Origin of the sequence: Paracoccus sp. SMMA_5_TC (assembly GCF_009696685.2) — a bacterium.
Lineage (GTDB): Bacteria > Pseudomonadota > Alphaproteobacteria > Rhodobacterales > Rhodobacteraceae > Paracoccus.
In genome coordinates, this window is record NZ_CP102357.1 from 57,672 (window position 1) to 114,187 (window position 56,516).

The window sequence follows — 56,516 nt, forward strand, 5'->3', positions numbered from 1 at the left end:
TAGACCGCGCCCACCGTCAGCCCTGAAAACAGGAATTGCAGAAGTTCAGACATCTCGTGCTCTTTGGCTGGGATCGCCCTGAGCGGGCAGGATCGGCCCCCCGACGACCAGGGGGCCGGACGCGCTTATTCCACGATCGTCCACTTGCCGTCCTTGACCTCGAGCATGCGGAAGGCGCTGAGGTCGAGGCCCAGGTGATCCTCGGGCGACATGGTATAGACGCCAGTGGTGCCGGCGAGGCCCTTGGTCTGTTCCAGCGCGTCGCGGATCGCCTGCGGCTCGGTCGAGCCGGCGCGCGTCACCGCATCGGCCAGCAGCGCGAAACCGTCATGGGCATAGCCGCCGAAGGTGCCGACCGGCATCTTGTACTTGCCCTCGAAGGCGGCCTTGTAGGCGGTGACCACCGGTTTCTGCACGTCGTCGTCGGCCAGTTGGTCGGCGACCAGCAGCGCGGTGCCGGGCAGGCGCACGCCCTCGGCGGCATCGGCACCCGCCAGTTCGATGAACCCGTCCGAGGCCACGCCATGCGACTGATAGAGCGGCAGGTCGATGGCCAGCTGCTTGTAGTTGCGGGTGACGATCGACGGGCCCTGGCCGAAGCCGGGATTCAGCACCGCCTGCACGCCGGCGGCGTTCTTGATCTTGGTCAGCTGCGCCGTCATGTCGGCGTCCTTGGGATCATAGGTTTCGTCGGCGACGATCTCGATGCCGTAGTCGCCGGCGACATCCTTGCACTGGGCCTGCATCGAGGCGCCGAAGCCGTCGGTGCCCGATATCATGCCGATCTTGGAAATCTGACGCTTCTGCATGTCCTCGAAGATCTTCTGGCAGGCCATGCGGTCGGTATGCGGGGTCTTGAAGGTGAAGGGCTTGACCGGCTGGATGATGTCGATGGCGCCGGCCAGCGAGATGAAGGGAATTTCCGCATCCTCGGCCACGGCCAGAATCGACATGCTGGTGCCGGTGGTGGTGCCGCCGATGATCGCCTGCACCTCGTCATCCTCGATCAGGCGGGTGGCAAAGGTGCGCGCCTTGTTCGCGTCGCCGCCGTCGTCATAAAGCACCAGCTTGACCGGCTCGCCGTTGATGCCGCCCTTGGCATTGGCTTCCTCGACCAGCATTTCCAGGGTCTTGGCCTCGGGGTCGCCCAGAAAGGCCGCGGGGCCGGTGGCGGAAATCGAGGCGCCGATCTTCAGTTCGGCGCTGGCGGTGCCCGCCATGCCAAGCGCCAGCAGCGCCGCGGGCAGGGTCGTGGTCAGGATCTTCTGCATCTTGGTCTCCTCCCAGAGTATGTGATGTTCAGGCAAGTCGGTCACGCAGCGGCCGGCCGGCGCCACATGGCGCGGCGGAATCGGCCCGCCACGAAGGCGGTATCGGTCAGACTGGCATTTCCGGCAGGATTCGCGCCAGTGACATGAAAGTCGCTGAAGGCCGCCGACTGATTGACATAGATATTGCCGGTCAGGTTCACGGACAGGTTCACCCCCGCCGCCGCAAAGGCACGGGCGGCGCGGGCAATGCGCGCCTCGTCGGTGTCATAAAGCGCGGCGGTGATCGCCCCCTTGCGGCGGGCAAGCTCGGCGGCGCGGCGGATTCCGGTATCGGCATCGGCCACGGTGATGACAAAGGCGATGGGGCCGAAACATTCCTCTTCGGCCAGAGGATCGCCGTCGTTCAGCGCCAGGATCAGCGGCGTGGCGGTCCGCCCCTGCCCCACGGGCGCCGAATCGCGCAGGATGCGACCGCGGCCGCGCACGGTCTCGATTCGCGCCAGGGTGGCCGGGTTGGCAATGGCGCCGCAGACGCCGGCGGCGCGGGCGGGGTCGGACAGCAGATCATTGACCGCCTGGGCCAAGGCGCGGCCGACCTGATCGGGGCTCTGATGGCCCTGATCGGTGTCGATGCCCGACTGCGGCACATAGATGTTCTGCGGCGCGGTGCACATCTGGCCCGAATACAGCGCCAGCGAGAATGCCAGATTGGCGCACATGCCGGCGAAGTCGTCGGTCGCAGCGATGGTGACGGTGTTCACGCCCGCCTCTTCGCTGAAGATCTGCGCCTGGGTCGCATGTTCGCGCAGCCAGTTCCCGAAACCGTTCGAGCCGGTATAATCGATCAGCCGCACCGCCGGGTCTGTGGCCAGCCGCTTGGTGATCTCCGCCCCCGGCCGATCGACGGCCAGCAGCACCGAATCGGCGGGCAAGCCGGCCTCGACCAGAACCTCGCGCAGGCAGCGCACCGCCAGGGCCAGCGGAAGGATCGCGGCCGGGTGCGGCTTGACGATCACCGGGTTACCGGTCGCCAGGCTGGCAAAGATGCCCGAATAGCTGTTCCAGGTCGGAAAGGTGTTGCAGCCGATGGCCAGCGACACACCGACCGGCACGATTGCCCAGTGCTTTTCAAGAACGATGGGCGCGGCCTTGCCCTGCGGTTTTTCCCAGCGCGCTTGCGGGGCAAAGCGGGTCATCTCGTCCCAGGCCATGGCCACCGCCTCGAGCGCGCGGTCCTGGGCATGGGGCCCGCCGGCCTGAAACGCCATGGCGAAGGCCTGGCCGGTGGTGTGCATGACCGCATTGGCCATCAGGAAGCTGTCGCGATTCAGCCGCACCAGCGCCTCGATACAGGCGCCGACGCGCTGTTCGGGGCTGGCCTCGGCCAGGGCGGGGGCGGCGGCCAGCGCGGCGGCGATCAGCGAATCAGGCTCGGCCGCCGGATAGGTGATGTTCAGCGCGCCACCAAAGGGCGAGATCTCGGTGCCCAGCCGCCCCTGCTGCGGGTGTCCGGGCAGGTCGAATTCCTGGCCGCGCAGCGCGGCAAAGCCCGCGGCACCATCCTCGCGCGCCGATTCGCCATAGATTTTGCCGCTGGGAACTTCAGGGAATGGTGTCCAGAAGCCGCGATTGTGCAATGCTTGCACAGCCGCATCCAGCATTGGCCGATGGCGTTCGAAAAAGCCGGTCAAAGCGTCCTCCCTCGCTTGATGAGAATATCATTGACCGGCCGGTCGGTTTATGCAACAAAAAAATGCAAGGGGAGCCCGCAACCTGCGGGAAGGGGAGCTGAAACATGACGGAAACCGTCCTGAAGTCTGTAACCGATGGCGTTCTGACACTGACGCTGAACCGGCCGGACAAGTTGAATGCCTTCAACACCGACATGCATCTGGCGCTGCAATCCGGGTTGCAGAACGCGCACCAGGACAGCGCGATTCGCGCCGTTCTGCTGACTGGGGCGGGGCGCGGCTTCTGCGCCGGTCAGGATCTGGGCGATCGCGATCCGCGCAAGGCGAGCGAGCCGCCAGACCTGGGCCACACGCTGGAAACCTATTACAACCCGACGATTCGGCTGATCCGCAGTCTGGACAAGCCGGTGATCTGTGCCGTGAACGGTGTGGCCGCCGGTGCAGGTGCCAATATCGCCCTGGCCTGCGATATCGTGCTGGCCGCTGTCTCGGCCAAGTTCGTGCAGGCGTTTTCCAAGATCGGACTGGTCCCGGATGCGGGCGGTTCCTGGCTGCTGACGCGCATCCTGGGCGAGCCGCGCGCCAAGGCGCTGGCATTGACGGCCGAGCCGCTGCCCGCCGCCACCGCCGCCGAATGGGGGCTGATCTGGAAGGCGGTCGCGGATGAGGAGCTGATGGACCAGGCCACGGCGCTGGCGCGCACACTGGCGGCTGGGCCGACGCTGGGGCTTGGATTGACCAAGCAGATGATCCAGGCCGCTGCGACCAACAGCCTTGACCAGCAGCTGGAACTGGAACGCCAGAACCAGCAGCGCGCCGGCCGCAGCGCCGATTATGCCGAAGGCGTCACCGCATTTCTTGAAAAACGCAAGCCGGAGTTCCGTGGCCAATGAAACCCGCATCCGAAATGACGCCGCAGGAACTGGCCGAAGCCTCGGCCAAGGCCATGTGGAACGACGACAGCGCCAGCCAGCGGCTGAACATGCGGCTGGACCATATCGCGCCGGGACAGGCCACGCTGTCCATGAACATCGGCACCGCGATGTCGAACGGCCACGGCAACTGCCACGGCGGCTATATCTTTACCCTGGCTGACAGCGCCTTTGCCTTTGCCTGCAATACCTACAATCAGGTGACCGTCGCCCAGCACTGTTCGATCACTTATTTGATTCCCGGCCGCATCGGCGACCGGCTGACCGCTACCGCGACCGAGGTGTCACGCCGCGGCCGGTCCGGCATCTACGACGTCCGCGTCACCAACCAGAACGGCGAGCATGTGGCCGAATTCCGTGGCCATTCGCGCACCGTCAAGGGAACCCATCTGCCGGACTGAGGTCCGCCACCGCGTCGCAAGGGAGGAAACCATGCAAGACCTGACCCCATCCAGAAAAGACCTCGACCCGATCGAGATTGCCTCGCGCGATGAAATCGAGGCATTGCAGTTTCACCGCATGAAGCGGTCGCTGAAGCACGCTTTCGAGAACTCCCCCTTCTACCGCAAGCGCTTCATCGAGGCCGATGTCCACCCCGAGGATCTCAAGACCCTGAAGGACATCGCCAAGTTTCCCTTTACGGTGAAACAGGATCTGCGCGACACCTACCCGTTCGGCATGTTCGCGGTGCCCCAGTCCAAGCTGGTGCGCATCCACGGCTCGTCGGGGACCACGGGCAAGCCCACGGTGGTGGGCTATACCGCCGCCGACATCGACCACTGGGCCAACCTGATCGCGCGCTCGATCCGCGCCGCGGGCGGCCGGCCGGGCGACATGGTGCACAACGCCTATGGCTATGGCCTGTTCACCGGCGGCATCGGCGCCCATTACGGGGCGGAACGGCTGGGCTGCACGGTGGTGCCGATCTCGGGCGGGATGACCGAACGTCAGGTCACGCTGATCAACGACTTCAAGCCGCGCATCATCATGGTCACCCCCAGCTACATGCTGTCGATCCTGGACGAATTCCGCCGCCAGGGCCTGGACCCGCGCGAAAGCTCGCTGGAAATCGGCATCTTCGGCGCCGAGCCCTGGACGAACGCCATGCGCCAGGAAATCGAGGAAGCCTTCAACATGCATGCCGTGGACATCTATGGCCTCAGCGAGATCATGGGCCCCGGCGTCGCCATGGAATGTGTGGAAACCAAGGATGGGCTGCACATCTGGGAAGATCACTTCTACCCCGAGATCATCGACCCGGTGACCGGCGAAGTGTTGCCCGATGGCGAGATGGGCGAGCTGGTCTTTACCACCCTGACCAAGGAAGCCCTGCCGATGGTGCGCTATCGCACCCGCGACCTGACACGCATCCTGCCCGGCACCGCACGCTCGATGCGGCGCATCGAAAAGATCACCGGCCGGTCAGACGACATGATCATCCTGCGCGGCGTCAACGTCTTTCCGACCCAGATCGAGGAACAGATCCTGAAATGCCAAGGACTTGCCCCGCATTTCCAGATCGAACTGAACCGCGCTGGCCGCATGGACAACATGACCGTCCATGTCGAATGCACCCCGGACATGACCGACGAGGCCGCGCGCGCCAAATCGGCCAAGGAACTGGCCCATCACATCAAGAGCGTGGTCGGCGTCTCGACCAAGGTCGAGGTCAAGGATCCCAACAGCATGGCGCGGTCGGAAGGCAAGGCCAAGCGGGTGGTCGACAACCGCCCCAAGGAGTAGCCCGCTGCGCAAAACCGTGCGCCTCTGCGTCACGGCATCGCACGGTCATGACAAGCGTCAGGAAAACGGTTAAGGGGGCAAAGGGGGCCAATGTGCCCCCCTTGCCTGTTCGCATTTGACCCCTTGGGGCAGATTCACAGTTACGAGGATTTCATGGCTCGGACACGGGCAACCGATTTCGAGGAAAAGCAGCGCGTGCTTTTGCACAGCGCTGCCGAGGTTTTTGCAGAACAGGGCATGGAAAAGGCGTCCATGGCCCAGATCGCCGCGCATGCGCAGGTGTCAAAGGCGCTGCTTTATCACTATTATCCCAGCAAGGGCGAATTGATCTTTGCCATCATCATCACCCATCTGCAGGAACTGGATACCGTCATTCAGCAAGCCGACGATCCCGGGCTGCCGCCCTCGCAGCGCTTGCGCCGGCTGGTGGGAAGCCTGCTGGAATGCTACAAGGGCGCCGACAACGAACACAAGGTCCAGCTGAATGCCACCCCGGCCCTCGCCGAGGGGCAGAAGGCCGAGATCCTGGCGATCGAACGCAGGATCGTGCGGCGTTTTGCTGCGGTGCTGCGCGAAATCAACCCGGATCTGGACGATCCGCAGCGCCCGTTGCTGACCCCCGTCACCATGTCGTTGTTCGGCATGATGAACTGGGTCTACATGTGGTTTCGCGACGGCGGGCGCATCACGCGCGAGGATTACGCCGATGTCGCCACCACCCTGATCCTGGAAGGGATCAAGGCCGTTCGCTGAACTGCCGCCGCTCCAGCACCAAGGGATCATAGCGCGGCGCCTGCGCCCGCGGCCGGTCGGGTTCGGCTGCGGCCAGGGGCTGGGCCGGCGCCAGCTTGTGGCGGGCCTCGACGGCCAGCTGCTGATAGACGCCGGTGCCGCGCCGCTTCCAGTCGATTTCCTCGGCGGTCAGGGATCGGGCTACGCGCGCGGGCGAACCCATGGCCAGGACGCCGGGCGGGATCTGGGCCCCGGCCTTGACGAAGGCCATGGCGGCGATGATCGTGTTTTCGCCGACCACCGCCTCGTCCATGACCACCGCGTTCATGCCCACCATGGCATTGCGGCCGATATGGCAGCCGTGCAGCACCGCGCCATGGCCGATGTGGCCCGATTCCTCGACCACCACATCCTTGCCCGGAAAGGCATGGACGACGCAGGTTTCCTGCACGTTGCAGCCGGAATGCAGGGTGATGCGGCCGAAGTCGCCCCGCAACACGCAACCCGGTCCGACATAGACCCCGGCGCCGATGATGACATCGCCGATCACCACCGCCTCGGGATGCACGAAGGCATCGGGGTCGATGACCGGCACGATGCCGTCCCAGGAATAGACGCGGCTCATGTCGCGGCCGGGGCCGGGGGCCATTGCTTGGCGACCATGGTCAGCACGTCGTATTGCGCCACCACCTCGCCCTTCTGGTTGGTGACCTGGCAATCCCAGCGCACCTCGCCATGTTCGGCATTGGCGCGGGGGTTGATCTCCTTGCAGGTCAGCCGCACCTGCAGGCTGTCGCCGAAATAGACCGGCGTCAGGAAACGCAGGTTGTCCACCCCGTAATTGGCCAGCACCGGGCCGGGGTTCGGCTCGACGAACAGCCCGGCGGCAAAGGACGCGATCAGATAGCCATGCGCCACCCGGTCGTCGAAGAACGGGTTCGCCCTGGCCGCGGCCTCGTCCATATGGGCATAGAAGGTGTCGCCGGTGAAATGGGCGAAGTGCTCGACATCCTCGTCGGTGACGGTGCGCCGCGCGGTGATCAGCTGATCGCCGATGCGCAGCTCGGCCAGCGATTTGCGGAATGGGTGGATGTCGTGATTTACCGGGGCGCCCTCGATCCAGCGACCGGTGATTGCCGACAACAGCCGCGGCGTGCCCTGCACGGCGGTGCGCTGCATGTAATGCTTGACGCCGCGGATGCCGCCCATTTCCTCGCCGCCGCCGGCGCGGCCCGGTCCGCCATGGACCAGCGGCGCCAGGGGCGAGCCGTGCCCGGTCGAGCTTTTGGCCGAATCGCGGTTGCCGATCAGCACCCGCCCGTGCCAGGGCGCCACGCCCAGCACCACCCGACGCGCGACATCGGCATCGTCGGTAAAGACCGACGACACCAGTGAGCCCTTGCCCAGCCGCACCATCGCCACCGCCTCGTCCAGATCGTCATAGGGCAGCACAGTCGAGACCGGGCCGAAGGCCTCGACCTCATGCACCGCATCGGCCTGATGCGGGTTTTCGGCATAAAGCAGCACCGGGTTCAGGAACGCCCCGCGTTCCGCATCGCCCGAGCCGACCCGCACCGCCCCCGGATCGCCGGCGACGATTTCGGCCACCGCCTGCAGGTCTCGGATGCGCTCGCGCACCTCGGCGCGCTGGTCCAGGCTGGCCAGCGGCCCCATGCGGGTCGATTCATCGCCCGGCAGACCCAGCTGGGTCTTGCCCAGCCGCTCGCCCAGGGCAGCGACCAGCGCATCGACCTGGCCGCGCGGTGCGATCACCCGGCGGATGGCGGTGCATTTCTGTCCGGCCTTCACGGTCATTTCGCGCGCGACCTCGCGCACGAACAGGTCGAATTCCGGCGTGCCCGCCACCGCATCCGGCCCCAGGATCGAGGCATTGAGGCTGTCGGCCTCCATGGTGAAGCGCACGGAATTGGCGATCACCGCCGGATGGGTCTTGAGCTTGCGCCCCGTCCAGGCCGAGCCGGTAAAGGTGACCGCGTCCTGTTCGGTGACATGATCCAGCAGATCACCGACGCTGCCGCAGATCAGCTGCAACGCGCCTTCGGGCAGGATGCCGGTATCAATGATCCGGCGCACGCACAATTCGGTCAGATAGGCGGTCTGGCTGGCCGGCTTGACGATGCAGGGCACGCCGGCCAGCAGAGTCGGCGCGATCTTTTCCAGCATCCCCCAGATCGGAAAGTTGAAGGCGTTGATATGCACCGCCACGCCTTCCAGCGGCGTCAGGATGTGCTGGGCGACAAAGCTGCCGTCGCGCGACAGCTGCTCGACCTCGCCATCGGTCAGCACCCGGGTGTTGGGCAGTTCCCGCCGCCCTTTCGAGGCAAAGGTCAGCATGGTGCCGATGCCGCCTTCGATATCGACCCAGCCGTCGGTGCGGGTGGCGCCGGTGTGCAGGCTTTCGGCGTAGAATTCCTCCTTGCGCTCCATCAGCGCCAGGCCAAGCGCCTTCAGCATGCCGGCGCGTTCGTGAAAGGACATGGCGCGCAGCCGGGGTCCGGCGGTCGTGCGGCCGTGTTCCAGCACCGCCGCGAAATCGAGGCCGGTGGAATCGATCAGCGCGACGGGGTCGCCCGTCGCCGCATCCAGAAGCGCCTGACCCTCTTTCGTGCCGGGGGTCCAGCTTCCGCAGACATAGCTTTCAAGACGGCGCGGGGCCGAGGCCGTGGCGGTCATGGCGTTTCCTTCCAATGCTGTTCATGACGGGCGCGACCGGCGGCCGCACCCCTGTGGATCGCGGGGCCTGGACCCGTCACAGGCCAAGCGCGGCCAGGTGTTCGTCGGCCAGCGCCTGCCAGCGCGCCAGCAGCACCTCGTTCGGCTGGTGGCGCAGGCCAAAGCGCGCCAGCGTCTGGTAGCGGTCGGAATGGGCGATGCCAAAGCCGGCGGCGACGCGCGGGCGCCAATAGGCCACCGCGGCGCGGGCCTCGGCGCGGCCTTCGTCGCTGGCGACGATGCGTTCCAGCCCCTCGAGCCCCAGTTCGGCATGGCGCGCCTCGCGCGGGGCGATGCGGCGGAACACCTCGGCCAGCGGGCCATAGGACACGCGGGTCAGTTCCGTCATCTGCACCCCGGTCGCCAGCCCCTGCAACACGTTCATCACCACCGCATCGGTCCAGCCGATGATCGGGTAATGCAGCACCGACAGCCGCATGTCGCCGGGCAGGCGGGCGCTGCCCAGGTCGGCGTCGCGGTCCACCCGCGCGGCCCAGTCATGCGCCGCCTGATACCGCGCCATGTCGGTGCCGAAATCGCCCATTACCTCCAGCACCTGGCCGGCATGATCGGCCTTTTCCAGGGTGATGACGCTGGCGGCGATGCGTTCCTTGATGCCGGGGGCGAAGTTGATGGAATCGGCGAAGCCCGCCGACGCCGCCAGTTCGCTGTCCACGAAAGAGGACATCAGCCGCATCAGCTCGCCGCGGTAGCGGGCCGGGACGTTGCCGGGCGCGGTCAGCACCCCGCCCTGCGCCAGGTAGTCGTCAAGGTTCATCGTGTCGGACATGAGCCGTTCCCCTTATTCGTCATAGCTGACGACCACGCGGTCGCTCAGCGGATAGGCCTGGCAGGACAGGACGTAACCGGCGCGCACCTCGTAATCCTCGAGCGCGTGGTTGATGGCCATTTCGACCTCGCCCTCGAGCACCTTGCAGCGACAGGTGGAACAGACCCCGGCCTTGCAGGAATAGGGTGCGTCCATGTTGTTGGCGATGGCGGCATCCAGGATGGTTTCGCCGGTGCGCGGCATCTCGAAGCTGCGGGTGGCGCCATCCAGCGTCACCGTGGCCTGGGTGCCGGTGCCGGGCGTCACCGCCTCGCGCGAGACGGCGCGGGCCTTGGCCCGGCCCGGCTGGCTCGAGGCAAAGAGCTCGAACTTGATCTGTTCGTCGCGCAAGCCATGGTCGCGCAGCGCCGCCGCGATCGCCAGCATCATCGGTTCCGGCCCGCAGATGAAGGCGACATCGACGCTTTTGGGGTCGATCCAGCTGCGGAACAGCCCGGCCAGCTTGTCGGCATCGATGCGGCCGGTGAACAGGTCGATTTCCTGCCCCTCCTGTTCCAGCACATGGATGATCGACAGCCGGCCCAGATACAGGTTCTTGAGATCCTCGAGTTCCTCGCGGAACATGATGCTGTTGATCTGGCGATTGGCATAAACCAGCGTGAACTGCGATGCCGGTTCGCGCGCCAGCACGGTCTTGATGATCGACAGGACAGGGGTGATGCCCGAACCGCCGGCAAAGCCCAGGTATTGCCGGGCGGCATCGGGGTCCAGCGGGGTATGGAACTTGCCCATCGGCGGCATGGCCTCGATCTCGTCGCCGGGGGCCAGGTTCTCGTTGGCCCAGGTCGAGAAGGCGCCGCCATCGACGCGCTTGATGCCGACCTTCAGGCAGCCTTCGTCCAGACCGGCGCAGATCGAATAGGACCGGCGCAGTTCCTCGCCGTCGAAATCGCGGCGAAAGGTCAGATACTGGCCTTGGGTGAAATCGAAAAGCGCGCGGTCCTCGTCGCGGGGGGCAAGGGTGATGACCACCGCGTCGCGCGTCTCGCGCTTGACATCGGTGACGGTCAGCGGGTGGAAGCGTGCCATATGGGGGTGTCCTTCCTGAACCTCAGATGCATTTGAAATAGTCGAAGGGTTCCAGACAGTCGGTGCAGCGATAGCTGGCCTTGCAGGGGGTCGAGCCGAACTGGCTGACTTTTTCGGTCCTGGTCGAGCCGCAGCGCGGGCAGGCGATGGTCAGGTTGTTGCCGGTCAGCCGCGCGATGCGGCCGGCCAGCACGCCATCGGCGGCGGTGCCGTCCACCGGCGGGGCAATGCCATAGGCGCGCAGCTTCTCGCGGCCTTCTGCGGTGATCCAGTCCGTGGTCCAGGGCGGCGACATCTGCCGTTCCAGCCGCAGCTTGTCGATGCCATGGCCGCGCAGGGCGGTTTCGATGTCCAGGTTGATGATGCTGGTCGCCGGGCAGCCGGAATAGGTCGGCGTGACCTTGACCACCAGCGTGTCGCCCTGCCAGGCGACATCGCGGATGATGCCCAGATCGGTCAGGCTGATGACCGGGATTTCCGGGTCGGGAACCTCGGCCAGCCAGCGCCAGACCTGATCCACGGCCGGACGGGACGCGGCATCCATGGCCGTTACCAGCTCGCGCCCGGATAGGCGCGCTGCAGGAACTGCATCTCGGCCAGGATATAGCCCAGATGTTCGGTATGGACGCCCTGGCGCCCGCCCTTGTGGGCAAACGCGCCGGCGGGATAATCCAGCGTCGCCTCGGTCAGGACGGCGCGCACGGTCTGCTCCCAGCCCTCGCGCAGGCTGGCGGGATCGGGGATGATGCCGCGGGCGGCGATGGCCTTGTCCTTGTCGTCGGACAGGAACATCTCGCCGGTATAGTCCCACAGCGCCTCCAGCGCCTCGGCCATGCGGCGGTGGCTTTCCTCGGTCCCGTCGCCCAGCCGCACCACCAGATCCGACGAGCGTTCCAGGTGATAGGCCACTTCCTTCGCCGCCTTGGCGGCGATTTCGGCCACCCGCGGATCCGACGATTTCACCAGCCCCTTGAGCAGTTCGTGATGCCAGGCATCGAACAGGAACTGGCGCATCAGCGTATGGCCGAAATCGCCGTTCGGGCGTTCGCAGATCAGCAGGTTGCGAAAATCCCAGGCATCGCGCAGATAAGCCAGGTCATCGGCGCTGCGGCCGGCGCCCTCGACCTCGGCGGCCAGGGCCAGCCACAGCTGCGTCTGGCCGATCAGGTCCAGCGCCACATTGGCCAGCGCGATGTCCTCCTCGAGCGCCGGGGAATGGCCGCACCATTCCGACACGCGATGGCCCAGGATCAGCGTCGAATCGCCGATGCGCAGCAGGGTTTCAAACAGCGCCTCTTGCCCTTCGTCAGGCTGCGGCACGGCGGGGTGGCTGGCATGGGCGGCCTGGGCCTGCGCCAGTTCGGCCACGTCGGGGGTGGTCATGTCGGGCAGCGACGGCATCACATATGCCCCACTTCTTCGGGGATGTCGAAAAAGGTCGGGTGGCGATAGACCTTGCTGTTCGAAGGCTCGAACAGCGGACCCTTGTCCGACGGGCTCGAGGCGGTGATGTCGGCGGATTTCACCACCCAGATCGACACGCCTTCATTGCGGCGGGTATAGACGTCACGGGCGTTCAGGATCGCCATTTCGGCGTCGGGGGCATGCAGGCTGCCGACGTGGCGGTGGTTCAGCCCGTGCTGGCCCCGGATGAAAACTTCCCAGAGCGGCCATTCCTTGGACATGTGCTGTGTTCCTGACTTGGGGCGGCGGTGCCGCGTGTTCCTGGCGGGATGGGCAGGTGTTGCAGAAGGCGGGTTGCGATCACTCGGCCGCGACGGCGGTGCGACGGGCGGCCGCCTTTTCGGCATGGGCGACCAGCGCCTCGCGGAACCAGGCGCCGTCGTTCCAGGCCTTGACCCGGGCGCCCAGGCGGTCGCGATTGCACGGGCCGTTGCCGGCGATCACGTCGAAGAATTCCGACCAGTCCGGTTCGCTGAAGTCGTAACCGCCCTTTTCCTCGTTCCATTTCAGGTTCGGATCGGGAATGGTCAGGCCCAGATATTCGGCCTGGGGCACGGTCTGGTCGACGAATTTCTGCCGCAACTCGTCATTGGTGTTCATCTTGATGCGCCAGGCCATGGACTGGGCGCTGTGGACCGAATCCTTGTCGCTGGGGCCGAACATCATCAGCGCCGGATACCACAGCCGGTTCAGCGCATCCTGCGCCATGCGCCTTTGCGCCGGCGTGCCCGAGGCCATCTTCATCATGATGGCGTAGCCCTGACGCTGGTGAAAGCTTTCTTCCTTGCAGATGCGGATCATGGCGCGGGAATAGGGGCCATAGCTGGTGCGTTGCAGCGGCACCTGGTTCATGATCGCCGCGCCATCGACCAGCCAGCCCACCGCGCCCATGTCGGCCCAGGTCAGCGTCGGATAGTTGAAGATCGAGCTGTATTTCATCTTGCCGGCATGCAGCAGCTCCATCAGCTCGTCGCGCGACACGCCCAGCGTCTCGGCGGCACTATACAGATACAGGCCATGGCCGGCCTCGTCCTGGACCTTGGCCAGCAGGATCGCCTTGCGCTCGAGCGTGGGGGCGCGGGTGATCCAGTTGCCTTCGGGCAGCTGGCCGACGATCTCGCTATGGGCGTGCTGGCCGATCTGGCGGATCAGGGTCTTGCGATAGCCTTCGGGCATCCACTCCTTGGGCTCGATCTTTTCGCCGCGGTCGATGCGCTCCTGAAAGGCGATCTCTTCGGGGGACATCTCCTCGCGGGACTTGGCGCCTTCGGATTTCACAAGCTGGGCATACATGGCCGTTCTCCGTTCACACGCGTTCGATGATGATGGCGATGCCCTGGCCCACCCCGATGCACATGGTGCACAGCGCATAGCGCCCGCCGCTGCGGTGCAGCTGATACATTGCCGTCGTCACCAGCCTGGCGCCCGACATGCCCAGCGGATGGCCCATGGCGATGGCACCGCCGTTGGGGTTCACATGCGCCGCGTCATCGGGCAGGCCCAGATCGCGCAGCGTCGCCAGCGCCTGACTGGCAAAGGCTTCGTTCAATTCTATCACATCCATCTGGTCGATGGAGAGTCCCGCGCGCGCCAGCACCTTTTTTGCCGCCGGCGCCGGGCCGATGCCCATGATGCGCGGTTCGACCCCGGCGGCCGCCATGGCGACGATGCGGGCCTTGGGCACCAGGCCCTGGGCTTCGGCCGCCTCGGCCGACAGGATCGCCAGCGCTGCGGCCCCATCGTTCACACCCGATGCGTTGCCCGCGGTGACCGACAGTTCGGGACCATTCACGCCCTTGAGCTTGGCCAGCGTCTCGGCCGTGGTGCCGGGGCGCGGGTGTTCGTCGGTGTCAAAGACGATGGGATCGCCCTTTTTCTGCGGGATGGTCACCGGCACGATTTCGTCGGCGAACAGCCCCGCCTCCTGGGCGGCCTGCCAGCGGGCCTGGCTGCGGGCGGCGAAGGCGTCCTGATCGGCGCGACTGATGTTGAAATCCGCCGCGACATTGTCGGCGGTCTGCGGCATGGAATCGACGCCGAACTGCGCCTTCATCTGCGGGTTCACGAACCGCCAGCCGATGGTGGTGTCATAGACGGCAGTGGCGCGGGAAAAGGCGCTTTCGGCCTTGGGCATCACGAAGGGAGCGCGAGTCATGCTTTCGACGCCGCCGGCGATGACGAAATCGCAATCGCCGGCCTTGATGGCGCGGGCGGCCATGCCGACCGCATCCATCCCCGATCCGCACAGGCGGTTCACGGTGGTGCCCGGCACCCCGATCGGCATGCCCGCCAGCAGCACGGCCATGCGGCCGACGTTGCGGTTGTCCTCGCCCGCCTGGTTGGCACAGCCAAAGATCAGGTCATCGACCCGGCTCCAGTCGACGCCGGGGTTGCGCTGCATCAGCGCCCTGAGCGGCAGCGCCGCCAGATCATCGGCGCGCACCTGGGCCAGGGCCCCGCCATAACGACCGATCGGCGTCCGCACCGCGTCGCAGATGAAGGCTTCCCGCATGGGCCACTCCCTATATAGTCATGTGAGGGGTCAACGATTCTCCCAATTCGCTGACCGATTGGTCGGTTTATACGCCATGAAACATCACGTGGGAAGAAAAATTTTCGGATTTTTGTGATGTTTTCTGCTGCGAAGCTAAAAACCCCCTGCCATTCACCCCGACGTCAGCCCCGCCAGGCGCGCCCGGCTGGCCGGGGTCTCTTGCGGCAAAAGCCCATCAACGCCTTGAAAGTTATTGGCAATATGGCTGTCGGCGGCTGGAGTCAGCCCCAGATACAGGCGTTGGAACAAATCGCGGGCAGCGGTGCCTTGCCAGTCGGGCGGCAACGCCGCAGTGGGCAAGCGCGGGTCGCGCAGCAGCACCGCGCGATAGACATGCACCAGAAGCAGGCGCGCGACCAGGGCATCCTGCGGCGTCATGCCCGGTTCCCGCAACTGCCAGGCCAGCGGACCGAATCGGCGCAGCATGTCCTGATAGCGGCCGTTCAGCAAAGACAGATCCCAGAACTGCGCCACCTGCGACAGGGGTTGCGGATCGCCGGCCCGAAACAGGGTTGCCCCGGCCGGCAAGGTCTGGTCTCGATCCGGCCGGAGATAGACCCCACCCCCCATGCGACCAAGCCGCAGGTTGCGCACCTCCTCCTCGGCCAGGTCGGGGGCATGCAGGATCTGCCAGCCGCGGGGCGCAATGTCGGGGGCATAAAGCAACCGCGCCGCCTGGTCGAATTCGCGCTGCGCCGCCGCATCCAGACGATAATAGCTGCGCCGGCCGACACGTTCGCCACGCAGGCGTTGCGCCGCCACCAGTCGTGAAATCGCGGTCCGCACCAGCGATTCGTTGATGCCGACACATGCGCAGACATCGATCAGGGTGCCGGTCCACAACACCCCGCCGCGTGGCAGGGCGACATCGCCATAGATCGTGACGATGAAGGCTGCCGCGCGCAGTTCAAGCCCGCCGAGGATGTCGGTGATCGGAGAGGTCATGGTCATGCGTCAGAACTAGCCGCACCCGCAGGACACGACAATGGCACATTGCCCACGCGCCACGCAGATTGTCGCAATGAGTCGCGGGCAAAAATCCGGACGAACCTGCCGGATATGTGGCAATAGTCACAGACCCCTGTCCTGTCCCGCACGCATGGTCGAAGCGGCAGTGCCAGACACTGCATCAACGCGAATCCACGACTTTAAGGGGGTTTTCCATGCTCCTTGATGCGAAAACAGGGGCCCCGCCGGAGAGCACGCGGACGGCCGCGGCTGCCGCCTTGGGACCGCATGATTATGCGCTAGACCTGGATCGGCTGGGATGCGAGGCGCTGGCCAATCAGCTGCGCGCCCTGGTCGTTCTGCGCCAGCCCGATTTGCGGGTGCTGGCCGATCCTGCCGGGCTGGGCGCGGCCGCAATCGCCGCCCAGACCGGCATCGGTCGGGCCGCGCGCTACTATCTGAATGTGGTGCTGCCGCAACTGCAATTGCAGGTGGCCGAGGCCACGGCATTGTCGCACCTGATGCGCGGCCTGAACACAGCCCTGGCGGATGTGACTACCCCGGCCGAGGCTGCCGCGGCGATGGCCGAGGTCACAGGCCAGATGCGGGACTATCAGGAAGATGCACAGGAGGCGCTGCGCATGACGCGGCTGCATTCCGAACTGACCGGCAAGGCGCTCAAGGAACTGGACGCGGCCATCGACGCCGCGATCGCCGAACTTGACGGCAAGGATGGTCGCATTGCCCGGACCAATGCTGCCATCGAAAGGACCGAAACCGCAATCAATGCCGCGATCCGCACCATCGTCAGCAATTCCAATGTGATCGGCGCCGGCGTGAAGAGCATCGCTACCTATGTGTTCAAGTTGTTCGGCGGTGGCGAGGACAAGCCTGACAAGGATGCCAAGGACAAGTCCAACGACAAGCCCGCCGACAAGACCAAAGACAAGACGACAGGGAAGGATGCCGGCAAGGATAACGGCAAGGATGCCGCAAAGGATGGGGCCGCCGATGCGGGCAAGAAGCCGCAGCCGGCCGCGACCGGCGGTGACAAGACATCGACCGACCCCGCCAAACCCACCAAGGAAAACCCCGATACCGGCAAGATCGCCGAGTTTCCGGCCGAAACCATTACCACCATCTCTGAAGGCGCCGAGGGTCTGGAACAGGCCCAGCAGGCGATCCGCAAGGGCAACGAACTGCTGGCGCAGCAATATGGCGAACTGGCCGATATGGGGGCGATGCTGGCGGCGGTGCGGGTGATCCGCAGCCAGACCGTCGGCATCGACGATGCAGCCAGCCGCCTCGCGACCGTCGCTGCCGAAAGCTACGCCACACTCGCCACCATCACGACTGCCGTCACGGCGATGCAGCAGCGCCTGGCCGAAGGTGCCGGCCTTGCCGAAAACGCCGCCGCATTGTCCGCAACCCTGGCCGCCTGGACCCGAATGGGCAATCGCACTCGCCAGATCGAACGGACCTTGTCAGGCTCGGGCACGCTTTTCCCGGAAATATGACTTTCCAGCAGGAGGTTTACCATGTCTGTCATCCAACTGGCCCAGAACAATCAGGCCAATCAGGACACCGGTCAGGCCATGACGGCCACCGCCAGCCAGGCGATCATCCTGAAAGGCTATGCCCTTTCGGCGCAGGCACAGAGCTTGCTGGATTTCGGCAAGCTGCCCAACCTCAAGGAATTGCAGGCCGACATGAACGCCAGCATCGGCAAGGCCAAGGACCACGCCAAGCTTTATCTCGACAAGGTGCTGCCGGAAATGAGCCAGCAGTGCAACAACGTGAACGATTATTTCAACATGCAGGCCGCACTGGCGCAGGCGCTTGATCCCACGGCACCGGCCAGCCAGGCCATCGCCCTGATGAAGGAGGCGCAGGAAAAGGCCCAGGACTTTCGCGGCAATGCCCGCCTGGTGGTTGTCGATCTGCAAACCCTGCGCGACGGTCTCAGCGCCGATGCGGCTGCCTTTTCCGGCCATGTGGGCCGACTGAATGCCGTGGTCGGCGGCGATCAGGGCGTTCTGGCCAGTCTGGGCAAGGAAATCGACTCCATCGACAGCAAGATTTCCGGCGCGATCGCCGGGGCCGCCCTGTCGGGGCTGGCGGTGGCGGGCGGCGCCTTCATCATCGCCGTCGGCGCCATAGCGGGCTTTGTCACCGCCGGCACATCGACGCCGCTGGTGCTGGGCGGCGTCGCACTGCTGGTGACGGGGGTGGCGGGGGCCACGGCCTCTGGCATCGCGCTGGGGGTGCTGATTTCGCAAAAGAACTCGATCCTGCAGACGCGCGCCCAGCTGACCCAGGAGGTTGAACTGGCCAGCGGCATTTCCAGCGGTTTCAAGACGTTGGCGGTCGGGGCGGCAAATGCTGCCTCTGCGGCGCAGGACATGGCCGATGCATGGACCGGGCTGGAACAGCAGATCGGCCTGCTGATCACCGATCTGCAAAAGGGCCAGACCGACGTGGCCGCGATCCGCAAGCTGTATCAGATCGCCGCCCAGGGCACGGTGCAGGACATCCGCGACCAGACGCGCATCATTCTGACCCAGATCGCCGGCGTGCGCCAGGAAAAGCCGGCCGAGGGCCAGACCCTGGGCGAGTTCGTCCAGGCGCGTTATCCGCAACGGGCGGCCTGAACAACCGGGCAACGAAGTGATGCGTTGAAATCCGGGACAGGGCGGCGCCATCGCCGCCCATCCCCCGGGCGTTGCGGCATTCCCTTGAATCAAGGTGATTTCCATGTATCGACAGGTCATCGATCAGGCCCGCGCCCAGGCGCAGGCGTTGTTGAATGCCGCGCAGGATCCGGCGGCGGCGGGGGTGCGCGATCACGCGGGTGATATGGTGTCGCGGATCCTGCCGGCGCTGGATACGCTGGGCGGACAGGCGACCGATTTCGTCACCTCGGCGGGGGCGCAGATCGACGCGCTGGTCGCCGCGATCGGAGACGGGGCGATGACGCCCGCTGCGCTGGCGGCAATGCACGACCTCGGCCTGCGCGCCGCCGATCTGCAGGCCAGGGCGCAGGCCGCCCAAGATCAGGTTCAGGCCAGCCGCGACGCGCTGTCGGGCGATGTCGCCACCTTGACGGCCCGCGCCACAGAGCTGGCCGCGCAGGCCGCCGGCTTGGAGGCGCGACAGCGCGAATTGATGGACAAGGCGCGCGCGATCCAGAAACGCATCGACACCATCAACGCCCTGATGCTGATTCCGGTGGTGGGCCCCTTCATCAAGCTGGGCGATGAGCTGGCCAGCCTGATCACCGACCACAAATCGACCGAGGAAACGCTTGCCGACACCGCCCGCGATCTGGCCGGCATCCAGATGCAACGCGCCCAGTTGCAGGCGGCCGCCGCACAGGCCGCCGCGCTGGCACAGCTGAGCAGCCAGATGGCATCGGGCGCCCAGAACGTCGCCACCCTGCTGGCACTGATCGCCGGGAAGCTGCAGAACGAACAGGCCTTTGCCAGCGGCAATTCGCGGCTGATGCTGCTGACGCTGCAAGCCTCGTTGCAGCAGTTGCAGTCGATGGTGTCGTAAGCCCGCGCCGATGGGCACCGGCGCGGGCAGCTTTGGTTATTTCAGATCGAAGCGGTCGGCGTTCATCACCTTGACCCAGGCGGCGACAAAGGCATCCAGGAACGCCGGCATGGCATCGTCCTGGGCATGCACCTCGGCATAGGCGCGCAGGATCGAGTTCGAGCCGATCACCAGATCGACGCGGGTCGCGGTCCATTTCACCACGCCGGTCTTGCGGTCGCGGATTTCGTAAAGACCGTTGCCGATCGGGTGCCAGCTGTTGGCCATGTCGGTCAGGTTGACGAAGAAATCGTTCGTCAGCGCGCCCGGCCGGTCGGTCAGCACCCCATGCCGCGTGCCGCCATGGTTGGTGGCCATGGCCCGCATCCCGCCCAGCAGCACCACCATTTCCGGCGCGGTCAGCCCCATCAGCTGCGTGCGATCCAGCAGCAGTTCCTCGGCCGACACGGCGTAGTCCTGTTTCAGCCAGTTGCGATAGCCGTCATGGATCGGCTCCAGCGGGGCAAAGCTGGCCGCGTCGGTCATCTCGTCGGTGGCATCGCCACGACCCGGGGCGAAGGGCACCGAAATGTCATGCCCGGCCGCCCTGGCCGCCAGTTCGATGCCCAGGTTGCCGCCCAGCACGATGGTGTCGGCGATGCTGGCGCCATATTCGGCCGCCAGCGGCTCCAGCACCGACAGCACCCGCGCCAGGCGCTCGGGTTCATTGCCCGGCCAGTCCTTTTGCGGCGCCAGGCGGATGCGAGCGCCATTGGCACCGCCGCGCATGTCAGACCCGCGATAGGTGCGGGCGCTGTCCCAGGCGGTCGTCACCAGGTCGGCCACGCTGAGACCCGAACGTGCGATTGCGGATTTCAGACCGCCGATGTCGTAATGCAGCGGTCCCTGCGGCACCGGATCCTGCCAGATCAGATCCTCGGCCGGGACATCGGGCCCCCAGTAGCGCACCTTTGGCCCCATGTCGCGGTGGGTCAGCTTGAACCAGGCGCGCGCGAAAGTGTCCGAGAAATACTCCGGATCGGCCATGAACTTGCGGCAGATCGCATTGTAGATCGGGTCCACCTTCATCGCCATGTCGGCGTCGGTCATCATCGGCATGGTCCGGATCGAGGGATCCTCGACATCGGGCGGCATGTCCTCGGGCTTGATGCCGATCGGCTGCCACTGATTGGCGCCGGCCGGGCTTTTGGTCAGCTCCCATTCATAGCCGAACAGCATCTCGAACCAGCCCATGTCCCATTTGGTCGGATTGCGCGTCCAGGCGCCCTCGATTCCCGAAACCATGGTGTTGCGACCGATGCCGCGACCCTTGGTGTTCATCCAGCCGATGCCCTGATATTCGACATCCGCCGCCTCGGGGTCGGCGCTCAGATCGGCCGCGCTGCCATTGCCATGCGATTTGCCGATGGTGTGACCGCCCGCGGTCAGGGCGACGGTTTCCTCGTCGTTCATCGCCATGCGGGCAAAGGTTTCGCGGATATGGGCTGCGGTGCGCAGCGGATCGGGTTGACCATTGACGCCCTCGGGGTTGACGTAGATCAGCCCCATCTGCACCGCAGCCAGGGGGTTTTCCATGGTCTCGGGGCGCGACAGGTCGCCATAGCGGCTGTCCGAAGGGGCCAGCCATTCGCGTTCCGAACCCCAGTAGGTGTCCTTTTCGGGGTGCCAGATATCCTCGCGGCCAAAGGCAAAGCCAAAGGTCTTGAGCCCGGCCACCTCATAGGCGACGGTGCCCGCCAGGATCATCAGATCCGCCCAGGACACCTTGTTGCCGTATTTCTTCTTGATCGGCCACAGCAGGCGGCGGCCCTTGTCGGTGTTGACATTGTCGGGCCAGCTGTTCAGCGGCGCGAAACGCTGGTTGCCGGTGCCGGCGCCGCCGCGGCCGTCGGTCATGCGATAGGAGCCTGCCGCATGCCAGGCCACCCGGGCGAACATGCCGACATAGCTGCCCCAGTCGGCCGGCCACCAGTCCTGGCTGTCGGTCATCAAGGCCCGCAGATCGGCCTTCAGCGCCGCCACGTCCAGCTTTTTCAGCTCTTCGCGATAATCGAAGCCCGGACCATGCGGTTTGGTCTTGCTGTCGTGCTGGTGCAGGATGTCCAGATTGAGAGCATTCGGCCACCAGCCTGTCACCGAATGCGCGGTCGAGGTCATGCCGCCGTGCATGACCGGGCATTTGCCCGTCTGGGGTGCGTCGTTACCGTCCATCTTAACCTCCGGCTCTTGCGGGGGCCAGGTCATCCGGCCCGTCTGGGACCATGGTTAGACCCGATTCATCATCATGGGAAATTCTTTTACATTCTCTTTATAATAATCATTATTTATGACCGGCGCGCGCGGCTGCTTGTGCGGCGGCCAGCTACCCCCTAGGATCGCATTCGTTCCTTGCAGCGACATGGGATTGCGTCGTGTCTCAGGATCCGCAGGCGCCCGCGTTGGCCGATGAACCCTCGCCGCTGCTGGCGCTGATGACCGCGCGGGTCGGCGATGCCTTGCTGCGTCGGCCGCATCTGGTCGAGGCGGCGACGGATCTGGCGACGCTTTGCCGCGACCTGTCGGCCCTGGGCGCGACCGAGGCATTGGTGCGCGATGGTGCGCGGCTGGGCATCTTTACCGCCACCGATCTGGTGTCCGCCGTCGCCAGCGGCAGGCCGGCCGAGCGCATCGCCGTGGGCGAACTGGCGCGCTTCGAGCCATGGACCGTCAACATCGACGACCCGCTGTCCGAGGCGCTGGCGCTGATGCTGCGTCATCGCGTTCACCGCCTGCTGGTGCGCCAGGACGATCAGGTCGTCGCCATTCTGGGACAGATGGACCTGATGGCCTTTGTCGCCAATCACGCGCAGCTTATCAGCGCCGAGGCGGCGCGCGCGCCCGACATCGCCGCCCTGACCCGCGCCGCCACCCAGGTGGCGCCGATGATCCGGGCGCTGGCCGGCGACGGGGTGCGCGTCGAACTGATCGCCGCGCTGGTGGGGCGGGTCAACCGGCAGATCTTCCTGCGGCTGTGGGAATTGCTGGCGCCGCCGGAACTGATCGACAACAGCTGCCTGATCGTCATGGGCAGCGAAGGCCGTGCCGAACAGGTCATGCGCACCGACCAGGACAATGGCCTGATCCTGCGCGACGGCTTCGATTTCCCCGACCTTGCGGCGATCACAACCCGCTTTACCGAGGCGCTGGCGGATTTCGGCTATCCGCCCTGCCCCGGCGGGATCATGTTGAGCCGCCCGCAATGGTGCCAGAGCGTCAGCGGCTTTGCCCGCAGCCTGGCGGAATGGAGCCTGGGCGAAACCGCCGACGGGCCGATGAACCTGGCCATCTTTCTGGACGCGGCGCCGGTTGCCGGGGATGCCGGGCTGCTGGCACAGCTGCGCCAGGGGCTTTATCGCCGTCTGGCGGGCGATGACGCCTTTCTGGCCCGGTTCGCACTGGCGCTGCGCCAGTTCGACCATGTCGCGCCCGGCGGCTGGTGGCGGCGCCTGCCCGGCATGCGCGGCCCCGAGGCGGCCGAGATCGACCTGAAAAAGCTGGGTATATTTCCGCTGGTGCATGGGGTGCGCGCGCTGGCCCTGCAATATGGCATCGCGCCGCCGGGCACCGCCGACCGGCTGCGCCTGCTGGCCCAGGCCGGGCGCATCGACCCGACCCTGGCGCGCGACCTGATCGAGGCGCTGCATTGCATGATGGGGCTGAAGCTGGCCGCGAACCTGGCCCAGGCGGCGCAGGGGCGCCCCCCCGACAACAGCATCCGCCCGGTGGAACTGGGCCGGCTGGACCGGCAGGCGCTGCGCGATTCGCTCAACATCGTGCGCAGCTTCAAGCAGTGGCTGGGGCTGCATTTTCATCTGGACATGCTGTAGCCTGTCGGGCGCAGCATGGGGGGTGCGAGCTGGAAGGACAAAGGGGGGCACATGGGCACGCGGGTGCTGATCGCGGATGACGAACCGAACATCGTGCTGTCGCTGTCGTTCCTGCTCAGGCGCGCCGGCTATGAGGTGCTGACCGCCGCCGATGGTGCCCAGGCGCTGGCCCTGATCCGCAGCGCCCGGCCGCGGCTGGTGCTGCTGGACGGGGCCATGCCGGGTCTGAGCGGCTTCGAGGTCTGCGAGGCCGTGCGCGCCGACCCGCAGATCCGCGACACGCTGATTCTGATGCTGACCGCCAAGGCGCGCGATGTCGATGTCGCCCGCGGCATGGGCGCGGGCGCGGACGCCTATGTGACCAAGCCGTTTTCGACCCATGCCCTGATGGACCGCATCCGCGAGATGCTGGCATGAACGGCCGTCGCGGCGCCTGGCTGGCTGTGGTCGCCCCGGCGCTGGCGCTGGCGCTATGGGCCCTGGCCGGGTTGGCACTGTGGCGGGTCGTGCTGCCAGCGGGCTTGGCCGGGGACTGGGATCAGGCGCTGGCATCGGCCGCCACCGCCCTGGCCGGTTGGCTGGCACTGGGCGCTGCGGCGGCAGCCTGGACGGGTTGGCAGCTTTACCAGCGCCTGATCGCCGCGCCGCGCCGGCTGGCCGACGGCGCGCAGCTGCTGGCACTGGACCCCGCCGCGCCGCCGCTGGCGGAACAGGGCCCGCAGGCCGGTCTGGCACAGGCGGTGAACCGGCTGGCGGCGACGGCCTCGGCGCTGCGCGCGGACATGGACAACATGGTGCAGGAGGCCAGCCGCAAGGTGGCGCGGGAACGCGACCAGCTGGGCGCGCTGATGGCGCAGCTGCATCAAAGCGTGGTGGTCTGCAATCTGGACGGTCAGATCCTGCTCTATAACGACCGCGCCCGGACGCTGTTTCAGGCACTGTCCGACACGCCCGAGGTCGCCGGCGGCGCCGATCTGATCGGGCTGGGCCGCTCGATCCATGCGCTGATCGACCGCGCGCTGATCGACCATGCCTTGCAGACCGTGACCCGCCACCAGGCCCGGGGCCAGGGCGCAGCCTCGGCCCGCTTCGTCACCGCCCGCAGAGACCGCCTGTTGCAGGTGGTGCTGGCCCCGGTGCAGGCCGGCGGCTATGTGCTGCTGTTCGAGGACGTGACCCGCCAGCTCTCGAGCCAGTCGGCGCAGGACAAGCGCCTGATCGCCCTGACCGAGGCCAGCCGCGCCGCGCTGGCCAACATGCAGGCGGCGCTGGACATGCTGGAATTCCCCGATCTGCAACCGCAAGAGCGTGACGGCTTTCAACGCATCGTCCGCGACGAGGTCGCCACCCTGGCCGCGCGGCTGGACAAGATGGGGGCGGATACCGCCCATGATCTGCTGACGCGCTGGCCCTTGCAGGAAATGCCGGGCGCCGATCTGCTCGAGGCGGCGGCGGCGCATATCCGCGCCCGCCACGGCCAACCGCCGCAGGTGCAGGATCTGGCGCCGGACCTGTGGCTGAACCTGGACAGTTTCGCCCTGATCGAGGTGCTGGCCGACCTGGCCGGGCGGCTGGGCGCAGGGGATCCAGGCGTGCTGCGGTTGCGGCTGTCGGTGCCGGGGCGGGGGCGGGCGCATCTGGACCTGGTCTGGCCGCAGGCGCTGACCGCCGGGCGCGACCTCACCCCGCTGCTGGCGCAGACGGGCGCCGGGCTGGACCCGCGCGCGGTGGCCGAACGTCACGGCGGCGCGCTGTGGCTGGAACAGGACGCCGCGCATGGCGAAAGCTTTCTGCGCTTTCTGCTGCCGGTGGCGGGGTCCGCACCCCCCACCGCAGCCGCCGCCACGCCGGCCAGCGCGCCGCGGCCCGAGTTCTACGATTTCGACCTCTTCGCCCGCAGCGCCCCCGACACCGCGCTGGACGACAGGCGGCTGGACAGCCTGAGCTTTACGGTTTTCGATTGCGAAACCACCGGCCTCGACCCCGCCGGCGGCGACGAGATCATCCAGATCGGCGCGGTGCGCCTGGTCAACGGCAAGATCCTGCAGGGCGAATGTTTCGACCAGCTGATCGACCCGCGCCGGCCGATCCCTGAAAGCTCGATCCCGTTTCACGGCATCCTGCCGCAGATGGTGCGCGGTCAGCCCACCATCGACAAGGTGCTGCCGGCCTTTCATGCCTTTGCCGCCGATTCGGTTCTGGTCGGGCACAATGTCGCCTTCGACATGCGCTTTCTGCAGCTGAAAGAGCCGCAGACCGGGCTGAAGTTCGACCAGCCGGTGCTGGACACGCTGCTGCTGGCCAGCATCGCCCAGCCCGAGGAACCCTCGCACGCGCTCGAGGCGATCGCCGCGCGGCTGGGGGTCAGCATCGGGGCGCGCCACAACGCTTTGGCCGATGCCATGGCCACGGCGCAGGTGTTCCTGCGGCTGTGGCCGCTGCTGGAACAGCGCGGGCTGGCCACGCTGGGCCAGGTGCGGGCGGCGGCCGCGCGATCCTATTACGCCCGACTGCGCTATTGACCCGGCCTAGCCGTAAAGCCCGGCATAACGGTCGCGCAGCTGGTTCTTCTGCACCTTGCCCATGGTGTTGCGCGGCAGTTCGTCCAGGAACAGCACCCGTTTGGGCAGCTTGAAGCGCGCCAGCCGCGGGGCCAGCGCCGCGAGGATCGCGGACTCGGTCGCGGGGTGGTCGGGATCGGGCACCACCACGGCGGTCACCGCCTCGCCCAGATCGGGGTGGCTCAGGCCGATGACCGCGGACTCCACCACCCCCGGCAGGGCGTCGATTTCGGTCTCGACCTCCCTGGGATAGACGTTCAGCCCGCCCGAGATCACCAGATCCTTGCCGCGCCCGACGATCTGCAGATAGCCGTTGTCGTCGAAACAGCCCAGATCGCCGGTGATGAAGAACCCGTCCGGCCGCAGTTCGGCCGCTGTCTTTTCCGGCATCTGCCAATAGCCCTTGAACACATTGGGACCGCGCACTTCGACCATGCCGATCTGGCCCTGGGGCAGGGTCTCGCCGCTGACAGGATCGGTCACCTTGACCTCGACCCCCGGCAGCGGCAGGCCCACGGTCCCCGCCACCCGCGGCCCCTCATAGGGGTTCGAGGTGTTCATGTTGGTTTCCGTCATCCCATAGCGTTCCAGGATGGCGTGGCCGGTGCGCTGCTGCCAGGCGCGATGCGTTTCGGCCAAAAGCGGCGCCGAGCCCGAGACGAACAGCCGCATCCCCGCCGTGCTTGTCCGGTCCAGGCCGGGTTCGGCCAGCAGCCGGACATAGAATGTCGGCACCCCCATCAACACGCTGGCCCGTCCCATCAGCCCCAGCACCTGCGCCGGGTCGAATTTCGGCAGGAAGATCATCGAGGCGCCGGAAAACAGCGTCACATTGCTGGCCACGAAAAGCCCGTGGGTGTGAAATATCGGCAGCGCATGGATCAGCACGTCGCGCTGGTCAAAGCGCCAGGCCTGCTGCAGCGCGCGGGTGTTCGATACCAGATTGCCGTGGCTGAGCATCGCCCCCTTGGACCGCCCCGTCGTCCCCGAGGTATAAAGCAGCGCCGCCAGATCGTCCGCGCCGCGCGGCACGGTGGCGAAATCGCCCTCCCGCCCCGCCGCCGCCGCCTCGCCCAGCGTTCCCGACCCGTCGGCCCCCAGCGTCATCAGCCGCGCCCCCGCCGCCTGCGCCACCGGCGCCAGCTTCGGCGCAGCGGCAGGGTCGCAGACGAACAGCCGCGGGGTGGCATCGCCGATGAAATAGGCGATCTCGGCCGGGGTATAGGCGGTGTTCAGCGGCAGGAACACCGCCCCCGCCCGCAGGCTGGCCAGATACAGCATCAGCGCCGGCACCGATTTTTCCACCTGCGCCGCCACGCGGTCGCCCGGCACCACGCCCAGGGACACCAGCGCATGCGCCATGCGCGCGCTGGCCGCCAGGATGTCGGCATAGCTCAGACGGTGGCCGTCGGGGGTTTCGATGGCCGTGGCCTTGGGATCGACGATACCTTCGGCCAGCAGGTGAAACAGGTTCTGGTTCATGCGCGCTCCATGCGGTCGGGGGTCGCATGTCAAGACATCGCGCAGATGCCGGGCCGGCGCAAGCATCGCGGGTCGCGCGCGGCCTTGACCCCTGCCCGGCCATCGGACAAGTTCCCTGCCCATGAACGGCGATGCAGAGATGACAGCGGCCTTTGCCGGGCTGATGCGGCGGCGACGCTCGATCCGGGCCTATCAGCCGCGCCCGGTCGAGCGCGCCATGGTCGAGGAAATCTGCCGCCTCGCCCGCACCGCGCCTAGCGGCGCCAATCTGCAACCGGGTCATTTCCATGTGCTGACCGGCGCCCCGCTGCTGGACCTGATCGCGGGGATCGAGGCCGCCATCGACGCGGGCGAGCCCGAACATTGCGAATACAGCTATTTCCCCGAGCCGATGCCGCCTGAACTCAAGGCGCGTCAACGGGCGGCAGGGTTTGCGCTTTATCAGGCGCTGGGGGTGTCGCGGCGCGACCTGGAGGGACGGCGGGCGCATTTTCGCCGCAATTATCGCTTTTTCGATGCGCCGGTGGGGGTGATTGTCAGCATCGACCGACGCATGGGCAGCGGCTGCTTCATGGACCTGGGCATGAGCCTGATGGGCTTTCTGCTGGCGGCCGAGGCCCAGGGCCTGGGCGCCACCGGCATCGGCGCCATGGCCAATTACGGGGCGGTGATCCACCGCTTGCTGGACCTGCCGCCGCAGGAAATGGTGGTCTGCGGCATCGCGCTTGGCTGGCCCGACCCCGAGGCACCGGAAAACCGTCTGCGCACCGCGCGCGAGGATCTGCCCGCCTTTACCAGCTTTCGCGGCTTCTAGTCGGCGCGCAGCACCAGGGCGCTGCCCAGTCCGCCGGCGGCGGCGATGGCGGCCAGACCATGCTGGCCCGGCGCCAGTTCATGGCACAGCCGCACCGCATTGACCGCGCCCGAGGCGCCGATCGGATGGCCGCGCGCCAAGGCCCCGCCGCCACGGTTGACGCGCGCGGGGTCAAGCCCGATCTCGGCCACGCAGGCCATGGCCTGAACGGCAAAGGCCTCCATGATCTCGGCGGCGGCCAGATCGGCAGGACCAAGCCCGGCCTGCGTCAGCGCCCGGCGCATGGCCGGCACCGGCGCCAGCCCCGGGCAGCCGGGATCGTCGCCCAGCGTCGCCCCGGACAGGATACGCCAGCGCCGCCCGGGAAGATCGCGCGCCAACTGATCCGACACCAGCAGGCAAAAGGCGGCGCCATCGGCCGCCACCGCCATGTTCGCGGTGCTGATGCTGCCCGCAACCGACCGCGCCCGCGCGGCCAGCGTCGGTGACAGCCGCCGGGCAAAGGGGTCGCGGCGCAGCCCGGCCATCGGCACGATCTCGGGCAGGTGGGCAGCAAGCGCGCGGGCATGGCTGGCGACCGCCCAGCGATCCTGCGCCTCCCGATCCAGCCCGCGGCCGAGCGCCAGGGCCTGCGCGGCCTGCGCCATGTCAGGGTCGCGGTCCGGCCAGGGGGTAAAGGGCGGCGCGTCATAGGCGACGGGCGGACCCCCTTGCGGATCGGGGCGCAACCGCAGCGGGCGGCGGGAATAGCTTTCGGCCCCGCCGGCGATCACCACCCGATGCCGCCCGGCATCGATCAGCGCATCGGCCAGCAACAGGGCGTCAAGCCCGCCGCAGCATTGCCGGTCGATCGACAGGCCCGCCACATCTTGCCCCAACCCGGCGGCCAGCGCCGCCAGCCGCGCCGGGTTGCCGCCCGCGCCCAGGGCATTCGACAGGATCAGCTCGTCCACCGCATCGGCCGGCAGGCCGGCATCGGCCAACAGCGCCGCAATCACCGGCGCGGCCAGATCATGGACCTCGTGCCCGGCCAGCGCACCGCCGCGCGGGGCCACCGGGCTGCGGCGGGCGGCGACGATCACCGCCATGATGCTAGGCCCCCTGGGCCATGGGGGCGAAATGCGCGGCCAGCGCCACCAGATCCGGCTTGCCCGAGGCCAGCAGCGGCAGCGCCGGCAGGTGCCGGATCCAGCGCGGCACCGCGTGATCGCCCAGTTCGTCCCGGCAGGCGCGGCGCAGCGCGCGGGCAAGGGCGGGGTTTTCGGGGCCCTCGACAACCGCCAGCAGCGCATGGCCGCGCTGCGCATCGGGCAGCGCCAGCGCCGCGCAGACCCCGGCACCGGCAGCGGCCAGAACCGCCTCGACCTCGTCCAGGCACAGGTTGCGGTCGGCGATGGTGACCACACGGCTGGCCCGGCCCCGCAGGGACAGATACCCCTGCCCGTCCAGCCGGCCCAGATCGCCGACACTCACAAAGCCGTCCGCCCGGCGCGCGATCTGCGGCCCCGGCTCGGTATAGCCGTCGAACAGATAGGGGCTGCGCACCCAGATGCCGCCGTCCGGTGCCAGCTGCATCTCTACCCCCGGATAGGCGCGGCCCACGGAACCGGGCGGGGTGCGATCGTCCGCGATGGTGATGAAGCTGGTTTCCGAGGCGCCGTAGAATTCCCGCAGCGCCGCATTCGGAAACAGCCCCGTCAGGCCCTGACGGCAGGCGGCGTCCAGCTTGCCACCGCCGCAGATCACCTGCGCCATGCCGGCCAGCGTATCGCCCCGAGCGGCCAGCAGCAGCCGCCTGAGCTGCGTGGGGGTGGCATAAAGCACCGTCGCCCGCGCCAGTGCCGCCAGTTGCGCGCGCGGGCTGTCGCCGGCCAGCACCATCAGCCCGCAGCCCAGATGCAGCGCCTCGACCGCGGCATAAAGCGCCAGCGAATGGCCCAGTTCGCCCAGAACCGCATAGCGGTCGCGCGAGGTGATGCCCAGCAAGGCGCGATTGACCTGAAAGCTGGCGATCCAGGACGCCTGGCTGCGGCGAATGGTCTTGGCCCGCCCCGACGAGCCCGAGCTTTGGCAGAACACCCAGGGCTGGGGCCCGGCTGCGGCAACACCCTGCGGCCCCGCGTGGATGGCCTGCCGGCGGTGCAGGCAGGCCAGCAGGCTGGCGACCGCCGCGCGGTTCTGGCCGCGCGCGCCACAGGCGATCGCGTCGGCGTCCGGCGGCGGCGCGAACCAGGTCACAGCCGGATCTTCGGCGCGGCGTCCTGCGCCCAGGCCAGGGTCTGGGGCCGGGCCTTGGCCAGGGCCTGCACCAGCATCCCGGTGATACCGGCCTTGAGCAGATCGCCGGGCACAAAGACCATCACCAGCACCAGCGCCTCGGACAGGGTCTTGCCGGTGACCAGCGCCAGCCCGGTTGCGCCCATGGCGTAAAGCACCACGATCCCGCCGATGACCGAGGCCAGCCCCGCCGCCAGCCCCACCGGGCGCAGGCGCAGCCGCTCGACCACCAGGCCGGTCACGAAGGCCGCCACCGGAAAGCCAAGCGCAAAGCCGGCCGTGGGCGAGGTGAACACCCCAAGCCCGCCGCGACCCCCGGCCAGCAACGGCAGACCCAGCGCCACCAGCAGGATGAACAGCCCGGCCGCCGCCGCGCCGCGCCGCGCGCCCAGCACCGCACCGGCCAGCATCACCCCCAACGTCTGCGCCGTGATCGGCACCCCAAAGCCCAGCGTGATCTGCGGCACCAGCCCCAGCGCCGCGATCATGGCGGCAAAAAGCGCAATCTGGGCAATATTACGTTCCACGAGTTCTCTCCTGTTCATCGAAAGGTAGCGGGCCACCCCGCGCGCGCAAAGCTTCGCCGACATGATCGGCCTCGTCCAGAGCCTGCAACGTCAGCGGCAGGATCAGCCGCCATCCCGGCCGCCGCAGCGCCCGTGCCCGCCAGGCGGCGACCAGGTGCTGCGCACGCTGCACCAGCACCGGAGTAAAGCGGATGACCAGCGCGATGGCGGTCTCCAGCAGATGCGTGGGCAGGCCCAGCCGGCGCAGCGGCGCCAGCAGCCGGTGCAAGAGGTCGGTCAGCCGGTCCAGCGCCGTGGTCATCGTCACCAGATTGGCCAGCGCCACCAAACTGGTCATGCGCAGCGCAATCACCAGCCCGCCGCGCAGATCGTCGGTCAGCGCGTGCCAGACCAGCACCACCGCGACAAAGGGCCAGACCAGGCGCAGCGCCGCCAGCCCGGCGCGGGCGAAATCCCGCCCCGGCAGCGCATAAAGCCCCAGCACCAGCGCCAAGGCCAAGGCCTGCACCACCGGGCTGTCGGTCAGGAACAGCCCGGTCGAGATCAGGCACAGCCCCGCCAGCTTGGCCCCCGCCGGCCAGTCATGCGCCCGCGTCCTAACGGGCGAGGTCAGCGAGATCATCCTGATCCCCCAATCGCAGCATTTCGGCCTGAAACTCGGCCAGAACCTCGGCCGGCGGACCCCGGCGCCGCAACCGCCCGGCCTCGAGCCAGCAGATATCGTCGTAATCGGCCAGATCGGCCGGATCGTGCGATACATGCAGCAGCCGCACCCCGGACCGATCCAGATGCCGCGCCAGTTGCCGGCGGGTGGCGATGTCCAGCCCCGCAAAGGGCTCGTCCAGGATCAGCAGCGCCGGGCGCATGGCCAGCACCGACATGATACACAGCAGATGCTTCTGGCCCTGCGACAATGCGCTGACCGGGGCTTGCAACCAGTGCCCGCGACCAAAGCGCGCCAGCACCGCCGCCGCCTCGGCATCCGCCTCGCTGCGGCTGGCGCCCAGCTGACGCAGGCCAAAGGCGATTTCCTCGCGCACGGTGGGAAAGATGATCTGATGCTCGGGGTTCTGAAACAGGATGCCCACGGTGCGCAGCGCCGCGGCGCGGTCGCGAAACACATCCACCCCACAGACCCGCAACTGCCCGGAGCTGGGCGCGACCAGCCCCGCCAGCAGCCGCGCCAGCGTGCTTTTGCCCGAACCGTTGCGGCCGACGATGCCGATGCGCCCCGCCTGCGATTGCAGGGTGATCCCAGACAGCACCTCGACGCCGTCCACCCGATAGCTCAGATCGTCCAGACGCACCGAATATCCGGCCGCCGTCCCCATCTGCATGCCGCGCCCCCCGCCGGCCCCGTGCCGATTGCCTGCCCGGGCTTATAGGGCGGGTCCGGCGCAAGCTCAACTTCTGCGGCGCAGCGGCGCGAAAAGGGGAAAAGCATCCGCCAGATCGCGGTGGGAAAGGATGTTTTCCCGCCACGCCCGGCCCGGAAAAGATGCCCTGCCCCCTGCCGCAATTGACAAGCACCCGCTACAGGGCCGTGATGAATCTCATGAAGCCGAAGATGAGGAGGAAACATGAGCTCTGCAGAAATCGAGCAGTTCCTGGGGTGGCTCGGCGGCATCGTCTGGGGCCCCTATCTGCTGATCCCGCTGTTGCTGGGCACCGGGCTGTATCTGACCTTTCGCCTGGGGGGTATCCAGTTCCTGCGCCTGGGCGCGGCGCTGCGCCTGGGCCTGCTGAAACGCCACGACGATGACGCCTCGGGCGACATCTCGCAATTCCAGGCGCTGACGACGGCGCTGGCGGCCACCGTCGGCACCGGCAATATCGTCGGCGTGGCCACCGCCATCAGCATCGGCGGGCCGGGGGCGCTGTTCTGGATGTGGGTCACCGCCCTGCTGGGAATGGCCTCGAAATATTCCGAGGCCTTTCTGGGCGTGCGCTTTCGCGTCACCGATGCCGCGGGCGAGAAATCGGGCGGCCCGCAATACTATCTGGAACGCGGCATCCCCGGCGGCTTCGGCAAGTTCCTGGCGCTGTCCTTCGCAGTATTTGCCGTCTGTGCCTGTTTCGGCATCGGCAACATGACCCAGGGCAATTCCATCGCCTCGAACCTCAGCAACAGCTTTCAGGTGCCGACCTGGATCACGGGCGCGGTGCTGGCCGGCATGACGCTGCTGGTGCTGGTCGGCGGCATCAGGTCGATCGGCACCGTCACCGCGGCGCTGGTGCCGGTGATGATCGTCTTTTATGTGCTGGGGGCGCTTTACATCCTGCTGGCCAACATCACGGCCGTGCCGGGGGCGATCGGACAGGTGTTCGCCTCGGCCTTCACCGGCAGTTCGGCGGTGGGCGGCTTTGTCGGCTCGACCATCATGATCGCCGTGCAATACGGCGTGGCCCGCGGCATCTTCTCGAACGAGTCCGGCATGGGTTCGGCCGCCATCGCCGCGGCCTCGGCCCAGACCACGCATCCGGTGCGGCAGGGGCTGGTGTCGATGACCCAGACCTTTATCGACACCATCATCGTCGTGACCTGCACCGGGCTGGTGCTGATCACCACCGGCGTCTGGGCCCAGACCGATCCGCAGACCGGGGCGCAGATCTCGCCCGCGATCATGACGGGCACCGCCTTCAGCCACGGCCTGCCGGGCAACTGGGGGCACTGGATCGTCACCGTGGGGCTGGTGATGTTTGCCTATTCCACCATCCTGGGCTGGGCCTATTACGGCGAGCGCAACGTCGAGCGTCTGGCCGGCCGCGCTTGGGTGATGCCGTTCCGGGTGCTGTTTTCGGCCGTGGTCTATATCGGCTGCACGGTGCAGCTGGGCGTGGTCTGGAACTTCTCGGACGTGATGAACGGGCTGATGGCGATTCCCAACCTGATCGGGCTTCTGGCCCTTTCCGGGCTGATCGCGCGCGAGACCAATTTCTACCTCAAGCACGATCCGCGGCTGGAAGCCAGCCGCGCCGAGATCGAGGCCTTCATGCAGGGCGACAAGGGCTGGGAGGACTGGAAGAACTCCGAAGCGACCGTGGTGCATCGCTGAAGGGGCACACAATCAACGGGGGTCGGCCGCAGGGCCGGCCCCTTTTTCATTTGCATCGGCCGATTGATAGGGAAACGTAAACAATTTATTAGAATAATGAATTTGCCCTATCAAAAGCTTTCCCTCTAACCTTGGCTTACGGCCAGGGAAGTTTCAGGGATGGGGTCGCAATCTTTCCCTTCTTTCCCGCATGTTACCGGCTGGCAGCGCCCGCGAGGGGGAACTGTCAACGGCTGCCGTGCCGACCCCCAGCCAGGGGAGTATCGGAGCGGCCTGATCACGACGGCAACGACAAAGCCGCCGCCGCGGGTGCTTGCGCCCTGGGGCCGGGTGGGCGGCGCATAACCATCCAAGGGAGGATGACCGTGTTTGATTCCGCAATTCGCCGCCGGCTGCTGCCGGGTGTCCTGTCCTGCGCGATGATCGCCCTGGGCGCCGGCGGTGCCCTGGCCGAGGAGCTCAAGATGGGGCTGCTGGTGCCGGGCAGCGTGTCCGAGGAAGGCTGGAACCGCATCGGCTACAACGCGCTGAAGGGCGTCGAGGAGCAGCTGGGCGCCAAGGTCAGCTATGTCGAGCTGCAACAGAACCCGGCCTCGTTCGAAAAGGCGTTCCGCGATTATGCCAGCCAGGGCTATCAGGTCATCCTGGGCCATGGCTTCGAGTTCCAGGACGCGGCGCTGGACGTGGCCGAGGATTATCCCGACACCTGGTTCCTGATCTCGTCGAGCGGCATCCATGAGGGCAAGGTGATCGGGCTGAACACCGACACCAGCCAGCCGTTCTATCTGATGGGGGTCATCGCCGCCAGAATGGGCAAGAAGGCCGGCCTTGTCGGCGGCATGGAGATCCCCCCGATTCAGGAAGCCTTCGCGGGCTTCAAGGCCGGGGCGCGCAGCGTCAACCCCGACTTCCCGATCAGCGAGGCCTATATCGGCAATTTCACCGACACCACCGCCACCAAGGAGGCAGCCCTCAGCATGATCGCGCAAGGCGCCGATTTCGTGGTGCCGAATGCCTCGGGCGCAACCGTCGGGGCCTATCAGGCCATCGCCGAATCGGGCAAGGACGTGCGCACCTTCAGCATCTTCAGCGATTTCACCGAGGTGGCGCCCAACAACATCCTGGGTCTTTACGTGGCCGATTACGCCCAGGGCGTGGTCGAGGTGGTGCGCAACATCCGCGAGGGTAATCCACCGGAATCGAACGTCGTCTTCGGGTTGAAAGATCCCAAGGTGATCCGCTTCGATTTCCGAAACGATGCGCCGGTGACCGTCCCCGAGGACATCCGCGCCGAGGTGACGGCCGTCGCCAATGACATCGCCGCGGGCAAGATCGACACCATGCCGCAATAAGGCGTCGATGCCGCCGACCCGGGTCGGCGGCTCCCTCCCTCTGGGCAGAAAGGGTTTACCATGACGCAGATCGAACAGGACGGGCGCAGTCTCTGCGGCCCGAACCCGCTGCGCCGCGCGGCTAGGGGCTTGCGCCGCATCGCGCTGGCCGCAGCCTATCCGCTGGCGGCGGTGGCCATCGCGCTGGCTTTCGGGGCGCTGCTGCTGGCCGTGAACGGCTACAATGGTGGGGACGTCATCGACCTGATGCTGATCGGAGTGTTTCAGGATTTCCGCTCGATCTCCGAGGTGCTGCTGAAGGCGGTGCCGCTGATCCTGATCGGGGCCGGGTTGTGCGTGGCCTTTCGCTGCCAGATGTGGAACATCGGCGCCGAGGGGCAGCTTTACGCGGGCGCGGTCTGTGCCACGCTGGCGGGCACCAGCCTGCCCGGGCTGAGCCCATGGCTTTACGTGCCGCTGATCATGCTGGCGGGTGCGCTTGGCGGCGCCTTCTGGGCCGGTATCGCCGGCTGGCTCAAGGTGCGTTTTCAGGCCAGCGAGATCGTCACCACCATCATGCTGAACTATATCGCGCTGATCGGCACCAGCTATCTGGTCACCGGCCCGATGAAGGACAGCCGCGCGGCCTATCCGCAATCGGCCAGGCTGCTGCGCGAATCCTGGATCCCCGACCTGATCCCCGGCACCCGCTTGCATATCGGCATCCTGGTCGCGCTGGCGCTGGCCGTCGCGCTATATGTATTCCTGTATCGGTCCAGCGCCGGTTACGGGCTGCGCGTGGTCGGCACGAATGCCCATGCCGCGCGCTATGCCGGCATGAATGCGGGCCGCAACATGATGATCGCCATGTGCATCAGCGGCGCCATGGCCGGCCTTGCCGGCGCCTTCGAGGTCGCGGGCGTGACCCACAGGCTTTATCAGAACATCTCGCCCGGCTACGGCTTCGAGGGCATCGCGGTCGCGCTGCTGGCCGCCAACAACCCGCTGGGGGCGATCCTGTCCGGCGGCCTGTTCGCGGTGCTGCGATCGGGGTCGGAACTGATGCAGATCACATCGCAGGTGCCGCAGGTGCTGGTCTCGGTCATCCAGGGCATCGTCATCCTGTCGGTCGTCAGCTTTGCCGCGCTGCGGCTGCGGCCCGGACGGCACTGAAGGGAAACCTCGCATGGACAACATCATTTTCCTGAGCTTCCTGGCCACGCTGATCGGCGCGGCATGGCGCCTGGCCACGCCGCTGATCTTCGCCTCGATCGGCGAGGTGATCTCGGAACGGGCCGGGGTGCTGAACATCGGCATCGAAGGCACGATGGCCATGGGCGCATTCTGCGGCTTTGCCGCCACCTTCGCCACCGGCAGCCTGCCGCTGGGGCTGGCGGCCGGGGTGGCCGCCGGTCTGCTGTTCGGGCTGATCTTTGCCTTCTTCGCCATCACCATCAAGGCCGACCAGATCGTGGTCGGAGCGGCCATCAACCTGCTGGGCCTGGGGCTGACCGCGTTCCTGTTCCGCGCCTATTACGTCTCGACCGGGCGCGGGGTGGAAATCGCCCGCCCCATCGACATCCCCTGGCTCAGCGACCTGCCCTATCTGGGCGAGGCGCTGTTTCGCCAGAACCTGATCGTTTACAGCACCATTCCGGCGGTGATCCTGGCGGCGATCCTGCTCAATCGCACCTCCTTCGGGCTGACGCTGCGGGCAACGGGCGATCATCCCAAGGCGGTCGATGTCGCCGGGCGCAGCGTGGCGCTGTATCGCTATGGCGCGGTGCTGATCGGCAGCGCGCTGGCCGGGCTGGGCGGCGCCTTCCTGACGCTGGGCCATTCCAACCAGTTCGTCGAAGGGATCACCTCGGGGCGCGGCTTCATCGCGCTGGCGGTGGTGGTCTTTGCCCGCTGGTCGCCGGTCGGGGCCTTCTTCGTGTCGCTGCTGTTCGGGGTGTTCTATGCGCTGCAGCTGCAATTGCAGGCGCAACCGATGCTGAACATTCCCTATCAGGCGCTGCAAGTGCTGCCCTATGTGATGACGATCCTGGCGCTGGTGCTGGTGCGCGGCAAGAACGTCGCCCCGCGCAAGCTGGGCATCCCCTATGGCGAAAGGTAGAGAAATGACCGCCGAAACCTTTCTCAAGATGGACAATATCCACAAGTCCTTTGGCGATCTGGTGGTCAGCGCCGGCGTCACGCTGGAGGTCGAGCAGGGCGAGATCCACGCCCTGCTGGGCGAGAACGGCGCCGGCAAGAGCGTGCTGATGAGCATCCTGTGCGGCATCCTGCGCCCCAACAGCGGCCAGATCATCTATCGCGGCCAGCCGCTGAACATCAGCTCCCCGCGCGAGGCCAGCCGCCACCGCATCGGCATGGTGCATCAGCATTTCATGCTGGTGCCGAACCTGACGGTGGCGGAAAACTATGTGCTGGGCCAGGGCACGCCGCTGCGGCTGATCCGCGACATGGGCGCGGTCCATGCCCGCATCCGCGAATTGTCCGACCGCTACGGCCTGGACGTGCGCCCCGATGCGGTCATCGAGGATCTTTCGGTCGGCGAACAGCAACGGGTCGAGATCCTCAAGGTGCTGTTTCACGGCGCCGAACTGCTGGTTCTGGACGAACCGACCGCCGTGCTGACCCCGCAGGAAACCGACCGGCTGCTGGTGCTGATGCGCGACCTGGTCGCCGACGGCAAGACCATCATCTTCATTTCGCACAAGCTTGACGAGGTGATGCGCGTCAGCGACCGCATCAGCGTCATGCGCGACTGCCGGGTGGTGCATACCACCCGCGTGCAGGACACCGACCCGCGCGAACTGGCGCGGCTGATGGTGGGGCGCGACGTGCTGATGGAACTGCCCCGCGCCCCGGCACGCCCCGGCGCCCCGGTCCTTGAGCTGCGCGGGCTGAACTGTCGCAACGATCTGGGTCTGCAGGCGCTGCATGACATCGACCTGACCGTGCATCGCGGCGAGATCGTCGGCATCGCCGGGGTGTCGGGCAATGGCCAGACCGAACTGGCGCTGGCGCTGGCCGGCCTGCTGCCGATCGATTCGGGGCAGGTTCTGCTGAACGGCGAGGATGTCACCGGCCTCGGCCCGGCACAGATCAACGCACGTTCCTTTGCCCATGTGCCCGAGGACCGGCACAAGATGGGCGTGCTGCTGCCGATGTCGCTGTCCGAAAACGCCATCCTGCACAGCTATGATCAGCCGCCGTTTTCCCGTCGGGGACTGTTGCAGCGGGCGCAGATCGGTGCCCATACGCGCGAACTGATCGCCCGTTTCCGCGTCAAGACCCCGGACGAGAACCAGGCGATCGGCAACCTGTCGGGCGGCAATCAGCAAAAGCTGGTGGTGGCCCGCGAACTGGCCCGCAACCCCGATTTCATCCTGGTCAGCCAGCTGACCCGCGGCATCGACATCGGCGCCATCGAGTTCATCCTGCAGGAAATGCTGCGCCAGCGCGACAGCGGCCGCGGCATCCTGCTGATCTCGACCGAACTCGAGGAACTGTTCGCGGTCAGCGATCGTATCCTGGTGATGTGCCACGGCCAGATCCTGGGCGAGGTGCCCGCCGACCGCAGCCGGCTGGAAGAGGTCGGGCTGATGATGGCCGGCCAAAGGCCGGACGGGGCGCATCATGCCGCGCCCGCAGGCTGAGACGCACCCCGCCACAACGACGGCAGGTCCGAAAGCGGCGTGGGGGGCACCGTGAACATCACCCTGCGCCAGCTGCGCGCCTTTCTGGCGGTGGCCGAGCTGGGCCGTTTCAACCTGGCCGCCAGCGAAATGGGGCTGACGCAATCGGCGGTCAGCATCCTGATTCGCGAGCTGAAAAACGAAATGGGGGTGCGGCTCTTCGACCGCCACACCCGCATGGTCAGCCTGTCGGTCACCGGCCGCGAATTCCTGCCCCAGGCACGCAAGGTTCTGCATGATCTGGATCAGGCCACGCGCGGCGTGCGCGACAGCGCGGCGCTGAAATCGGGCCAGGTCACCATCGCCGCCGCCATCGTGCTTGCCGCCACCATGGTGCCCCCGATCCTCGCGACCTTCATGGATCGTTATCCCGGGGTCTCGGTCCAGCTTTGCGACATGGCCGAAGAGCGCATCCGCATCGCCCTGCGCCGCAACGAGGTCGACATCGCCCTGGGCACCCAGATCGACGACGATCCGGAAATCACCGCCACGCCGGTGATTCGCGACCGGCTGACGCTGATCTGCAATGCCGGTCATCCGCTGGCGCGTCGCCCCCATGTCAGCTGGGCCGAACTGGTTGCCGAACGGCTGATCGTGCTGAACCGCCGCAATCCGCTGCGGGATCTGGTCGAACAGACGATGATCCGCGTCGCCCCCGGCTTCCGTCCCGCCTATGAGGTGCGCTTTTCCTCGACCGCGATCAGCATGATTTCGGCCGGGCTGGGGGTGTCGGTGCTGCCCGAGAATACCGGCCTGCTGGCGCCCGACGTGAATGTGCGCAGCGTGGCGCTGATCGAGCCGGTCGTGACGCGCGACATCGCCTTGTTGCAGCACCGCCAGCGCAGCCTGTCGCCGGCGGCCGAACAATTGCGCTGTCTGATCCTGGAACAGATGCAGGGCAGCGCAACTCACAGGGGCCGGCGGCCGGCCAGAACCGCCTGATCGCAGATCCGGCGCCCGCGCCCGGAATGAAAAGAGCCGGACCCGAAGGTCCGGCCAAGGGGGGTTGCAAGTCGTGTTGTGGTCAGTGACCGGCTTCCGACAGGTCCTGAGTGCGCGGCGGAATGCCGTTGAACAGCAGGTTCAGCAGCAGCGCCGAGAAGGTGCCGACCAGGATGCCGCTGTGGAAGATACGTTCCACCAGATGCGGCATCTTCTCGAACATGGTGGGCGCCACCACCGGGATCATCGCCAGTGCAAGGCTGACCGCGACGATATAGATGTTGCGGCGATTCTTCACGAAGTCGACGCGCGACAGGATCTTGACGCCGGTCGCCGACACCATGCCGAACATCACCAGCGCGGCGCCGCCGACGACATAGCTGGGGATGGATGCGCTGATGAAGGCCAGCTTGGGCAGGCAGCCCAGCAGGATCAGGATCGCACCGCCCGCCGCCACGACATAGCGGCTGAGCACACCCGTGATCTGCAGCAGGCCGACGTTCTGGGCATAGGTGGTATAGGTGAAGGTGTTGAAGATGCCGCCGATGATATTGCCGATGCCATCGGTGCGCAGACCGCGGGCCAGACGCTCTTCGCTCAGCTTCTGGCCGGCCATGTCGGTCACGGCGACGAACTGGCCGGTGGCCTCGATCATCATCACGATCATCACCGCGCTGAGGCCGATGGTGCCCCACAGGTTGAAGATCGGCGTCCCGAAGGCGAAGGGGGTGATGATGTTGACCCAATGCGCGTCGCCCAGCCCCTCGAAGCTGACCTTGCCCGCCGCGATCGAGATGCCGAAGCCCGCGGCAATGCCGATCAGCACGCCCAGGTTGGCATAGAAGCCCTTGAAAAAGCGGGTCACCAGCAGGATGCTTGCCAGGACGATGCCGGCAACGACGATGTTGAACGGCTCGCCGTAATTCGGGTTGGGCACCATGCCTTCGGCCGTGCGGATCATCGGCTGACCGCCTGCGGCCCAGTTCACGCCGACCCGCATCAACGACACCCCGATGATCAGCATGCAGGTGCCCGTCACCACGGCCGGAAAGAACCGCACCCATTTGCTGAAGAACCAGGCCGCGATCACCGTGAAGATGCCCGAGCCGATCACCGCGCCGAACACGCCGCGGATGCCCAGTTCGGGATCCTGGCCGGTGGCGATGATGACCGGCACGGCGGTGAAGCTGATGCCCATCATGATCGGCAGACGCGCCCCGAACTTCCAGACGCCAAGGCACTGGATCATGGTGACGATGCCGCAGCAGAACAGGTCCGCACTGATCAGCAGCGCCACCTGTTCCTTGGTCATTCCCAATGCGTTGCCGATCAGCAGCGGCACGGCAACCGCGCCGGCATACATGACCAGCACATGTTGCAGCCCCAGCGCGAACAGCTTGGGCGCTGGAAATTTTTCTTCAATCGGATCAAAGTCCTTTGTTTTCTCGGCCGGAGTCTGATCCTGTTGGGTCGCCAGCGCGTCCCAGTCCTCCGCCTTAACCTCCAAGCTGCCGCTCACGGCACTCCTCCCTGTGTTATTCGTGTTCCGTCGCATGGTTTCCGACATGCCTGACACGATTGTGGGCGAAGCAATTCATTTATCAATCGGCACAATTGACTTTATTCATCTGAATTTCGTATGAATGTAAGCGGGGGGGAAAACGCCGCGATGGAACCGACGCTGAAACAGTTCCGCGCCTTTGTGACCGTGGCCGAAACCGGCCAGATCACCCGCGCCGCCGAACGCCTGGGGCTGTCGCAATCGGCGGTCAGCACGCTGATCGCGCAGCTGGAACAGAACCTGAACCTGCGCCTTTTCGACCGTCACACCCGGCTGTTGCGCCTGACCCAGGCCGGGGCCGAGGCGCTGGCCGTCGCCCGACAGGCCATCGGCGATCTGGACCGGCTGGTGGAAAATGCGCGCGATCTGAACAGTTTCAGCCGCGGCCGGGTCTCGATCGCCGCCGGGACGTTGCAGGCCGCCCTGCTGCTGCCGCGGGCGATCCGCAACTTCAACGAACGCTATCCGAATGTCGAAATCTCGATGCACGACGTGTCAGAGCGCGCCATGATCGAGATGGTCAAGAACGGCACCGTCGATCTGGGCATGGGCACGGTTCCCGACCGCGACAGCGAAATCAGCGGCGCCGAGCTGATGACCGATTCGTTTCTGGTGGTGATGCGCCCCGAACATCCGCTGGCGCAGCGCGGCACCCTGCGCTGGGGCGACCTGACCGAGGAACCGCTGATCGGGCCCCAGCGCGGCAACCCCATCCGCGAACGCCTGCAGACCGAACTGGCCCGCGCCGGGGTGGAGCTGACCTTGCATCGCAGCTTTCAGGATGTGTCCTTGCCGCTGACCATCATCGGCATGGTCCATGCCGGGCTGGGCGTGGCAATCATGACCTCGACCGTGCGACCGCTGGCACAGGCGCTTGGGCTGGTCACCATCCTGCCGACCGAGCCGGTGATCTCGCGCAAGATATCGCTGATCCAGCGCAGCGATCACACGCTGGCACCGGCCAGCCGGCTGTTTCGCGATTTCGTCCATCGCACGACGCAGGCCACGATGCGACGGGGCATGCGCCCGGATGTGACTGGCGGATAGCCCCCGCCCGCAGGGGCGGGGGCGCAGGTCTTGCGATCAGGCGGCGCCGGCGTCTTGGCGGGCCTTGCGGCGCAGCCCCTCCAGCACATCCTCGGGCGTGATCGGATAGTGATGGAAGCGCACGCCGATGGCGTCATGGACGGCATTGGCGATGGCCGGACCGATGGCGATGATCGGATCCTCGCCCACACCCTTGGCCCCCCAGGGGCCGCCGGGATCGGGCGCGGCCTCCAGGATGATCGTTTCGATGTCGGGCATGTCCATTGACAGCGGCATCTTGTAATCGACCAGCCCCGCGTTCAGCGACCGGCCATTGGTGCGGTCGATGACATAATCCTCGGTCAGGGTATGGCCGATGCCCTGCTGGATCCCGCCTTCGATCTGGCCCTGGGCGGCGATCGGATGGATCACCTTGCCGACATCGTGCACCGGGACCACCTTGCGGCATTCGATGATGCCGGTTTCGGTATCCACCGCCACCTCGACGAAATGCGCGGCGAAAGAATAGGACTTCGTCGGCATGTAGCTGCCCGAGGCGATCAGATGCTCGGCCGGAATGCCGCGCGACGGACCCATGGCCTCGTGCACGGTCAGGCTCTGGCCGGGCTTGCCCTCGACGGTGATGATGCCATCGACCATCTGCAGGTGTTCGGGCTTTTCCTGCAGCTTCTCGGCCGCACGGGCCAGGACGCGCTGGCGCAGTTCGGCCGCGGCCATCTTGGCGGCGGAACCCACCAGATAGGTGGTGTGGCTGGCGAAGGCGCCGATATCCCACGGCACGACATCGGTATCGCCATGCACGACCGAGACCGATTCGAAGGGAACGCCCAGTTCCTCGGCGACGATCTGCGCCAGGGCAGTGTGGGCCCCGGTGCCCAGCCCCGCCGCGCCGGTCAGCAGGGTGACGCTGCCGTCCTCGTTCATCTTGACGGTGGCGTTGCCCTGTTCCTTGATGCCGGGATAGGCCGACGATCCATGCATCTCGCAGCCGATGCCCCAGCCCTTGCGGATGGCAGGGTTCCTGGGATCGGTGCGATCGGCATTGCGCTTGCCCGCCCAGTCGAAAGCCTTGATGCCATGGCTGATGCAGGTTTCAAGGCCGTGCCCGATGATCGGATGACCCGAAGGCGCGATGTCGCCTTCGCGCACCGCATTGCGCAGCCGCATCTCGGCCGGGTCGATGCCCAGCTTTTCGGCGGCCTCGTCGATCTGGATGTCGATGGCGTAATAGGTCTGCACCACGCCATAGCCACGGAAGGCGCCGGCAATGGGGGTGTTGGTATAGACCGCGCGCCCGTCCAGCCGAACGTTCGGACAGCGATAGAGCGAGGTGGCCGAGGCGGTGCCGACATTGGTCACGCCGGGGCTGTGCGATCCGTAGGCGCCCGATTCATAGACGATCTTCATGTCGCGGGCGGTCAGCGTGCCATCCTTGCGGAAGCCCTGTTTCAGCCACATCTTGAACGGGTGACGGGTGCGTCCGGCCAGGAAGGTTTCCTTGCGCGTGAACTCCATCCTGACCGGACGCCGGCATTGCTTGGCCAGCAGCGCGCACAGGAATTCGTGCTGGAACAGATCCTGCTTGGCGCCGAAGCCGCCGCCCATGTGATCGACCAGCACCCGCACCTTGTTCAGCGGCAGGCCCAGAACCTCGGCCAGGGCGCCGCGCACCATGAACGAGGTCTGGGTCGAGGTCCAGAACGTCAGCTTGCCCGAACCGTCCCAGTCGGCGACGCAGATGTTGGGCTCCATGTAGGTGGGGGTCGGGCGTCCGCCCTCGAACCAGCCTTCCAGGATCAGGTCGGCCTCGGCAAAGCCCTTTTCGACATCGCCGCGTTCGATCTGCACCGGCGGGATCACCAGGTTGCCCCCCGGCCCGACGTCGTGGATCTGCGGCGCATCGGGCGATTGGGCGCTGTCGACGTCAAAGACCGCCGGCAAGGGTTCGTATTCGACCTCGATCAGCTCCAGGGCCTCGTCGGCGATTTCCTCGCTGATGGCGGCGACGGCGGCGACACCCTCGCCCCAGAACCGCACCTTGTCCTCGAGGATATACTGATCCTTGGTGCAGGAGGCCGAACGCGGATGCGGCGAACCGTAATGCAGCACCTTGGGCACGTCGTGATGGGTCAGCACCGCCTTGACGCCCGGATAGGCCAGCGCCCTGGACACGTCGATGCTCTTGATGCGGGCATGGGCGATGTCGGAACGCTTGATCTTGCCGTAAAGCATCCCGGGCAGATGGTAGTCGCCGGTATACTTGCCCTCGCCCGTCACCTTCTCGATGACGTCCTGGCGCTTGACGCTTTTGCCGACGATGCGGAAATCATGCTTGGTCATCTCAGGCCTCCACCGATGCCGCCTTGGCGGCCGCCATGCGCTTGCCGGCGGTGCGGATCGCGTCGAAGATCTTGGTATAGCCGGTGCAGCGGCAGATGTTGCCCGACAGGCCAAAGCGGATTTCCTCGTCCGTTGGCAGCGGATTTTGGTCCAGCAGATGCTTGGCCATGATCAGGATGCCGGGGGTGCAGAACCCGCATTGCGAGGCACCGTGTTCCATGAAGGCCTCTTGCAGGGGGTGCAGTTCGTCGGGGTTGGGCTGCATGCCCTCGACGGTCAGCACCTCGGCGCCCTGCGCCTCGGCCGCCAGCATCAGGCAGGCGTTGACGGGCTGGCCGTTGACCATCACCGTGCAGGCGCCGCAGTCGCCGACGTCGCAACCCTTCTTGGTGCCGGTCAGCCCGACCTCTTCGCGCAGCGTGTCCAGGAGCGAACGATAGCCCTCCACCAGGACGCTGCGCTGTTCCCCGTTCACGCTGAATTCGAGATGGATCTTTTTCATGCCGCTTCCTCCAGAGCGAGCGAGACCGCACGCCGGGTCAGAACCCCGACCATGTCGCGCCGATATTCGGCCGAACTGCGGACATTGCTGATGGGCGTGCATTCCTGCATCGCCTGTTCGGCCGCCGCGGCGATGGTGTCCGCGTCCAGCCGCGATCCGACCAGGATCGCTTCGGCCCTGGGCGCGCGCAGCACCACCGGCCCGACCGCGCCAAGCGCGATCCGCGCCCCGGTGCATTCGCCGCCCTGGGTATCCAGGCTGACGGCAACGCCGACGGTGGCCAGTTCCATGGCCTTGCGGCGACCATGCTTGATATAGGCGCGGCCGCTGCCGGACTTGGGCGGGGGCACGGCGATCGCCACCGCGATTTCGCCCGGCTGCAACACGCTGCGGCCCGGGCCGGTAAAGAATTCCGCCAGCGGGACCGTGCGACCGCCCTGCGGATTCCATATCTCGATGCTGGCGCCATCGGCGATCAGCGGCGGGATCGAATCGGCCGAGGGCGAGGCTCGGCAGATATTGCCGATCACCGTGGCGCGGTTGCGCACCTGGATCGAGGCCAGCAGCTGCATCGCCGTGCGCAGGTTGGGATAGTGTTTGACCACCGGCTCTGATGCCTCCAGCTGCCCGGCCGTGACCAGCGCGCCAAAGCGCAGCCCGCCTTGGTCGGACCATTCGATCCGGTCCAGTCCCGGCACACGCTTGATGTTGACCAGATGCGATACCCGACGCAGATGCTCGCGGATTTCCACGAACAGGTCGGTGCCGCCGGCCAGCAGATAGGCCCCCTCTCCCAGCGATGTCAGAAGCGCCGAGGCCTCCTCCAGTGTTGTCGGTTCATGATACTCGAAACGGCGCAATTTGCCCTCCTCTGGCTCATTGGTCTCAAGCGACAGATGCTGCTGCCTGGCCGCTTACCTGAACGGGGCTACGCCGGGTCGGTCCCTTGCTGCCTGCGCTAGCTGGGCATGGGGGGGCCGCTGTCCTGCGCTTCGCGCAGGAATTCGCGCTCGAGCGCGCTCAGCAGTTCGGTGTTGACGGCCTCGGCCATGGCGCCATCGCCACGCTGCAAGGCCGCCAGGGTCTTGGTATGGGCGATCACGCCCGAGAAACTTGATGGCCGCCCGCGCAAGGATGCCGCCAGCAGCGGCTGGCAATCGATCAGTTCGCGCATGAAACGGGCGATGGGCTCGTTCCCGGCCAGTTCGGTGAAGGCGATGTGGAATTCGCGCGACAGGTGACGCGCCTCGATCACCATGCCTTCGTCATAGGCCGCCGCCTCGCGCCGCAGGATGTCCTGCAACCGGTCCGAGGCGGCATCGTCCATCCGCTCGGCCAGCATCCGCAGCGCCGCACCTTCGTTGATGATGCGCGCCTGCATGATCGCGCGTGTCGTCGCGGGCGAGCATTGCGTCACCGTCGCCCCGCAATTCGGGGTCAGTGCGACCAGCCCCGCCTGCGACAGGCGCAGCAGCGCATTGCGCACCGTCTGGCGACTGGCACAGGCCTGTTCGGACAGTTCGCGTTCGATCAGCCGGTGCCCTGGCGGTGTGCGCATCTGATGGATCCCCTCCATGACCAGCCGCACCACGCGCTGTTCGGCCTCGACACCGCTCTTGCTGCGGGGACCGGCAGGATCCTGGGGGGCTGCGGGGCGGTAGGAAAGCGTATCGGACATGGGACACCGGATTGCTGACAATTTAAAGCTTGCGCGAATCTCTCCAGATTGTCAACAATCCTGTCATTGCGGCACGCTGCCGCTTCGCCAGCCGTTTCGGCTGAGGCGCCCCATGTCAGGAGGCCACGTGTTCCAAAGCCGCACCATCATCTCGCAAGGCCGGGCCCGGCATCCGGCCCTGCTGGATCCGTGGGAAACCGCATTGCTCTTCGGACCGGGAACGGTGATGGCGGTGCTGACGGCCACGCATGGCCCGACCTATCGCAGCCTGGGCACGGCCATGGCCATCGCGCCTGACGGCCGCTTTGCCGGTGCGCTCAGTTCCGGCTGCATCGAGGCCGACCTGATCCTGCGCGCGCAGGAGGTGCGGGCAAGCGGCCAGCCCCAGCAGCTGCGCTACGGTCAGGGATCGCCCTTCATCGATTTGCGCCTGCCCTGCGGCGGCGCCATCGAGGTTTCGCTGTTCGTGATCCAGGATCCCGCGGTGCTGTCGGCATTGTCGCGCGAACGCGCGGCCCGACGCGAGGCGGCATTGCATCTGGCCCCCGACGGCGCCTTGCGCCTGCTGCAGGCCGACGCCCCCACCCTGCCCGGCCTGCGATTGACCTTTCGCCCACCGCTGCGCTTTGTCATTTTCGGCGCCGGCCCCGAGGCGGCGGTCTTTGCCCAGCTGGTGCAATCGCTGGATTATGACCACCTGCTGCTGTCCCATGACGATCACAGCCTGAATGCCGCCGGCTCGATGGGCTGCAACACGCGGCGGCTGGGGCATTTGCCCGATATGGCGGCCGTGGTCGGCGATGCCCGTTGCGCGGCGCTGCTGTTCTATCACGACCACGAACACGAACCGCAGATCCTGCAACAACTGCTGGAAGGCCCCGCCTTTTACATCGGCGCCCAGGGCAGCCGCCGCACCCAGCAGGACCGGCTGGCGCGGCTGGCCGAACTGGGCCTGGCCGAGGAATCGCTGCAAAGGGTGCGCGGTCCGATCGGTCTGGTGCCCTCGGCCCGCGATCCGCGGCAGCTGGCGGTCTCGGTCCTGGCCGAGGTGATCGGCCTGGCGGCACCGGTCATCAGCGCCGAAACCCTGGCCTGAGATGCGCATGGGCATCCTGCTGGCGGCGGGGCAATCCCGCCGCTTTGGCGCCCAGAACAAGCTGCTGGCGCCCTGCCGCGGACAGGCCCTGGTGACATGGCCTGCGCAGGCGCTGCTGGCGGCGGGATGCGACGGCGTGATTGCGGTCGTCAGCTCCGAGGCCGTGGCCCGATGCCTGCCGCCCGAAATCCGGTGCCTGCGCTTGCCGCCCGGCCGTCCGATGTCGGATTCGCTGGTCGCGGGGCTGCTGCACGCGCGCCGGTCAGGCGCCGAAAGCGCATTGCTGGTGCTGGGCGACATGCCGCATGTCGGACCGCGACTGTTGCGCCAGTTGCTGCAACGCCCCGAAGGCGCCGCCTGCCGGCACATGGCGCGCCGCTTGCCGCCGGCGCATCTGCCCGCGTCCGCCTTCGACACCATCCTGAACGCTCCGCCGGGCGATCACGGCGCGCGGGCATGGATCGCCGCCCTGCCCGAAAGCGCGCTGCTGCCCGTCGACGCCGCGACTGCGGGGGACGTGGATCGCCCCCACGATCTGGCGGGCGGTTGCTAGCCCAGCTGCTCGGCCCCGGGATCCTGCGACAGCGTGGTTTCGCTGACCAGGCGGCCAGCGGCAAACACGCGCAGCTCTTCGGCACCGCCCGCGACAAGGTTTGCCACATCATCGGCCCGCGCCACCAGAAGATCCGCCCGCGCGCCGGGGACCAGAGCATGACTGCCCAGCCCCATCAGGCCTGCGGGAATCTCGCCGATCATGCGGTGGACCAAGGGCAGTTCGTCGCCCTTGAGATGCCCGGCCAGCAGGGTCCAGCGCGCGATTTCCAGCATGTCGCCGGAACCGGTCGGCACGAAGGGATCCTGGATATTGTCCGAGGCCGTCGCCAGCCGCACCCCGGCCCGCAGCATTTCGGCAACGCGGGTCAGGCCGCGCGGCGGCAGCATGTCGCGGTCGCGGCCCTGCAGATACAGGTTGGCCGCCGGCAGCGTGACCACGCCCAGATCCAGTTCCAGGATCTGGTCCATGATCGGCAGGAACTCTTCGCGCGGCATCGCGCTCAGCACCGAACAATGGCTCAGGACCGTGCGCCCCTGCAGGCCGAAGCGGCGGACACGCTCGAACACCTTGGGGAACAGCTGGCGATCTGCGTCCAGATGCTCGTCCAGGTGCAGGTCCACCGGCAGGCCATGGCGCGCGGCCGTCTCGAACAGGATGTCCATATAGGCGTCGGGATCTTCGGCAACGGCCGGAGTGCCGCCCACGACATCGGCCATATCGACGGCCCGATCGATATTGGCGCGCAACCAGTCCAGATCCTGACCCGGGTGCGGCGTCATGAAGGCCACCAGTTGCAGCTGCACCAGATCGGCCCATTCCGCCCGCAATTGTGCCAGCGCATCGATGCCGTTGAAACCTGCGTCCTTGTCGACATTGACATGGCTGCGGATCGCCGTGGTGCCATGCGCAAGGCAGCGCCCCAGCGTGCGGGCGGCGCGACGCAGCACGTCCTCGGGGGGTGCCTTGCGGGCATAAAGCGCAAAGGCATCGCGCGCGCCCTGCAAGGTGCCCGAGGGGTTGGGGGTAAAGCGCAGCACCCCGGTCTTGTCGAGGTGCTGGTGCATGTCGACGAAGCCGGGTGTGACCAGGCAACCGCTCGCATCGACCACGCTGGCACCTTCGGGTTCCGAGAGGCTGGCGCCCAGCCGCGCGATGCGGCCGTCGGCCCCGATCAGGACATCCGTCGCGGCCAGCGTGCCGTCGGGCCGTGCCAGCTGCCCGCCGCGGATCAGCACCGCGCGGCGCCGGGTATTGCTGCTGGACTGGATCATGGTTCCCCCCTTTGGTGATCGCGCGTGCCGCCGCGGGCCGATGCGCGGCGACACGCGAAACGAATGGATGCGCCGGCCCCCTTCAGGCCCGGCGCTGCGGCATCAGGCCGCCATGCACTGCTGCAACCGTTCGCGCAATGCCTGCCTGTCCAGATTGCGGCCGATGAACACCATCTTGTTGCAGCGCGGCTCATTGGCCCAGGGATGGTTCGGGCGGAACTCGATCTGGTCATGCACACCGTGCAGGACATAGCAGTAATCGTCGCCCTTGACCGAGAAGATGCCCTTCATCCGGAACAGGTCGCTGAGATCGCGCGCCTTCATCTCCTCCACCCAGCGCATCATCGCCTGCGGGTCCATGTGGCCTTCCAGCTCGAACCCGACCGAGGTCACGCTGGAATCGTGGTCGTGGCTGGCATCGCCCATCCAGGGTGCATGATGGTGGTGATGTTCGTGATGTTCGGGAATTTCGGCCGCCATCAGGCGGTTCTGATCGAAGGCGGCCAGACCCAGGATCTTGCGCAGGTCGATCTGGGCATAGCTGGAACGCACCTGCTCGGCGGTCTCGTTCAGGCTGCGGACCCGGGCAGAGACCGCCTCGATTTCCTCCTCGCTGGCCAGATCGACCTTGTTCAGCACCACGCGGTCGGCGCAGACGATCTGGTCCACGGCCTGATTGTCATGCGCCTCGATCTGGGCGTCGTCCAGATGCCGCAGGATGTGCTTGACATCGACCAGCGCGATGACGCCGTCCAGGTTGGTTTCCTCGCGGATCGGATCGTCCAGGAAGAAGGTCTGCGCCACCGGATAGGGGTCGGCAAGGCCGCTGGTCTCGATGATGATGTGGTCCAGCCGCTCGGGCCGCGCCAGCAGCTGGCGGATCACCCGCAGCAGATCCTCGCGCGCCTCGGCGACGCAGCAGACACAGCCGTTGGTCATCTCGTAGATTTCCTCGGTGCTGCCGACCACCAGACCGCCGTCGATGCCGATCTCGCCGAACTCGTTCTCGATCACGGCGATCTTCATGCCGTGGTTTTCCTTCAGGATGTAATTCAGCAACGTGGTCTTGCCCGAGCCCAGAAAGCCCGTCAGCACCGTCACCGGAATCTTGTCCTTGATCGTCTTCTGCATGATTAACCCTCCCAAGGTTGAAAACTCAGGGCGCCTTGACCCAGCGCCGGACGCTGCCCGAATCCAGATCGAACAGATCCAGCACCCGGCCCAGCGTGTGATCGACCATGTCCTCGATGCTGGCGGGCCTGGCGTAGAACGCCGGCACCGGCGGCGCCACGATGGCGCCCATCTGGGTCACGGTCAGCATGTTCTGCAAATGGCTTTGTGTCAGCGGCGTCTCGCGCGCCATCAACACCAGCTTGCGCCGCTCTTTCAGCGTTACTTCCGCCGCCCGGCTGATCAGCCCCGAGGTCACGCCCTGGGCGATCTCGGCCAGGGTTTTCATCGAGCAGGGGGCGACGATCATGCCCATGGTGCGGAACGATCCGCTGGAAATGCTCGCCGCCACGTCGTCCGAGCGATAGAGATAGTCGCACCGCGCCTCGATGTCGGCCAGCTTGAACGAGGTTTCATGCACCATGGTCAGCAGCGCGGCGCGGCTGACGGTGACATGGGTCTCGATCCCCAGCTGGCGCAGCATCTCGAGCAGGCGGATGCCGTAGATGATGCCCGAGGCACCGCTGATCCCCACCGCCATGCGCGGTGGCGCGGGCGCGCGAGGACCGGCGGCGGTCATGAGCCATTCCCCGCCAGGATGGCGGCGGCGCGGGCGCGGGCTTCGTCGCTGATGGTGGCGCGGATGCCGTGGAAGTCGGCACCGCGCGTGGCGTCCAGCGCCAGCCGCGAGGTGGTGCCGTCCGAGGTCGAGGACGGGTCCAGCGGGCTGCCCGGCAGGCCGCCGATGGTGAACATGTCACGATGCGGCTGGAAATGCGTGGCCAATGCCCACATCACCTGGCTGTCCTGGGTGACGTCGATATCCTCGTCGACGGCAATCACCGTCTTGAGATAGGGATCCCAGCCCAGCAGGCCCAGCATCACCTGACGCGCCTCGCCGGGGCGGCTCTGCTTCAGGGCGACATAGGCATGAAAATGCGTGCCCGAGGTCGGGTAGTGCAGCTTGGTGACGGCGGGGAAGCGCGCCTTCAGCTTTTCAAACATCTCGGCCTCGCGCGGCAGGCGCGCCAGGTTCAGGTGTTCGTCGGTGGCGCCGCCCACCACATCGACCAGCACCGGCGCGCGCTTGCGCATCACCGCCTGCACGTGGAACAGCGTATTGGTCGAACGGTCCGAGCTGTAGCCCGAGAATTCGCCGAAGGGGCCTTCGGAAACATGCGCCTCGGGGTCCAGGACGCCTTCCAGCACGAATTCGGCCGCCGCCGGCACACCGATGCCGTGGTTGGGGGTGCGCACGACGCGCAGCGCCTCGCCCATCAGCGCGCCGGCAATGGCGCGTTCGTCGACGCCGAAGGCCACACGGGCCGAGGCGGCCATCATGAACAGCGGATGCGCGCCGATGACCATGGCCACGGGCAGCGGCCGGCCGGCTTCGCGCGCGGTCTGATACATGCGCCACAGGTGGCCGCGCGAATGCAGGCTGGTGGCCAGCGCATTGCGCGCATGCCGCATCGAGCGGTGATAGCTCAGATTGGCGACGCCGGTTTCGGGATCCTCGGCCACGATGATGGCGTTGGTGATGTAGGGGCCGCGATCGCTGTCGAAATGCCGGATCATCGGGATCTGGTCCAGATCGACCTCGTCGCCCTGCACCACCACCTCGGTCACCGGGCCCCGATCGACATATTGGGGCGGGATGGGCGCGTTCGAGCGCCGCTGGTATTCGGCATGCAGGTTGGAAAGATCGGTGCCCAGGATGCGGGCAATGCGTTCGCGCGAGGCAAAGACATTGGTGATCACCGGCCAGGCGCTGCCCGGCACGCTGTCAAAGGACAGCATCGGCCCCCGACCCTGTGCGGCCAGGGCCTCGACCATGGCGGTCACATCCTGCCCGTCGCCCAAAGGCGTTTCGACATGCAGCACGTCCTGCGGAAAGCGGGCGCGGTAGTCGCTGGCAAAGCTTTGAAAATCCTGGTTGTGCTGCATGGTCGCATTCCGTTCTGCAGGGGTGGATAGGTGCGGGGCCGGGAACCCCGCACCCTGTCCTCAGACGTAGGTCGCCTTGAGGCGCTTCTCGGCCTCGGCCAAGTCCTTGGGAGGCTTGGTCGGCTCGAGACCGATCAGGCGGGCGATGTTGTTGCCCAGATAGTCCTCGAGAATGTCTTCCGACAGGTTCATGCCCTGCGGCTCGGGCGAACACAGAACTTCCAGTTCGCGCAGCCACATGCCGGGGTTGTTCGGCGGCGAGTCGGTGCCAAAGACGATCTTGTGCGGGGGCAGCTGCTTGGCGAATTCGACGATCCGCGACTGGAAGCACCAGCCCGATTCGACGTAGACGTTGGGCGTGTCCATCGCCATCCAGAAGGCCTCGAACGAATAGTTCCCGCCGGTCTGGATCCCGAAGTGGCCGATGATGAAGTTGACCATCGGGAATTCGCGGATGATCGGGTAGAACTGCGTCGGGATCGAATACGGCCCGTCGCCGGTGTGGATCAGCACGACGATGTTGTACTTGGCACACATCTTCATCGCCGGGCGCAGCCATTCCAGCGCACGGTCGGGACGATAGCCGTGCATGTTGGAATGCAGCTTCAGCATCTTGAAGCCGTATTCCTTGACGTGGAATTCCAGCTCCAGCGCGCCGTTCTCCGGTCCCCAGCGGGGATTGAAGTTGAAGTTGCCGATGAAGCGGTCGGGATATTTCTGGCACAGTTCGGCCACATAGGCCATGTAGTCCCGGATACCCTCGCGGCCGCGGCGGTTGCCGTCGCGATAGCCGGTGTTGCCGGGCGGCGGCTGGATGAAGCCCATGTCGATCCGGCGCGGCTTGCCGTTGATCATGTAGGGGCCGTCCATCAGCTTCAGCATGCGTTCGCCCGTGAAGGGTTCGCCCGTATGCCGCCATGCCTCATCCACCAGGTTGGTGGGATGCAGGTGGGTGTCGATGATCATCTGTGTTCTCCGAGTCTCAGACGAGGGTCGCGAGGTAGTGCTTGTTCTCGATGCCGTGGCGCTCCAGCTCGGCAACGGCGTCCTCGTAGGTGGCGGGATGGGGGGTCGGCTCGATGCCGATCATCCGCGCCAGGTTGTTGCCCAGGTAATCCTCGAGGATTTCTTCGCTCAGGTTCAGGCCCTGGGGCGGCTCGTGGCACAGCACTTCCAGCAGGTTCAGCCACATGCCCGGTTCGTTCGGAGGCGTGTCCGAACCGTAAAGGATCTTGTGCGTCGGCAATTCCTTGGCGAATTCGACGATCCGCGACTGCAGACACCAGGCGCTTTCGCAATAGACGTTGGGCAGCTCCATCGCCCACTGGAAGGGCTCGAAGCAGTAGACGCCGCCGGTCTGGACGCCGAAATGCGCCATGATGAAGTTGATCTGCGGATATTCCTTGATCAGCGGAACCCATTCGGTCGGGATCGAATAGGGGCCGTCGCCGGTGTGGACCTTGACCAGGACGCCGAGTTCGGCGCACTTGTCCAGCGCCGGGCGCAGCCAGTCCTTGGCGCGGTCGGGGCGATAGGCGTGCATGTTCGCCTGGAACTGCACCATCTTGAAGCCATGTTCCTTGACATAGCGTTCGATGGCCTCGACGCCGTTCTGCACCCCGCAGCGCGGGTTGTAGACAAAGCAGCCGATGAAGCGGTCAGGGTAGGTCTGAACCATCTTCAGCGTATAGGCCATATACTTGTCGATCGATTCGCGGCCGGACAGCTCGCCATCGGTCCAGGTGTAGATGGTGTTGCCCTGCGGCGGCTGGATGAAGGCCTTGTCGATACGGCGCGGTTTGCCGTTGATCGTGTAGGGGCCGTTCATCATCTGGATCAGGCGTTCGCCGGTGAACGGCTCGCCATCGTGCCGCCAGGCCAAATCGACCAGATCGGTCGGATAGCAACTGGTATCAATGATCATCCATGGTCTCCTTCTGCTCGACCCGCGCGGGGCCGATGGACGAGAAAACCCTGCGCCCTCCCCCTGGGCGCGGCCGGTGGCCAGGCCCGGAGCGTCCTGTGGACGCGTTCATTCGCGACGGCAGCGATTTCCCTCGCCCCGATCATTGGCATGACAGAGACAAGACGTATAATATTCATTTGAATGACTGGTGATAGGTTTTCGATATGACGCCCGGCGAACTGCGCCACTTCAACCTGCGCACCCTGCGCTATTTCATGGTCCTGGCCGAGGAATTGCACTTCGGCAGGGCGGCGGCGCGGCTGAACATGTCGCAGCCCCCCCTCAGCCAGCAGATTCGCCAGCTCGAGGACAGCCTGGGCGTTGCCCTGTTTGCCCGCAGCCATCACAGCGTCGAGCTGACACCGGCAGGGCGCAGCTTCCGCGAACAGGTGCCGCTGGTGTTCCAGCAGCTGGAAAAGGCCGTGACCGCCACCCGGCTGACCGCCCGCGGCCAGATCGGCAGGCTGGAAATCGGGGTGATCAGTTCCTCGCTGGTCGGGGTGGTGCCCGAGGCGCTCGAGCTGTTCCGCACCCGCCACCCGCAGGTCGAATGGCAATTGCACGAATTGCCGCCGGCCGAACAGATCGCGGCGCTGGTCGAACGGCGCATCGACATCTGCCTGTTCCGCCTGCCCCAGGAACACGAGGGGCTCGAGCGCGAGATCCTGATGCAGGAAGAGGTGATGGTCGCCCTGCCCCGCAGCCATCCGCTGGCGGTGCGGCGCATGCTGAGCCTGGCGGATCTTGGCGATCAGCCGTTCATCATGTTCGAACTGCGCCGATCACGCCTTGCCGATTACCTCTATGAATGTTGTGTGCGCGCGGGCTTCGTGCCCCAGATCCGCCAGCAGGTGGTCGAGGTGCAGTCGATGCTGAGCCTGGTGGGCGCCAACATGGGCGTGGCGTTGATGCCCGCCAGCATGATGCCGCTGGCCCCTCCGCATGTCGTGTTCCGCCCCATCGGTCCGCAGGCTCCGCTGATTCCCCTTTATGCGATCTATCGCCAGGGCGACACCTCGCCGACGCTGGCGAATTTCCTGGCGATCCTGCGCGAACTGGGTGGACGCCACGGCGATCAGGCCCCACCCCCCGCCCCCCCGGGGCGCCGGGGGGGTCGGAGCCGCCAGCGCCCGGGGGCGGCGTGACCGGCCGCTGCCACGCGAGGGGGCACACCGCTGTCCTTGCCGCTATTCCGGCTTGCCGGGAATGGCGGCTGCCGGCTCAGCCTTCGGCGGCGCGGAATTCCAGCCGGCGCGACAGCCAGATGGCGATGGTCGAACAGACCGCGCCCGACAGCAGATAAAGCCCCGCCGCCGG

Annotated in this window: 53 protein-coding genes (2 of these 53 cut by a window edge); 21 read left to right on the plus strand and 32 right to left on the minus strand. The window is 66.6% G+C overall.

Annotation, left to right across the window (positions count from 1 at the left end; genetic code table 11):
- The 3 genes from GB880_RS15470 to paaN all read right to left on the minus strand — a co-directional run.
- A protein-coding gene (locus GB880_RS15470) for a branched-chain amino acid ABC transporter permease (protein ID WP_154493255.1) crosses the window boundary here: on the minus strand, positions 1 to 53 show its 5' portion. The gene continues 820 nt to the left of window position 1, outside the view; only the first 53 of its 873 coding nucleotides appear in the window; the start codon lies at positions 51 to 53; the stop codon falls past the left edge of the window.
- A 72-nt stretch (positions 54 to 125) separates the two neighbouring features.
- Complete coding sequence (locus tag GB880_RS15475; protein ID WP_154493253.1) at positions 126 to 1,271, minus strand: ABC transporter substrate-binding protein; 1,146 nt, start codon at positions 1,269 to 1,271, stop codon at positions 126 to 128.
- Positions 1,272 to 1,312: 41 nt separating this feature from the next.
- On the minus strand, positions 1,313 to 2,962 hold the full coding sequence (gene paaN / locus GB880_RS15480) for a phenylacetic acid degradation protein PaaN (protein WP_154550605.1): 1,650 nt from the start codon (positions 2,960 to 2,962) through the stop codon (positions 1,313 to 1,315).
- A gap of 104 nt (positions 2,963 to 3,066) precedes the next feature.
- Between paaN and paaG the strand changes: the two genes are divergently transcribed.
- From paaG to GB880_RS15500, 4 genes are all read left to right on the plus strand, one after another.
- The gene (gene paaG / locus GB880_RS15485; protein WP_154493251.1) at positions 3,067 to 3,855 is read left to right on the plus strand and encodes a 2-(1,2-epoxy-1,2-dihydrophenyl)acetyl-CoA isomerase PaaG; all 789 of its coding nucleotides are present in this window, start codon (positions 3,067 to 3,069) and stop codon (positions 3,853 to 3,855) included.
- Positions 3,852 to 4,295 carry a hydroxyphenylacetyl-CoA thioesterase PaaI gene (paaI, locus tag GB880_RS15490; protein ID WP_154493249.1) on the plus strand — a complete coding sequence of 148 codons (444 nt, stop codon included), beginning with the start codon at positions 3,852 to 3,854 and terminating at the stop codon, positions 4,293 to 4,295. Before paaG ends, paaI begins: the two co-directional genes overlap by 4 nt.
- Before the next feature lie 31 nt (positions 4,296 to 4,326).
- Positions 4,327 to 5,637 carry a phenylacetate--CoA ligase PaaK gene (gene paaK, locus GB880_RS15495; RefSeq protein ID WP_154493247.1) on the plus strand — a complete coding sequence of 437 codons (1,311 nt, stop codon included), beginning with the start codon at positions 4,327 to 4,329 and terminating at the stop codon, positions 5,635 to 5,637.
- Positions 5,638 to 5,790: 153 nt separating this feature from the next.
- On the plus strand, positions 5,791 to 6,390 hold the full coding sequence (locus GB880_RS15500) for a TetR/AcrR family transcriptional regulator (RefSeq protein WP_154493245.1): 600 nt from the start codon (positions 5,791 to 5,793) through the stop codon (positions 6,388 to 6,390).
- Here GB880_RS15500 and GB880_RS15505 read toward each other — a convergent pair.
- The 10 genes from GB880_RS15505 to GB880_RS15550 form a co-directional block, all read right to left on the minus strand.
- Positions 6,374 to 6,994 carry an acyltransferase gene (locus GB880_RS15505; protein WP_154493243.1) on the minus strand — a complete coding sequence of 207 codons (621 nt, stop codon included), beginning with the start codon at positions 6,992 to 6,994 and terminating at the stop codon, positions 6,374 to 6,376. The genes GB880_RS15500 and GB880_RS15505 overlap by 17 nt on opposite strands.
- Positions 6,991 to 9,063: a phenylacetic acid degradation bifunctional protein PaaZ gene (gene paaZ, locus GB880_RS15510; protein WP_154550606.1), complete on the minus strand. Its 2,073-nt coding sequence runs from the start codon at positions 9,061 to 9,063 to the stop codon at positions 6,991 to 6,993. Before paaZ ends, GB880_RS15505 begins: the two co-directional genes overlap by 4 nt.
- A 76-nt stretch (positions 9,064 to 9,139) precedes the next feature.
- Positions 9,140 to 9,892 carry a Phenylacetic acid catabolic protein gene (locus GB880_RS15515; RefSeq protein WP_154550607.1) on the minus strand — a complete coding sequence of 251 codons (753 nt, stop codon included), beginning with the start codon at positions 9,890 to 9,892 and terminating at the stop codon, positions 9,140 to 9,142.
- 12 nt (positions 9,893 to 9,904) lie between these two features.
- Positions 9,905 to 10,981: a 1,2-phenylacetyl-CoA epoxidase subunit PaaE gene (gene paaE / locus GB880_RS15520; protein WP_154493241.1), complete on the minus strand. Its 1,077-nt coding sequence runs from the start codon at positions 10,979 to 10,981 to the stop codon at positions 9,905 to 9,907.
- 22 nt (positions 10,982 to 11,003) lie between these two features.
- Positions 11,004 to 11,525, minus strand: coding sequence for a 1,2-phenylacetyl-CoA epoxidase subunit PaaD (paaD, locus tag GB880_RS15525; RefSeq protein WP_154493239.1), 522 nt, complete (start codon positions 11,523 to 11,525; stop codon positions 11,004 to 11,006).
- A gap of 5 nt (positions 11,526 to 11,530) precedes the next feature.
- Positions 11,531 to 12,382 (minus strand): 1,2-phenylacetyl-CoA epoxidase subunit PaaC, encoded by an 852-nt coding sequence (paaC, locus tag GB880_RS15530; RefSeq protein WP_154493237.1) that lies wholly within the window; start codon positions 12,380 to 12,382, stop codon positions 11,531 to 11,533.
- On the minus strand, positions 12,382 to 12,666 hold the full coding sequence (gene paaB / locus GB880_RS15535) for a 1,2-phenylacetyl-CoA epoxidase subunit PaaB (protein ID WP_154493235.1): 285 nt from the start codon (positions 12,664 to 12,666) through the stop codon (positions 12,382 to 12,384). The genes paaC and paaB overlap by 1 nt, the downstream gene beginning before the upstream one ends.
- Before the next feature lie 79 nt (positions 12,667 to 12,745).
- Complete coding sequence (paaA, locus tag GB880_RS15540; RefSeq protein WP_154493233.1) at positions 12,746 to 13,738, minus strand: 1,2-phenylacetyl-CoA epoxidase subunit PaaA; 993 nt, start codon at positions 13,736 to 13,738, stop codon at positions 12,746 to 12,748.
- Positions 13,739 to 13,751: 13 nt separating this feature from the next.
- Entirely contained in the window at positions 13,752 to 14,957 is a 1,206-nt protein-coding gene (pcaF, locus tag GB880_RS15545; protein ID WP_154493231.1) for a 3-oxoadipyl-CoA thiolase, read from the minus strand.
- A 153-nt stretch (positions 14,958 to 15,110) separates the two neighbouring features.
- Entirely contained in the window at positions 15,111 to 15,950 is an 840-nt protein-coding gene (locus GB880_RS15550) for a PaaX family transcriptional regulator (protein WP_154493229.1), read from the minus strand.
- Between the two features lie 212 nt (positions 15,951 to 16,162).
- Between GB880_RS15550 and GB880_RS15555 the strand changes: the two genes are divergently transcribed.
- The 3 genes from GB880_RS15555 (at position 16,163) to GB880_RS15565 (ending at position 19,502) form a co-directional block, all read left to right on the plus strand.
- Positions 16,163 to 17,464 (plus strand): HBL/NHE enterotoxin family protein, encoded by a 1,302-nt coding sequence (locus GB880_RS15555; protein WP_154493227.1) that lies wholly within the window; start codon positions 16,163 to 16,165, stop codon positions 17,462 to 17,464.
- A gap of 21 nt (positions 17,465 to 17,485) precedes the next feature.
- A complete protein-coding gene (locus GB880_RS15560; protein WP_154493225.1) occupies positions 17,486 to 18,598 on the plus strand; it encodes an HBL/NHE enterotoxin family protein in 1,113 nt (370 codons plus the stop codon).
- A 103-nt stretch (positions 18,599 to 18,701) separates the two neighbouring features.
- On the plus strand, positions 18,702 to 19,502 hold the full coding sequence (locus GB880_RS15565) for a hypothetical protein (protein ID WP_154550608.1): 801 nt from the start codon (positions 18,702 to 18,704) through the stop codon (positions 19,500 to 19,502).
- 36 nt (positions 19,503 to 19,538) lie between these two features.
- On the opposite strand, the gene katG is transcribed toward GB880_RS15565, so the two are convergent.
- Positions 19,539 to 21,713, minus strand: coding sequence for a catalase/peroxidase HPI (katG, locus tag GB880_RS15570; protein WP_154493219.1), 2,175 nt, complete (start codon positions 21,711 to 21,713; stop codon positions 19,539 to 19,541).
- A 227-nt stretch (positions 21,714 to 21,940) separates the two neighbouring features.
- Between katG and GB880_RS15575 the strand changes: the two genes are divergently transcribed.
- The 3 genes from GB880_RS15575 to GB880_RS15585 are packed head-to-tail and all read left to right on the plus strand — an operon-like array spanning position 21,941 to position 25,890.
- Positions 21,941 to 23,368: a putative nucleotidyltransferase substrate binding domain-containing protein gene (locus tag GB880_RS15575; protein WP_229774352.1), complete on the plus strand. Its 1,428-nt coding sequence runs from the start codon at positions 21,941 to 21,943 to the stop codon at positions 23,366 to 23,368.
- A 51-nt stretch (positions 23,369 to 23,419) separates the two neighbouring features.
- On the plus strand, positions 23,420 to 23,785 hold the full coding sequence (locus tag GB880_RS15580; RefSeq protein ID WP_154493217.1) for a response regulator transcription factor: 366 nt from the start codon (positions 23,420 to 23,422) through the stop codon (positions 23,783 to 23,785).
- Positions 23,782 to 25,890 (plus strand): 3'-5' exonuclease, encoded by a 2,109-nt coding sequence (locus GB880_RS15585; protein ID WP_263467427.1) that lies wholly within the window; start codon positions 23,782 to 23,784, stop codon positions 25,888 to 25,890. The genes GB880_RS15580 and GB880_RS15585 overlap by 4 nt, the downstream gene beginning before the upstream one ends.
- Before the next feature lie 6 nt (positions 25,891 to 25,896).
- Here the strand turns inward: GB880_RS15585 and GB880_RS15590 are convergent, their stop codons facing one another.
- Positions 25,897 to 27,411, minus strand: a complete 1,515-nt coding sequence (locus GB880_RS15590; protein WP_263467428.1) for a malonate--CoA ligase — start codon at positions 27,409 to 27,411, stop codon at positions 25,897 to 25,899.
- 121 nt (positions 27,412 to 27,532) lie between these two features.
- Here GB880_RS15590 and GB880_RS15595 point away from each other — a divergent pair, with 121 nt between their 5' ends.
- Positions 27,533 to 28,225: a nitroreductase gene (locus tag GB880_RS15595; protein WP_229774526.1), complete on the plus strand. Its 693-nt coding sequence runs from the start codon at positions 27,533 to 27,535 to the stop codon at positions 28,223 to 28,225.
- Here the strand turns inward: GB880_RS15595 and GB880_RS15600 are convergent.
- From GB880_RS15600 to GB880_RS15620, 5 genes are read right to left on the minus strand one after another with little or no spacing between them, the layout of a single operon-like run.
- On the minus strand, positions 28,222 to 29,313 hold the full coding sequence (locus GB880_RS15600) for a thiolase family protein (protein ID WP_263467429.1): 1,092 nt from the start codon (positions 29,311 to 29,313) through the stop codon (positions 28,222 to 28,224). The genes GB880_RS15595 and GB880_RS15600 overlap by 4 nt on opposite strands.
- Positions 29,314 to 29,317: 4 nt before the next feature.
- Positions 29,318 to 30,463 carry an AMP-binding protein gene (locus tag GB880_RS15605; protein WP_263467430.1) on the minus strand — a complete coding sequence of 382 codons (1,146 nt, stop codon included), beginning with the start codon at positions 30,461 to 30,463 and terminating at the stop codon, positions 29,318 to 29,320.
- Positions 30,460 to 31,029: a biotin transporter BioY gene (locus GB880_RS15610; protein WP_263467432.1), complete on the minus strand. Its 570-nt coding sequence runs from the start codon at positions 31,027 to 31,029 to the stop codon at positions 30,460 to 30,462. The genes GB880_RS15605 and GB880_RS15610 overlap by 4 nt, the downstream gene beginning before the upstream one ends.
- The gene (locus GB880_RS15615; protein ID WP_154493330.1) at positions 31,019 to 31,651 is read right to left on the minus strand and encodes a CbiQ family ECF transporter T component; all 633 of its coding nucleotides are present in this window, start codon (positions 31,649 to 31,651) and stop codon (positions 31,019 to 31,021) included. The genes GB880_RS15610 and GB880_RS15615 overlap by 11 nt, the downstream gene beginning before the upstream one ends.
- Complete coding sequence (locus tag GB880_RS15620; protein ID WP_195840802.1) at positions 31,626 to 32,366, minus strand: energy-coupling factor ABC transporter ATP-binding protein; 741 nt, start codon at positions 32,364 to 32,366, stop codon at positions 31,626 to 31,628. Before GB880_RS15620 ends, GB880_RS15615 begins: the two co-directional genes overlap by 26 nt.
- 243 nt (positions 32,367 to 32,609) lie before the next feature.
- Here GB880_RS15620 and GB880_RS15625 point away from each other — a divergent pair, with 243 nt between their 5' ends.
- The 6 genes from GB880_RS15625 (at position 32,610) to GB880_RS15650 (ending at position 40,065) form a co-directional block, all read left to right on the plus strand.
- On the plus strand, positions 32,610 to 34,085 hold the full coding sequence (locus GB880_RS15625) for an alanine/glycine:cation symporter family protein (RefSeq protein ID WP_154493328.1): 1,476 nt from the start codon (positions 32,610 to 32,612) through the stop codon (positions 34,083 to 34,085).
- A gap of 419 nt (positions 34,086 to 34,504) precedes the next feature.
- Positions 34,505 to 35,437, plus strand: a complete 933-nt coding sequence (locus GB880_RS15630; protein ID WP_154493334.1) for a BMP family protein — start codon at positions 34,505 to 34,507, stop codon at positions 35,435 to 35,437.
- A 60-nt stretch (positions 35,438 to 35,497) separates the two neighbouring features.
- Positions 35,498 to 36,589 (plus strand): ABC transporter permease, encoded by a 1,092-nt coding sequence (locus tag GB880_RS15635; protein ID WP_154493326.1) that lies wholly within the window; start codon positions 35,498 to 35,500, stop codon positions 36,587 to 36,589.
- Positions 36,590 to 36,602: 13 nt separating this feature from the next.
- Complete coding sequence (locus GB880_RS15640; protein ID WP_154493324.1) at positions 36,603 to 37,535, plus strand: ABC transporter permease; 933 nt, start codon at positions 36,603 to 36,605, stop codon at positions 37,533 to 37,535.
- 4 nt (positions 37,536 to 37,539) lie between these two features.
- Positions 37,540 to 39,084 (plus strand): ABC transporter ATP-binding protein, encoded by a 1,545-nt coding sequence (locus GB880_RS15645; protein ID WP_154493322.1) that lies wholly within the window; start codon positions 37,540 to 37,542, stop codon positions 39,082 to 39,084.
- A 51-nt stretch (positions 39,085 to 39,135) separates the two neighbouring features.
- Entirely contained in the window at positions 39,136 to 40,065 is a 930-nt protein-coding gene (locus tag GB880_RS15650; protein ID WP_263467436.1) for a LysR family transcriptional regulator, read from the plus strand.
- Between the two features lie 82 nt (positions 40,066 to 40,147).
- Here the strand turns inward: GB880_RS15650 and GB880_RS15655 are convergent, their stop codons facing one another.
- A complete protein-coding gene (locus GB880_RS15655; RefSeq protein ID WP_442793786.1) occupies positions 40,148 to 41,542 on the minus strand; it encodes a nucleobase:cation symporter-2 family protein in 1,395 nt (464 codons plus the stop codon).
- Positions 41,543 to 41,704: 162 nt separating this feature from the next.
- On the opposite strand from GB880_RS15655, the gene GB880_RS15660 reads away from it, so the two are divergent.
- Entirely contained in the window at positions 41,705 to 42,673 is a 969-nt protein-coding gene (locus tag GB880_RS15660) for a LysR family transcriptional regulator (protein WP_229774358.1), read from the plus strand.
- A gap of 36 nt (positions 42,674 to 42,709) precedes the next feature.
- Here GB880_RS15660 and GB880_RS15665 read toward each other — a convergent pair whose 3' ends face one another.
- From GB880_RS15665 to GB880_RS15680, 4 genes are all read right to left on the minus strand, one after another.
- Entirely contained in the window at positions 42,710 to 45,013 is a 2,304-nt protein-coding gene (locus GB880_RS15665; protein WP_154550601.1) for a xanthine dehydrogenase family protein molybdopterin-binding subunit, read from the minus strand.
- A 1-nt stretch (position 45,014) separates the two neighbouring features.
- Positions 45,015 to 45,515 (minus strand): (2Fe-2S)-binding protein, encoded by a 501-nt coding sequence (locus GB880_RS15670; RefSeq protein WP_154493318.1) that lies wholly within the window; start codon positions 45,513 to 45,515, stop codon positions 45,015 to 45,017.
- Positions 45,512 to 46,375 carry an FAD binding domain-containing protein gene (locus GB880_RS15675; protein WP_154493316.1) on the minus strand — a complete coding sequence of 288 codons (864 nt, stop codon included), beginning with the start codon at positions 46,373 to 46,375 and terminating at the stop codon, positions 45,512 to 45,514. The genes GB880_RS15670 and GB880_RS15675 overlap by 4 nt, the downstream gene beginning before the upstream one ends.
- A 98-nt stretch (positions 46,376 to 46,473) precedes the next feature.
- On the minus strand, positions 46,474 to 47,193 hold the full coding sequence (locus GB880_RS15680) for a GntR family transcriptional regulator (protein WP_154493314.1): 720 nt from the start codon (positions 47,191 to 47,193) through the stop codon (positions 46,474 to 46,476).
- Between the two features lie 127 nt (positions 47,194 to 47,320).
- Between GB880_RS15680 and GB880_RS15685 the strand changes: the two genes are divergently transcribed.
- The gene (locus tag GB880_RS15685) at positions 47,321 to 48,289 is read left to right on the plus strand and encodes an XdhC family protein (protein WP_263467438.1); all 969 of its coding nucleotides are present in this window, start codon (positions 47,321 to 47,323) and stop codon (positions 48,287 to 48,289) included.
- 7 nt (positions 48,290 to 48,296) lie between these two features.
- Complete coding sequence (locus GB880_RS15690; RefSeq protein WP_195841239.1) at positions 48,297 to 48,842, plus strand: nucleotidyltransferase family protein; 546 nt, start codon at positions 48,297 to 48,299, stop codon at positions 48,840 to 48,842.
- On the opposite strand, the gene GB880_RS15695 is transcribed toward GB880_RS15690, so the two are convergent.
- The 6 genes from GB880_RS15695 to GB880_RS15720 form a co-directional block, all read right to left on the minus strand.
- Positions 48,839 to 50,116: an amidohydrolase family protein gene (locus GB880_RS15695; protein WP_154493308.1), complete on the minus strand. Its 1,278-nt coding sequence runs from the start codon at positions 50,114 to 50,116 to the stop codon at positions 48,839 to 48,841. The two genes, GB880_RS15690 and GB880_RS15695, sit on opposite strands and share 4 nt — an antisense overlap.
- Positions 50,117 to 50,218: 102 nt before the next feature.
- The gene (locus tag GB880_RS15700) at positions 50,219 to 51,247 is read right to left on the minus strand and encodes a CobW family GTP-binding protein (RefSeq protein ID WP_154493306.1); all 1,029 of its coding nucleotides are present in this window, start codon (positions 51,245 to 51,247) and stop codon (positions 50,219 to 50,221) included.
- Positions 51,248 to 51,272: 25 nt separating this feature from the next.
- Positions 51,273 to 51,866, minus strand: a complete 594-nt coding sequence (locus tag GB880_RS15705; protein WP_154493304.1) for a UbiX family flavin prenyltransferase — start codon at positions 51,864 to 51,866, stop codon at positions 51,273 to 51,275.
- Positions 51,863 to 53,233, minus strand: coding sequence for a UbiD family decarboxylase (locus tag GB880_RS15710; protein WP_154493302.1), 1,371 nt, complete (start codon positions 53,231 to 53,233; stop codon positions 51,863 to 51,865). The genes GB880_RS15705 and GB880_RS15710 overlap by 4 nt, the downstream gene beginning before the upstream one ends.
- Before the next feature lie 60 nt (positions 53,234 to 53,293).
- Complete coding sequence (locus tag GB880_RS15715; protein ID WP_154493300.1) at positions 53,294 to 54,199, minus strand: amidohydrolase family protein; 906 nt, start codon at positions 54,197 to 54,199, stop codon at positions 53,294 to 53,296.
- Positions 54,200 to 54,215: 16 nt separating this feature from the next.
- Positions 54,216 to 55,157: an amidohydrolase family protein gene (locus tag GB880_RS15720; RefSeq protein ID WP_154493298.1), complete on the minus strand. Its 942-nt coding sequence runs from the start codon at positions 55,155 to 55,157 to the stop codon at positions 54,216 to 54,218.
- Between the two features lie 206 nt (positions 55,158 to 55,363).
- On the opposite strand from GB880_RS15720, the gene GB880_RS15725 reads away from it, so the two are divergent.
- Positions 55,364 to 56,344, plus strand: coding sequence for a LysR substrate-binding domain-containing protein (locus GB880_RS15725; RefSeq protein ID WP_263467439.1), 981 nt, complete (start codon positions 55,364 to 55,366; stop codon positions 56,342 to 56,344).
- Between the two features lie 76 nt (positions 56,345 to 56,420).
- Here the strand turns inward: GB880_RS15725 and GB880_RS15730 are convergent, their stop codons facing one another.
- On the minus strand, positions 56,421 to 56,516 hold the final stretch of the coding sequence (locus tag GB880_RS15730; RefSeq protein ID WP_154494412.1) for an MFS transporter. It continues 1,224 nt past the right edge of the window; only the last 96 of its 1,320 coding nucleotides appear in the window; the start codon falls outside the window, past its right edge; it ends in the stop codon at positions 56,421 to 56,423.

Bases quoted from the DNA above. Each gene is read 5' to 3' on its own strand.
- GB880_RS15560 (WP_154493225.1), top strand. From the start codon at position 17,486: ATGTCTGTCATCCAACTGGCCCAGAACAATCAGGCCAATCAGGACACC.
- GB880_RS15665 (WP_154550601.1), bottom strand. From the start codon at position 45,013: ATGACCAAGCATGATTTCCGCATCGTCGGCAAAAGCGTCAAGCGCCAG.
- GB880_RS15630 (WP_154493334.1), top strand. From the start codon at position 34,505: ATGATCGCCCTGGGCGCCGGCGGTGCCCTGGCCGAGGAGCTCAAGATG.
- GB880_RS15565 (WP_154550608.1), top strand. From the start codon at position 18,702: ATGTATCGACAGGTCATCGATCAGGCCCGCGCCCAGGCGCAGGCGTTG.
- GB880_RS15585 (WP_263467427.1), top strand. From the start codon at position 23,782: ATGAACGGCCGTCGCGGCGCCTGGCTGGCTGTGGTCGCCCCGGCGCTG.
- GB880_RS15550 (WP_154493229.1), bottom strand. From the start codon at position 15,950: ATGACCATGACCTCTCCGATCACCGACATCCTCGGCGGGCTTGAACTG.
- paaB (WP_154493235.1), bottom strand. From the start codon at position 12,666: ATGTCCAAGGAATGGCCGCTCTGGGAAGTTTTCATCCGGGGCCAGCAC.
- paaD (WP_154493239.1), bottom strand. From the start codon at position 11,525: ATGGATGCCGCGTCCCGTCCGGCCGTGGATCAGGTCTGGCGCTGGCTG.
- GB880_RS15620 (WP_195840802.1), bottom strand. From the start codon at position 32,366: ATGCAGATGGGGACGGCGGCCGGATATTCGGTGCGTCTGGACGATCTG.
- GB880_RS15505 (WP_154493243.1), bottom strand. From the start codon at position 6,994: ATGAGCCGCGTCTATTCCTGGGACGGCATCGTGCCGGTCATCGACCCC.
- GB880_RS15635 (WP_154493326.1), top strand. From the start codon at position 35,498: ATGACGCAGATCGAACAGGACGGGCGCAGTCTCTGCGGCCCGAACCCG.
- paaC (WP_154493237.1), bottom strand. From the start codon at position 12,382: ATGCCGTCGCTGCCCGACATGACCACCCCCGACGTGGCCGAACTGGCG.
- GB880_RS15670 (WP_154493318.1), bottom strand. From the start codon at position 45,515: ATGAAAAAGATCCATCTCGAATTCAGCGTGAACGGGGAACAGCGCAGC.
- paaA (WP_154493233.1), bottom strand. From the start codon at position 13,738: ATGTATGCCCAGCTTGTGAAATCCGAAGGCGCCAAGTCCCGCGAGGAG.
- paaK (WP_154493247.1), top strand. From the start codon at position 4,327: ATGCAAGACCTGACCCCATCCAGAAAAGACCTCGACCCGATCGAGATT.
- GB880_RS15475 (WP_154493253.1), bottom strand. From the start codon at position 1,271: ATGCAGAAGATCCTGACCACGACCCTGCCCGCGGCGCTGCTGGCGCTT.
- GB880_RS15720 (WP_154493298.1), bottom strand. From the start codon at position 55,157: ATGATCATTGATACCAGTTGCTATCCGACCGATCTGGTCGATTTGGCC.
- GB880_RS15590 (WP_263467428.1), bottom strand. From the start codon at position 27,411: ATGAACCAGAACCTGTTTCACCTGCTGGCCGAAGGTATCGTCGATCCC.
- GB880_RS15725 (WP_263467439.1), top strand. From the start codon at position 55,364: ATGACGCCCGGCGAACTGCGCCACTTCAACCTGCGCACCCTGCGCTAT.
- paaZ (WP_154550606.1), bottom strand. From the start codon at position 9,063: ATGACCGCCACGGCCTCGGCCCCGCGCCGTCTTGAAAGCTATGTCTGC.
- pcaF (WP_154493231.1), bottom strand. From the start codon at position 14,957: ATGCGGGAAGCCTTCATCTGCGACGCGGTGCGGACGCCGATCGGTCGT.
- katG (WP_154493219.1), bottom strand. From the start codon at position 21,713: ATGGACGGTAACGACGCACCCCAGACGGGCAAATGCCCGGTCATGCAC.
- GB880_RS15715 (WP_154493300.1), bottom strand. From the start codon at position 54,199: ATGATCATCGACACCCACCTGCATCCCACCAACCTGGTGGATGAGGCA.
- GB880_RS15690 (WP_195841239.1), top strand. From the start codon at position 48,297: ATGGGCATCCTGCTGGCGGCGGGGCAATCCCGCCGCTTTGGCGCCCAG.
- GB880_RS15580 (WP_154493217.1), top strand. From the start codon at position 23,420: ATGGGCACGCGGGTGCTGATCGCGGATGACGAACCGAACATCGTGCTG.
- GB880_RS15500 (WP_154493245.1), top strand. From the start codon at position 5,791: ATGGCTCGGACACGGGCAACCGATTTCGAGGAAAAGCAGCGCGTGCTT.
- GB880_RS15515 (WP_154550607.1), bottom strand. From the start codon at position 9,892: ATGTCCGACACGATGAACCTTGACGACTACCTGGCGCAGGGCGGGGTG.
- GB880_RS15640 (WP_154493324.1), top strand. From the start codon at position 36,603: ATGGACAACATCATTTTCCTGAGCTTCCTGGCCACGCTGATCGGCGCG.
- GB880_RS15600 (WP_263467429.1), bottom strand. From the start codon at position 29,313: ATGGCGGTGATCGTCGCCGCCCGCCGCAGCCCGGTGGCCCCGCGCGGC.
- paaG (WP_154493251.1), top strand. From the start codon at position 3,067: ATGACGGAAACCGTCCTGAAGTCTGTAACCGATGGCGTTCTGACACTG.
- GB880_RS15615 (WP_154493330.1), bottom strand. From the start codon at position 31,651: ATGATCTCGCTGACCTCGCCCGTTAGGACGCGGGCGCATGACTGGCCG.
- paaI (WP_154493249.1), top strand. From the start codon at position 3,852: ATGAAACCCGCATCCGAAATGACGCCGCAGGAACTGGCCGAAGCCTCG.
- GB880_RS15660 (WP_229774358.1), top strand. From the start codon at position 41,705: ATGAATGTAAGCGGGGGGGAAAACGCCGCGATGGAACCGACGCTGAAA.
- GB880_RS15700 (WP_154493306.1), bottom strand. From the start codon at position 51,247: ATGCAGAAGACGATCAAGGACAAGATTCCGGTGACGGTGCTGACGGGC.
- GB880_RS15625 (WP_154493328.1), top strand. From the start codon at position 32,610: ATGAGCTCTGCAGAAATCGAGCAGTTCCTGGGGTGGCTCGGCGGCATC.
- GB880_RS15695 (WP_154493308.1), bottom strand. From the start codon at position 50,116: ATGATCCAGTCCAGCAGCAATACCCGGCGCCGCGCGGTGCTGATCCGC.
- GB880_RS15710 (WP_154493302.1), bottom strand. From the start codon at position 53,233: ATGCAGCACAACCAGGATTTTCAAAGCTTTGCCAGCGACTACCGCGCC.
- GB880_RS15680 (WP_154493314.1), bottom strand. From the start codon at position 47,193: ATGTCCGATACGCTTTCCTACCGCCCCGCAGCCCCCCAGGATCCTGCC.
- GB880_RS15705 (WP_154493304.1), bottom strand. From the start codon at position 51,866: ATGACCGCCGCCGGTCCTCGCGCGCCCGCGCCACCGCGCATGGCGGTG.
- GB880_RS15595 (WP_229774526.1), top strand. From the start codon at position 27,533: ATGAACGGCGATGCAGAGATGACAGCGGCCTTTGCCGGGCTGATGCGG.
- paaE (WP_154493241.1), bottom strand. From the start codon at position 10,981: ATGGCACGCTTCCACCCGCTGACCGTCACCGATGTCAAGCGCGAGACG.
- GB880_RS15555 (WP_154493227.1), top strand. From the start codon at position 16,163: ATGCTCCTTGATGCGAAAACAGGGGCCCCGCCGGAGAGCACGCGGACG.
- GB880_RS15645 (WP_154493322.1), top strand. From the start codon at position 37,540: ATGACCGCCGAAACCTTTCTCAAGATGGACAATATCCACAAGTCCTTT.